A 57,671-nucleotide genomic window follows, 5' to 3' on the forward strand; every position below is an offset into this window, starting at 1 on the left:
TCGAAGCCGCTGAGATCAACGCTCAACGTGCCGTAACTGATGCCGTTGGAAGCGACTTCCACCGCCACAGCCCCGGCGTCGACATCCAGCACCGCAGGCACCCGGCGCGGCTCCCGATCGACATCGACCGGCGCGATTCGCGGCAGCACGTCCGTCCGAGCATTTTCGGCACGATGGGCCACGAGTGCCTCCGCCTCGGCCTGGATGCGGCGCAACTCGGCGTCGCTCAGGCTCGCGGCCTTCGCCCTCAGCCGCTCGGCTTCGAGCGCATCGCGATCGCGGGCGTAATGGGCGTCGGGGATGACTCTCGCGACCAGGCAGGTCGGGCTCTCCAGCACGTCGCGCACCATGCCCTTGAAGAACGCCGGGTCGGCGAACTCCTGCTCCAGGACGGTCAGCACCTCCTCGTTGTCGAACGAAGGAAGCACCTCGGCACCGTACATGAGCGCCGGCACGGCTTCCAGCAGGCGGCTCAGCGCATCGGGCATGCCGCCGCCACGGATCTGCCGCTGGTTGAAGCGCATGTCGCGAATCGCAGCCTGGAACACCGGCGGGGGCACCCCGTCGCGGGCTGCCGCCTGAAGGGCCTCGGTGATGACTTGCCTGGCGGCGTCGATCTGCCGCTCGCTCAGACCCTCCATGCCGAGATGAAGAGCCAGTTGGCGCGCACCCGTGTTCACGCCGTTGTACTGGGAAGGGCGGCCGAAGCCGGCGCTTTGCATCGCCTTGAGCACCGGTGCCGAGGCGTCGCCGAGCAGGCCCCGCGCGAACAGCTGGCATCGTCCGGTGCGCAGCGCATCGCGGCTCTCGGTCATGCGCCAGGCCAGTTGAACGCCGAACTCCTCCGGCCCCGCCTTCTGCGAGGGCACGCGGACATCCGCGAAGCGCGGCGCATGCCACGCGGGCGCCAGCTCGGGCATGCGAAGGGGATGCCTGCCTGGCTTGCGAGTCAAGACCTGTGCGGCGATGCGCGCCTGGATCTCCTCGGCCGGGATCCGGCCGGCGGTCAGGAAGAAGGCCTGGGACGGATGGTAGTGACTGGCGTGGAACGCCAGGAGCGCTTGATGCGTGAGTTCCGGGATGACCAGCGGGTCGCCGCCGGAATCGACGGCGTAGGTCGTGCCCTCGAACAGATGGGCGTCCAGGCCACGCATCAGGACGCGGGTGGGATTGCCGTAGACCCCCTTCATCTCGTTGAGCACCACGCCGCCAAGACTGAGCTTGGCGCCGTCCGCCAGATGGCGCCAGCCCTCCTGACGGAAGCTGAGCTCGTCAAGCTTGGGAAAGAAGGTCGCGTCCAGATAGACGTCCATCAGATTGAAGTAGTCGGCGCGATCGGTCGTGGCAAACGGGTAGACCGTCCTGTCCGCATACGTCATGGCGTTCATGAACACGGAGAGTGAGCGCCGCATCATGCGGAAGAACGGGTCCGCGACCGGAAAGCGCTCGGACCCGCACAGCGCCAGGTGTTCAAGGATGTGCGCCCGACCATCGCTGACCTGCGGGACGGTGGGGAAGCCGACCAGGAATGCGAGTTCGTCCGCCTCCGTTCGCAGATGAACGTGTCGCGTGCCCGTGTCCTCCGCCACGTACTGCTCGAGGACGGCCTTGAGCACGGGGAGCGGGTGGTCGCTGAGCTTTCTGAACATCTCGGGTGGTCCTTCTGGAAGCGGTTCGGCGGCTTCGGGGCGGGAATCAGTCGCCCTGATTCATGCAGGTGGCGGGCCCGCAAGCATAGGGACCAGCGCGGCGGCGTCTTCATGACGCCCACTCATGGCGGTGTCGTGCCGTACTGGGCGGCGCGCCATGACAGTCCGCGCCTTGGCATCTCGAACGCTTCTGGTCTTTCGAGATGCCGCGGTGTCCTGCTCGCGGAGTCAGTACACATGGTCGGCTGATCGCCGGTTCTGTATTGATCGCGGCGATCCGGGTTCGGTAGTCTTGCGACGCTCGAAGCCCGGGCCGGTCAACGTGACCGGCTCTCCGACTGTCCTGATCGAGGACGCTTCCGGAAGGATCCCATGTCTACAGCCATTCATACCGTCACCGACGCCTCTTTCGAGGCCGAGGTTCTGCAACAGGCCGGCGTCGTGCTGGTCGACTTCTGGGCGCCCTGGTGCGGCCCCTGCAGGGCGCTCTCGCCGCTGCTGGACGAATTGGCCGGCGACTTCGCCGGTCAGGCGCGCATCGCCAAGGTCAACGCCGATGACAACAAGGCCGCGAGCGAGCGCCTGTCGGTGCGCGGGCTGCCCACGCTGATCCTGTTCCAGGACGGCGTTGAGAAAGAGCGAGTGCTGGGTCTGGTCAGCAAGAGCCGCTTGGCCACCCTGCTCGACAAGTACGTGGAGGCGTGAAGCGATGACGACCACCACCACGCCGGCGGCCAGCGAACGCGCTGCCTCGAACTCGGCCCCCGCCGTCCCGACCCTCTGGCTGCAAGCGGCGCTGAACACCATCACCGGTCGCCTCGGTGCGGAGCGAGCCTTGTCTGAAACGCAAGCGCTGGTTGCCGCCATCCCGGCCGGTGTCGACGTCGAGCCGCTGGGCAGTGCACTGATCCTGCGCCTCCTGGACGAGGTCGTCGCGGTGCGCGCCCCGGAGGGCGAACTGGCTGAAGCGCTGGCCACCATCCGGGACCTGCATCGTCGTTGCCTGGCCGGCGAGGAGCTTGCCGCGACCGCGTGGAAGGCGCCGCGACGCCAGGCTGTCGAGGCCACCGACAGGTGCGTGCCAGCGCCGGCGGAGGGCGCGCGCCTGGCGCCGGACGACGCGCGTCTGCGCGGCGTGGGCCTGACCATTGAAGCCGCCGCCTGGGATCCGCGCCGCTCCGCCTCCGCCGTGTCCGAGGTGCTGAGGCAGTGGCTCGCGCTGGAGGGGTTGAAGGCGGATGCCGAGTTCGGCTGGACCAACGAGGACGACGCGCGCGTGCGCCGCCTGCTGGCCGAGATGCATGCCAAGTACCTGGCGGACAAGCCCGAAGAGAAGCGCACGGTCTTCGACTTCCTTGAGATCGACCACGACGACGTCGCGACCCGTCTGCGCGCCCACATCAAGCACGGCAATCAGCACGGCGTGGTCTGCTGCGAGCGCGCCTGCGCGCTGCTGCGCCGGCTGCTGGCGCAGGCGTGCTGACGCCGCGCCTTGAACGGCGCCAAGTCGCGCCGCCGGCTGGCGATCGGTCCGGACCGTCGAGCAGGCCCTTCATGCGCTGCTCGTGATGGTTGAGGAAATCCCCCGCGACCCGTCTCGCGCCGCATACATTCGCTGCTCGACGACCGATTCACGGTCGCGCAGGGAGAACCCATGCCCGCCTCCGACCTCGCCCGTCCATCGACGGACGCCGCTGTCCCCGACCTCACGCCCCAGGCGCTCGACCGCTTGCTGTCCGAGCGCGGCCAGCCACCGGTATTGCTCGACCTCTGGGCGCCGTGGTGTCAGTCGTGCCTGGCAATGGCCCCGGTGCTGCATCGGTTCGCCAGCGCGAGCCAAGGCAAGCTGCGCGTGGTCAAGCTCGACACCCAGGCCCACCCCCAGGTCGCCAAGGCCATGGACGTGCGGAGCATTCCGCTGCTGGTGCTTTTCCGCGACGGGCGCGAGCTTGCCCGGCTCGCCGGGCTGCAAAGCTTTGAACAGCTGCGCGCCTGGGTCGACGAGCACCTGGACGATCCCGTCGTGGATGCCAGTGCCCCGGCCTTCCGATCGCTCGTGCCGCTGGGCGGTGCCTTCTACGGCGACGACAGCCTGCGCCGCTTCTTGCTCGAGCGCGTCGTCGCGATGGCGCAAGCCGGTCACATCGACGGCGACAGATTCCCGCTCTGGAGCGTGGACCGCGGGACGCCATCCTGCGCGCTCGTGCGGCACGAGTCGCCCCAGGTCTTCGCCCGGGTGACCGGACTCAGCGCCGCGCTGGCCTACTGCCTTCACTTCATCGCCGCGCGGAGCGCGCCGGCCTGGCGCGAACTCTTCGACGCGCTGCCCGCCGGTGCCGACACGCGCGGCGTCGCGCCGCGCCTCCTGTTGCGCTGGATGGGAGACGAGGCGATCGACTGGCCGGCCCATCTGGGTCCCGCCGCCGACGCGGTGCGACGCGACTGGCTGCGCCTGTGCGACGAATGGCTGCAGGGTGAGCCGCCCTTGCCCACGGACTGGGCCGCGCTCGCCTCGAGCGCGATCGCGCTGAGGGATCCCGCACCTTCGCGCGTGATCGCGGACAACTTCGGACAAATGGTGTCCCGGCTTTCGCCGCCGCCGGCCGACGACGACGCGGTGTGGGGCGCGGTGCTGTGCATGTCCGGGACCTACCTGCTGCTGAGCCTGATCCAGCGCGAGATGGGGCTGACGGACGAGGAGCTCGGCTACGAGGTGGTGATCCACCGCTGGTTCAGCAGCCGCTGTCCCGATCCCTCGTCCTGGACCGAGGCGCAGATGCAGGCGTTGCGCGACCGATTCCAGGCCGAGAACACCGAATTGCTCGTTGCGCACGAGGCCAACATGACCCGCTTCAGCCAGGAGCTCGACGCGCGCATCGCGCCGAAGCACGAGCGCCTGCGCGCCCAGTTGATCGACGCGCTGCGCGAGATCCAGCGCGGCTGATCCCGCCGCGCCGGGGCCGAAGTCCCCGTCGTCTCCGCGCCTCACGCGGGCGCCGGGCCCAGGACCTCAGGACGCGCTGGACGCCGACGTCATCTCCAGCACATGGTCGTGGTACTGCAGCAGCGCGCTGCGGTGTGCGACGCTGATGAGCGCGCTGTCCGGCAATGCGCCGATCAGCGCCTGGTAGATGCGTCGCTCGTTGTCCTCGTCCAGTGCGCTGGTGGCTTCGTCCAGGAACAGGAAGTCCGGCTTGTGCAACAGTGCGCGGGCGATCGCCAGACGTTGCTGCTCGCCGCCCGACAGGCGCTGCTGCCAGCGCTCCACTTCCGTCAGTGAACGCATCCGCGACGCCAGCCCGACCGTGCGCAGCGCCTCGATGCAGGCCTCGTCGCTGAAGTCCTCGGCCTCGCCCGGGTAGGCGAGGGCGGCCTTCAAGGTGCCGTCCGGGATGTAGCTGCGCTGCGGCAGGAACAGGGTCGACGCATCCTCAGGCATCTGGATGGCGCCATGGCCGTAAGGCCACAGCCCCGCCACCGCGCGCAGGAAGGTGCTCTTGCCGGTACCCGAAGGGCCGCGGACCAGCCAGCGCTCGCCGCGGCTGAAGCGCTGCGGTGCCAGCTCGCTCAGCGGCTCGTCCAGCGGCGAGCGCAGATGAAGGGCCGACGTCGTCAGCGCCGCCTGCGGCATGGCCGTCACCGTGATGCCGCGCGGCCGGTGCACCGCCTTCTCCAGTGACCAGCTCAAGTCTCGCAGCCGATTGCAGATCGCCAGCCAGCCGGTGATGCCCAGGTAGGCCTGGTTCACCAGCGACAGCGTGCCGTTGAACATGCCAAAGGCGCTGGTGATGCGCGTCATGCCGCCCAGCGTGATTTCGCCGGCGAGATAACGCGGCAGCGCGGCGATCGTGGGCACGGGCTGGAACACATGACCGTAGGCCGTCTGCATGAACATGACCTTCACCGTTCGATGGACGATGCCCAGGGTGTTGCGCCGCACCTGCTCGAAGCGGGCTGACAGCCGGCCTCGCTCGCGAGGGCCGCCGCCGTAGAAGGCGATCTGCTCGGCGTTCTCGCGCAACTGCATCGCGGTGTAGCGGTAGTCCGCCTCCACGGTCTGCTTCTCGATGTTGAGTCCCACCATCCTCTTGCCGACCCAGTGCGTCAGCGCCAGTTGCAGTCCGGTGTAGAGGAAGGCCAGGAAGACCATGTAGCCCGGGATCGCGACATGAATGCCGCCCACCTCGAAGCGCAGCGTTCCCGACAGTTCCCAGAGCAGCCAGCCGTAGGTCACCGCATGGAGGCCGGCGGTGGTGAAGTTGAGCCCCAGGTTCAGCGTCTGATCGGTGAAGAGCCGCACATCCTCGGCGATGCGCTGGTCGGCGTTGCTGAGCACGCCCTCGCGCTCAATGTCGTAGTAGACGTGGCCCTCGGTCCAGCGCTTGATCAGCTGGCGCGTCATCCACGTGCGCCACTGCAGGTCCAGCAGATTGTTCAGCGCGACTTGCGTGATGGTCAGGCAGCCGCTGGCCAGGCCCACGCCGGTGGCCATCAGCAACGCGCTGAACAGCGCGTTCCACTTGCGGTTGACCAGCGCGTCGGTCACCTCGCCCGTGAGCTTGTTGGCCCACACGGCGAGGTAGGTGCCGAAGAGCAGGATCGCCACGATCAGCCCCAGTTTGAGGAAGGCGCTGGCGCGTTCCTCCGAACGCCAGAAGGGAATGATCAGCTGGCGCTTGGTCGGGCGGCCCCGCGCGGCGGCATCGAGCGTCATTTGAAGTCGCGCTTGACCGTCAACATGAAGGTTCGCCCATTCAGAACCGGCATGAAGTCGCTGCTGACGGTGGTGGCGTACAGCCGTCGATCGCCAATGTTCTTCACGCCGAAGGTGGTCGACCACGGGCCGCGGTTGTAGAAGACGCTCATGTCGATCTGGGCTTGGCCGGGAACCTGCGACATGTAGCGCGGATCGTAGTTGCCCTTGGACTTGCTTGTCGCGCTGACGCCCGCTCCGAAGCCCAGGCCCCTCCACGCTTCGCCTTGAAGGTCGTAGGTGGCCCACAGGCTCATCTTGTGCTTGGGCACGCCGGTGTAGACCTTGGTGGGATCGCCGACATCCTTGAGCGTCGCGAAGGTGTAGTTGAACAGCAGGTTGGCGCCTGGCGCCACCCGGCCCTGCGCGTCCACTTCAAATCCGCGCGAGACCTGCGAGTCACGAACGTCGTAGCAGTTCTTGACGCGGTTGTAGACGAGTTGGTTGCTTTGAGCCAGCTCGTAAGCCGCGGTGGTCAATGAAAGCTTGCTGTCGAACAGGTCGAACTTCGCGCCGACTTCACGGTTGCGCGTGAGTTGCGGCGGCACCAGCCCGCCGTTGCAGCTCACGTTGGTGGCGGGCGCGAAGCCCTCTGCATAGTTGGTGTAGAGCGATACCTGGGGCGTCAACGTGTACACCAGGCCCACGCCGGGCGTGGTCTGCCAGATGGTCTGCTTGGGCGAGGTGGAGACGACGTTGGCCGTGGGGAAGGACGTCGTGGCCGCGATCGTGTAGCGATTGCGGCGCAGGTTCACGAGCAGATTCCAGTCGCCCCAGGTCATGAGGTCCTGTGCGTAGGCGCCAAGCTGCGTGGTGTGCTGGTCCCAGACGCTGGACAGCGTGTTGGCATCGGTGCGCAGGTCCCCGAACTGGTAGGGCACTGCCGTCGGGTACATGGTCACGGTGGTCGTCGGGCCGGACCATTGCGGCTGGTTGTAGACCGTGTCGGTGTGGTTCACGCCCACCGAGAGCTTGTGCCTGACCGGTCCGGTGTCACCGGCGATGCGAAGGTAGTGATCGCCGCTCAGATCGCGTTGGTTGAAGAAGGTGTGCGACGCATAGAACGTCACATTGCCGTTGGGGGAGTCGTTGGCGGCTCCCTTGGCGTAAAGCAGTCCGGAGGGGGTCCGCAGATGGAGTTCCGTCTCCTGCAGCGAGCGCTGAAGGCGGCTGATGAACGTGATCGAAGGGGTGATCGTCTGTTCGAGCTGGTAGAAGAAGCGCTTTTGTTCGGTATCGAAGCCGTCCTCGGCGCGTCCGGGACGCAGGCCGGGAATGGGGAGGATCACGCCGTCCCGGCGCGCGAAGGTGTACAGCGGCACGGGCGCATGCTGTTTGCCGTACGACGCCCCGACGATCAAGTCGGTTGTCGCGTCCTTCCAGCGCAACTGCGGTAGCACGGAGTCATCCTTGCGGCCATCGAATCCAAAGTCGTTGTCCCTGGCCTTGCTGTGCGCCGCGATGAGCCGGAAGCTGAGCCGGCGGTCGTCGGTCAGCGCCTGTCCCACGTCGGCTCCGAGCGTCAGATCGCCATGCGAGCCGTATTGCAGCATCACGGATCGGATCGGATCGGCCTGCGGCTTCTTGGTCACGACGTTGACGCCGCCACCCAGCGAGTTGGACCCCGCCAGGATGGCCTGCGGCCCCTTGAGCACCTCGATGCGCTCGACGCCGAAGACGTTGGTGAGCGAGGCGGAGGTGTCGCTCAGGCCGTTCACCAGCGCGGAGGTCTGGCCGTACCCGCGCACCGTGAAGGTGGGGGAGCCCTGGGGCGTCTGATTGAAGCCCATGCCGCTCACGTTGGCCAGCGCATCGCGCACCGACAGCACCTGCTGGGATTCCAGCACCTTGCTGGTGATGATGGTCACCGCGCCCGGAACGTCCATCAGGTCGGTGCCGCTGCGTGTGGCAGTGTCGGAGCGATCGGCCTTGAAGCTGGTCTCGGCCTGATCGCGCCTGGCCACGACGAGCACGGTGTCGAGCTTGCCAGGAAGCGCCACCCAGTAGCCGCTGGCCACGCGCAGCCAGTGCACACCGCTGTCGGCAAGTGCTGCGGAAAGCGCCTCGTCCACGCTCAGCGAGCCCCGGATGGCGGGCGCCTGCTTGCCCGACACCGATTCAGCGTCCATGTCGATGCGCACGCCGCCAATGCGCGAGATCTCCCGCAGGGTGCTGGCCAATGGCGCTGGCGGCAAGTCGAACGCGTTCGCCCTGGCCGCCGGCGCCGGGGAGGCCACCGCTTGCGCCGACGCGCCGCAGGGCATCGCACAGAAGGCGAGCACACCCAACATGACGGCGCCGTACTGCTGGCGGGCGGAGGAGGCGGACGATCGAGGTGACATGGCGATTCCTGTGGCCAATGGACGATGTGCCAAAAGGTTATCCAGTCACGGTGCTGCAATATCGATACAGTTCGCAGCTTTGGCGGGGGTACTGGCACGTACACATGGTCAGTACAGTTGAACCATGATCACACAGGCGGATCGCAGCGGGGAAGAGAAGAAATGAGCATTCCGAAAATGCGTGCCGTGCGCGACAACATGGGGTTCTCGATAGCCCGGTCCGACTTGACGGCAGACGCGGGAGCCGCCGGAGGTTCGCTCGTCGATCGCATCTTTTCGCTGGTGTCCGGTGCCATCCAGTCCCGGCAGGTCGTGACAGGGACGCGCTTGCCGTCAGTACGGCGGCTGGCCGAGGACTGCGCCATCAGTCGCGACACCGCGGCGCGCGCCTATGACAAGCTGGTGGCCCACGGCTTGGTCGAGTCGCGGCGTGGCGCGGGATATTTCGTCAAGTTGGCGGGTGCTCGCAGGAGCCCGGACAAGGCGCCGCCTCGTCCCAGCCTGTTCTACCCGGGAGGGCTGGACGCGGTGAGCACCATGCGGCTCGAACTGCAGCGTCCGTCGCAGGCGCTGATCAGTCGCAGCGGCATCGGGACCTTGCCTGAGCACTGGATGGATGAGCCGTCCATCGCGGGGGCCTTGCGTGCGGTCGCTCGTGGCAATCAGCGCGCGATGGCCACCGCGGGCGACCCTCAGGGCTACCTGCCGCTGCGTCACCAGCTTCAGGTCAAGCTTCAGGAGGTGGGGCTGCATGTCGATCCTGGCAACCTGATCCTGACGTCAGGGGCGACCGATGCCTTGAACCTAGTGCTCCTTTGCTTTCTGCGCTATCCCCGGGAGAAGGTGCTCATCGAGCAGCCCTGCCAGCCGATCCTGACCGAAAGGATGATGTCGGCGGGACTGGAGATGCATGCCGTTCCCCGTCTGTCCGACGGGCCAGACCTGGATGTTCTGCGGGCGCTCTGCGTCGAGCACAAGCCTCGCTTCTTCTTTCTCAGCACCGCGTTGCACAACCCCACCGGCACGCATGTGGCTCCGCACAAGGCCTTCCAGATCCTGCGGCTGGCCGAAGAGTTCAACCTGACACTGGTGGAGGATGACACCTACGGAGATCTGATCCCCAGCGGAACCGCGGGCGCGGTGACGCGCCTGGCGTCGCTGGATCAATTGCAGCGCGTCATCCACATCGGCAGCTTCTCCAAGACCATGGCGCCGGGCCTGCGCGTGGGGTATCTGGCGGCCAGCTCCGAGCGGATCGAGTGGATGGCCACCTACCGCGCGCTGAACTGCCTGGCGAGCAACAGCCTGGCGGAGCGCACTGTCTACCGCCTGCTGTCGGAGGGGAACTACCGGCACCACTGCGAGCAGTTGCGGATGCGGCTGGCCGACCTCCGGCCCCGCGCCGCCGATGCGCTGCAGCGTCTGGGCCTGACGCTGGCGCATGAGCCCGATGCCGGCTTGTATCTTTGGGCGGACCTTGGCGAGGGTGTCGACGCGTTCAGGGTCTCCCAGCAACTGCTCGAGCAGGGCCACCTCACCGCGCCAGGGCGGCTGTTCTCCTTGGCGCATGCCTCGCATATGCGCTTCAACATCGCGACGATGCTGGAAGGGGACGTGCTGTCCGCACTGGCGCGTGTGCTCGGTCGCTGAGTCGCTGAGCCGCTCATGCGACGGCCTGCGGGTGCCCCGACACCCGCGAGAACGCGACACGATTCCGACCGCCGCGCTTGGCCTCGTACAGCATGTCATCGGCCTTGGACAGGCAGGCGGACGCCGGCGCCGCGGGGGCCGCCACCCAGGCGACGCCAATGCTCGTCGAGACCGGCAGCGGCGTGCCGTTGTCGGTGATCTGCAAGCGCTCCACGCATGCCCGGAGCCGTTCGGCGATCGCGTGGGCCATCGCCTCGGACACGTCGGGCGTGAAGACCACGAACTCCTCGCCCCCGGTGCGGGCGAGCAGATCGGACTCCCGCAGCTGCGACCGCACACAGTCGGCGAAAGCGACCAGCACAGCGTCGCCGGCCGCGTGGCCGAACTGGTCGTTGATGAGCTTGAACCGGTCGAGATCGAGTTGAAGGATCGCGCTGTTGGCGCGCAGCTGCTTCGGCAGGCGCGAGGTCAGCCAGCGACGATTGCCGACCCCGGTCAAGGGGTCGGTCTCCGCGAGCCGGGCCAGGCGCACTTCCGCGCGCTCCTTGGAGATCGTGGCCACCATCAGCGCAATGCCGAAGTGGCAGAACATTTGGATGAAGAACGCCAAGGCGAAGCCCGCACTGGCTGCCGTGCCGGTGACGATGAATGTCAACCGAACCCCGTAGACGATGCCGCTGAGCGCCAACAGCGCGGCGAGGATCCGGCTCGAGGGCAGGGCCTCGACACGGTAGTTGCGGAGCATCGCGTAGGCACTGCTCGCGAGCGACAGCACGGCGGCGGCGTGGAAGGCGCCGGCCCGGCTCAAGTTGTCCAGCGGGAAGCCGGTGACCCAGCCGGCGACGAAGCAGACCAGCACCGGAGCGAAGAGCCACCACTCGGACACCCCGCGCCGTCCGGCCATGGCACGGATGCCGGCGTAGAACGCGGCATAGCCGGCCAGGCCCAGCAACAGGCTGCCGTGCGTCCAGACGGCGGCGGGCAGTGCCGCCTCTTCGCCTTTCCAGGCCAGGATCGCGCCGGCTGCCAGCATCAGGTAGGCGCATGCCAGACCCATCAGCCCCTCCGGCCGGCATGAGCTGCGACGCACATGGACGATGGCGAGCGCCCCCGCCAGGAGAGTCGTGTCGTAGAAGAGCAGGACGGTGGGCAGGTCGAGGCGAGAGAACATAGGAGTGGCAAGGCACGTCGACGAGGGCCCAGTATGCTGGGAGCGGGCGCCACTTGGCGGGCTCGGGAGCGCTTCCGGCCTTGATTCCCTGGAACCAGCACAGAGGCTTTGGTGATTGCGGCGATAAATCCTTCGGTCAATCCGAGTCAAACCAGAACACAACGAATGTCGCACCGCATCGTCCGGTCATGGGTGGCGAGTCTGGTCGCCGTGCTCGGCATGGCCGCTCCTCCTGCCCATGCCGAGCGCATCGTCCTCGAGTCCTTCCAGGAAGACCAAGGCCTGACCAGCCTCACGTCGCAGTGCCTGGTCCAGGACTCGCAGTCCAGGCTGTGGATCTGCACCGACAACGGCCTGTTCCGCTTCGACGGTTTCCGCATGCATGCCCAGCCGCTGCCCAAGGAAGCCGGCGGCTACGTCTACGGCGCGCGCCTGGACGCGCGCGGCCGTCTCTGGGTGCTGGCGGAGGGCGGCGTCTTCGTCCGCCAGGACGGCCATGACGGCGCGGTCTGGACCGAAGTGCTCAAGCCCAACGGCAAGCATCTGCACGTGCAATCCGGCCAGCAACTGGATCTGGACGGGCAGGGCCGGATCTTCGCCATCGACGAGGACCGGCTGCTCTGGACCGCCCCCGCCGACGGCCCGATCGGCCCCAAGTTGACCGTGCAACGGACCTCCGTCCCCGAGCTGCAGTCCCTCCCCGAGCAGTTGCTCCCGATGCGCCATCGCGGCCAGGCGCTCTGGTTCGGCTGCGGCTCGCAGCTGTGCGAGTGGCGCGATGGCCGCGTCCAGCCCTGGGGTCCGTCGCAGGGGCTGCCGCGGGACACCTGGGGTCAGCTCCTCGTCTCGCGGGATGGCAGCCTGTGGGCGCGCAGCAGCGAGCGTCTGGCCAGGCTGGCGCCCGGCTCGAGCCGCTTCACCGTCGTGGCGGCGCCGCTGCGGCGCTGGCTCTACGGAGACAACGCCCTCGTCGAGGACGAGCACGGCGCCATCCTCACCTTGACCGTCAATGGCATTGCCGTCTGGAACGGCGAGCGCTGGCGGGAGTGGACCCAACAGGACGGCCTGCCGGACACCTCGCTGCGCGGACTGATGTTCGATGCCGAGGGCTCGCTGTGGCTGGGCACGAACGCGCGCGGCGTACACCGCTGGGTCGGCTACGGCCGCGTCGAGCATTGGACCGACGCCTCGGGGCTGCCCGCCGCCGCTGTGTTGGCGCTCGCGCGCGACGGCAGCGGCCGGCTCTGGGCCTCCACCGGGAAAGGGGTGGCCTGGTTCGACGCGCCGGCCCGCCGCTTCCGCCCGTTGAAGACGCCAACGCCAGCTTCCGCGGGCCCGGTCCATCGGCTGGCGGTGGACCGGGCTGGCGACCTCTGGTGGGTCGAGGACGGTGAGGTGATCAGCGTCAAGGCGGGTGGAGTCCAGCCCCGCGTGATCGCTCGCGACACCGGTCTGCAGACGATCTCGCAAGGCGGCGGCCGGATCCATGCGGCCGGCCGCGACGGGCTCGAGCGGCTCGACATGGCCGCAGGGCGCCTGCGGCGCGAGAAGGTGGGCGCCGGCACCTTCGATTCGCGCTATGACATCCGCGTCCTGCCGGATGGCGATCGCGATGACTTCGTCATCAGCGGCCGCGATCTGTGGATGCGTCAGCGCGCGGGCTGGGCCACCGTGGCGGACTCGCATGGCCGCGCCATCGACGCGCTCGCGGCCATGGTGCTGGATGGCACGGTGTGGGCCGGCGGCACGGACGGCCTGGGCCTCTACGCGCTGTCCGGGGCCACGGCGCGTCAATTGGCGTTCTTTCCCAAGTCCACCTTCGGCGATGCCGCCGTGACCAGCCTGCACGCCGGCCTCGACAAGCGCTTGTGGATGGGGACGGACCGGGGCGTCTTCATCCGCTCCACCAATGGCCAATGGTTGCGGCTGGATCGCCGCACCGGCCTCATCGGGAACGATGTGACGCTGGCCTTCCTCGCCGACCCCGATGGCAGCGTCTGGATCGGCACCAGCGCCGGCTTGACGCATGTGCTGCCCGGCAAGCCGCCGGCTCCCTTGCCCGCGCTGCGGCTCGAGGAGATGGTCTTCGGCAGCACGAGCACCCGCGCGGTGCCCTCGGAGCCGGTGCCGTGGGAGGACCGCGTGCTGCGCATCGCGGTGGGGACGGACGGCTTCTCGCGGGCGCGATCGCTGCGGATCGAGTACCGCCTCGACGCGGGCTCGGCCTGGCGGACCTCGCAGAGCGCCATCATCGACCTGGGCGCGGTCGAGGCCGGCACCCACGCGCTGGAGGTGCGCGCGGCCGGGCTCACGAGCGTCGAAGCGCCGGGGCCGGTGCTGCGCCTCGCGTTTGAGGTTCGTCCTCCGTGGTGGAACTCGCGCGAAGCGCGCGCCGCCGCCGCCATCGCGCTGATGGCGCTGTGGTGGCTCTCCATCCGATGGTCGCGGCGGCGCGACCGCGCGCGGCAACGCCAGCTCGAAGCCGCCGTGGCGGAGCGCACCGCGGCGCTGGCGGATTCGCAGCAGGCGCTGCTGCGCCTGGGCGAGCACAACGCGCATGCCCTCGAAGAGGAGCGCTTGCGCGTCTCGCGCGAATTGCACGACGAACTGGGCCAGCAGCTGGCGGCGCTGAAGATGGAGGTCTCCGTCGGAAAAGGACGGCAGAACTCGAGCCGGCCCGTCCAGCCCCTGGATCCGGACCTGCTGCTCGGCCGCGTCGACGGGCTGATCCGCACGGTGCGTGGACTGGTGTCGCAGCTGCGGCCTCCTGCGCTCGATGGCGGCCTGGAAGCGGCGCTGCAATGGCTGGTCGCCGAGTTCACGTCGAGTTCAGCGCTGCCATGCACCCTGAATGTGGATCCGCACACGCGTGAGATCCCCTTGCCGATGGCCACGATGGTGTTCCGCATCGCGCAGGAGTCGCTCACCAATGTGCGGCGCCATGCGCGGGCCAGCCGCGCGGCCCTGAGCTTGACGCGTGCAGGCGGCGAAGGCGGCGGCGATGGGGGCGAGGAAGGCGGCGAGGGCAAGACCTGGCTGCTGGAGATCAGCGATGACGGCATCGGCTTCGATCCGTTGGATGCGCGGGCGGGCTTCGGGGTCCTGGGCATGCAGGAGCGGGCCCGTCTGCTCGGCGGGGAGCTTCAGGTGCAGAGCACCCCGGGCGCGGGGACGCGCGTGTCGCTGCGCTTCACGGCGTTGCCGCCAGCGGTCTGAGCTCGGCCGGACGAGCGGCGCGGCGGCGGTTCAACCAGCGCGTTTGCGCGGCTCCTCGCCATCGAACTTCGCGCGCGCCGCCTCGACCGCGGGACGGTGCTCCTGCGCCCAGATGGCCAGTGTCTTCAGCGGTTCGATGAGGGAGCTGCCCAGCGCCGTCAGCTCGTACTCGACCTTGGGCGGGACCGTCGGGAAGACGGTGCGTTTGACCAGCCCATCGCGCTCCAATCCACGCAGCGTCAAGGTCAGCATGCGGTGCGAGACGCCGCCGATCGTGCGCATCATCTCGTTGAAACGCATCGGACCCTTGGACAGCGTGCCGACCGCCATCACGCTCCACTTGTCCCCGACGCGATCGAGGATCTGACCCACCGCGCGGCAGGTCGCGTGGTCGGGGGCCGCCGGTTCCTCGGGCGATGGAGGGACTGCTCGAAGCTTGCTCATTTCCGTTTCCTGATCTGCCGGTACGCACACCGATGTTCGTAGCGCACGTCGCCGTGCGTTCTTGCGGAGAGAGGCCCCTTGCCGCAAAGTTCCACGCACATTTTGTTCGTAACTGCAGAGGATCTGTGACATGAAGATTGGTATCAGCGGCGCGAGTGGCCAACTGGGGCAGTCGGTCCTGAAGGAACTGGCCCAGCGCGGCGGCGGCCACGAGCTCGTGGGCATCTCACGCTCGCCCGGCACGGTGCGGAGCCCGGCCGAGGGCCGGTGGGGCGACTTCGATGCGCCGCAGACGCTGTCCGCCGCCTTCGCGGGTCTTGATCGCCTGTTGCTGATTCCCAGCGCCGACCTCTCGCCCGGCGTCCGTGGCCGGCAACTGCGAGGCGCCATCGACGCCGCAGTGGCGGCAGGTGTCCAGCATCTCTTCCTGGTGTCGGCCGCCGGCACGCGCAAGGCGGAGGTGCCGTCCCTCATTGAACCTTACTGGACGGCTGAGCAGCATCTCATCCGGACCGCGCCGCTCTGGACGATCCTGCGGATGAACTACTTCGCGGAGTCGATGGCGCAGGAGATCCAGATGTCCGCGGCCATGGGCGTGCTGACGGGACTTGGCGAGGAGCGCGTCGCCTACGTCTCGCGCGACGATCTGGCCGCTGCGGCGGCCGGCGCGCTGCTCGGCGACGGGCATGCCGGCGCCATCTACAACGCCACGGGTCCGGCCGCCGTCAGCGGCGAGGAGCGCGCGCGGACGGCGTCGCAGGTCCTGGGCAAGCCGCTGGGATTCGCCGTCATCGATGAGGCGCAGTTGCGAGGCGGGTTGTCCCAGGCAGGCCTGCCCGAGATCGTGGTCAACGTCATGGCCGATATCAAGAAGAGCTTCGTGCGAGGCGACTTCGACGTGGTCACGACTGACATCGAGCGCCTGTCGGGCCGGCCGCCGAAGTCGCTGGGGCAGATCCTCGCGGCCGCCGCGGTCTGATGGTGGCACTGCCCCAGGGTGCGCGATTCCGCGCACCCGGGCGCCTTTGAGGTCGGAGCTGCCGGCGTGTCTCAGCCCCCTTGGCGCCCGAGCTCCCGCTCCAGCCAGCACGCCGCTCCCAGTACGCCCAGGTCGCCATGGTCGATCAGGTGGACCGGCACGCGCTCGAGGAACGGCGCCAGCACGCCCTTGTTGAGGAAGCGCTTCTTGAAATCGCTCTGCTGCAGGAAGGGCTCGATCCTGGGAAGGATCCCGCCCGCGAGCAGGATCCCGCCATGGGCGCCGTAGAGCGCCGCCAAGTCCGCCGCGAAACTGCCCAGCAGGGCGCAGAAGGTGCTCAGCGCCTCGATCGCGGCCTCCGAGCGCTGCTCCAGCGCCGCGCCCGTCACCGCCGCCGGCGTGTCCAGCGCGGGTGACTCGCCGCGCAGCGTCGAGATCGCCCGGTACAGCTTGAGCAGCCCCGGCCCCGACAGCGCGTTCTCCACCGGCACATGGCCGCGGTCGCCCGCCAGCAGACGCAGGATGTCGATCTCGCGCGCGGTGCCCGGTGCGAGCGACACATGCGCCGCCTCCGTCGGCAGCACCTGCGGCCCCGCGCTGCCCGGCAGAACGGCCGCGCAGCCCAGACCCGTGCCCGGCCCCATGACGACGATCGTCCCGGAGGCCAGCCCCCCCGCGCTGCCGTCGCCCGTCATCAGTGGGCGCATGTCCCGCGGCTTGACGTACGGCACCGCGTGCGCCAGCGCCTCGAAGTCGTTGATCACCGTGAGCCGCTCAAGACCCAGCCGCTGCCGCAGCGCGGAGATCGATACCGGCCACGGCAGGTTGCGGTTCACGACCTGGTCCTCCTGCACATAGCCGGCGCACGCCAGCACGCAGGCCTCGATAGTCGCCTCGCCGCCCCAGGGCGTCTCCGCCAGCCTGGCGACGAAGGCCGCCAGCAGCTCGCCCAGCCCGGGCCACTGCGCGCAGGCAAAGACCTCGCCGTGCAGCAGCTCCACCGGACAGTCGCCCGGTGCCGCGCGCAGCGTGCGGCCCAGCCCGACGCGCGCGTGGGTGCCCCCCACGTCGGCCGCGAGAAAGAAGACGCCAGGACCGGGCGTGCCGGGTTCGAACGAAGGCAGGGAAGAGCGCATTCGAAAGAGTTTCAAGCGCAAATGACACTGTTGTCAATCGATGTCTGAATCGGACAGAAGAGACCGCCGAGGCTCGGTGTTTTCCCTCGGCTTTCCGGGCTTGAATCGCCGTGCTGATCGACTTTCCCCTGTGGTGATCGGATGTTTAGCGGTAGTGCGCAACTGAGACAGTGGCGTGACTCGATTGACAACAGTGTCATCAAGAAAGATAAACAAGTCTGCTCACCTCGGAGGCCCAGAATGCCCATCGCCGGAACCGTCTCCCCATCCGCGAATCGAGCGCCGCTCGGTCCGGTGGCGATCATTGGCCTGTTGTTCTTCATCATGGGCTTCTTCACCTGGATCAACGGACCGTTGATCGCCTTCGTGAAGCTGGCCTTCGATCTGGACGACGTGAACGCCTTCCTCGTGCCGATGGCGTTCTATCTGTCCTACTTCTTCCTGGCCCTGCCGTCGGCCGCGGTGTTCAAGCGCACCGGCATGAAGCGCGGCATGGCCATCGGCCTGCTGGTCATCGCCGCGGGCGCGATGGTCTTCGGCCAGTTCGTGTCGATGCGCCTGTATCCCGGCGCGCTGACCGGGCTGTTCGTGATCGGCGCGGGCCTGTCGCTGCTGCAGACCGCCGCCAATCCCTACATCAGCATCGTCGGCCCGATCGAGAGCGCCGCCCAGCGCATCGCCTGGATGGGCATCTGCAACAAGGTGGCCGGCATCCTCGCGCCGCTGCTGCTGGGCGCGGTGGTGCTGTCCGACGTCGGCGGCCTGGCGCAGAGCCTGAAGACGGCGGACGCCGCCACGCGCGACATCCTGCTGAACGCCTTCGCGCAGAAGATCCACACGCCCTACATGATCATGGCCGGCGTGCTGGCCGTGCTGGCCGTGGGCATCCTGCGCTCGCCGCTGCCGGACATCCGCGCCGCCGAGGCCAACCGCGGCGAGCCCGCCGCCACTGGCGCGAAACGAGGCGTGCTCGCCTTCCCGCACCTGTGGCTGGGCGTGCTGTGCCTGTTCGTCTACGTCGGCGCGGAAGTGATGGCCGGCGACGCGATCGGCACCTACGGCGCGGGCTTCAACCTGCCGGCCGACCAGACCAAGTTCTTCACCTCGTTCACGCTGGTGGCGATGCTGCTGGGCTACGTGGCGGGCCTGGTCCTGATCCCGAAGTACATCTCCCAGCAGCGCTATCTGGCGGTGTCCGCGTCGCTGGGCGTCGTGCTGTCGCTGTGCGCGTGGACCACGCAAGGCTATGTCTCGGTGGCCTTCGTCGCCGCGCTGGGATTCGCCAATGCGATGATGTGGCCCGCCATCTTCCCGCTCGCGATCCGCTCGCTGGGCGAGGCCACCGAGCGCGGCGCCGCGCTGCTGATCATGGGCATCGCGGGCGGCGCGATCATTCCGCAGGCCTTCGCGGTGCTCAAGCAGCACTACGACTTCCAGTTCGTGTTCCTGGCCCTGATGGCGCCGTGCTATCTGTACATCCTCTACTACGGCCTGGCCGGCTATCGCGTTGGCCTGCGCGAAGGGGATGCGGAATGAAGACGTCCCCCAAGACCCGGACCGCCGCGTCCCCGCCGGGCAAGACTGCCAAGGCGGCCAAGCCCGCGAAGCTCGTCAAGGCGGCGCGGCCCGGCAGGACGGGTGAGGGCGCCGAGGGCGCCGAGGGCGCCGAGGCCGTGGCCGAGCCCATCGACGCCGCCGGCGAGCCCCGGGCCGCCGCGCCCGCGCGCGCCTCGATCCGGGATGTGGCCGAGGCCGCGGGCGTGTCGCTCAAGACCGTGTCGCGCGTGATCAACGAGGACGCGGCCGTGCGTCCGGAGATGCGCGAGCGCGTGCGCCAGGCCATCGCCGCGCTGAACTACCAGTCCGATCCGCTGGCGCGCAGCCTGCGCGGCACGCATTCCTTCGCCCTGGGCCTGGTCTACAGCAACCCGAACGCGCACTACCTGGTCAGCCTGCAGAACGGCGTGCTGTCCGCCTGCCGCGAGCAGGGCTATGGCCTGCAGATCCATCCCTGCGGCACGCCGGCGCTGGGCTCCATCGAGGAACTGCTGGCCCTGGTGCGGCGCTCTCGCCTGGCTGGCCTGGTGCTGGCGCCGCCGATGTCGGAGCAGCGCGATCTGGTCCAGGCGCTGGCGGCGCACGGCGTGGCGGTGATCCGCATCGTCTCGGCCGGCGACGACCCGCGCGACATGCAGGACTGTGTGCGCGTGGACGACCGCCGCGCCGCCCACGCCGTCACCGAGCACCTCATCCAGTTGGGCCACAGCCGCATCAGCTTCCTCTGGGGCGAGGGCTACTACGAGTCCAGCGTCCAGCGCTATGCCGGCTACATGGACGCGATGCGCGACTACGGCGTGGAGGTCGATCCGCAGCTGGTGCTGGAGGGCGAGTTCAACTTCAACTCCGGCTTCCGCCGCGCTCGCAAGCTGCTGGCGATGAGCGCGCCGCCGACGGCCGTGTTCGGCAGCAACGACGAGATCGCGGCCGGCGTGCTGGCCGCGGCCCGCTCGGTCGGCTTCGACGTGCCCAGCGACCTGGCCATCGCCGGTTTCGAGGACAGCCCCTTCTCGCAGCTCACCTGGCCGCCGCTGACCACCGCGCGGCAGGACACGGTCGAGATCGGCCGCCGCGCCGCGCTGCGCCTGATCGAGCGCGTGCGCCACGCCCAGTCGGGCCGGCCGCTGGACCTGGGCGCCGAGCAGTTCACGCCCGAGCTCGTGGTGCGGGGCTCCGCCGCGCCCCCGCGCCGCCGCTGAGACCGTCATGCGACGCCACCCCCTACTGCGCGCGATGACGGCTCCACTGTCCCGGTTGGCCGTGCTGGCGAGCCTCGCGCTGCCGCTGGCCGTCATGCCGGCGCTGGCCGAAGCCGCCACGCGCATCGACGTCACCGACGGCTGGCAGTTCCGCACCGATCCGAAGGACCAGGGCGTGGCTGCCGGCTGGACCGGCGCCGTGCCGGCGCGCACGCGCAGCGTGAGCGTGCCCCACACCTGGAATGCCGAGACCGAGCCGGACGTCGACTTCGAGGGCACCGGCTGGTATTTCCGCCGGCTCGACCTGACGCTGCCGCTGGCGGCGGACGCGCATGTCGAGCTGAACTTCGGCGCCGCGTTCTATCGCAGCCGCGTCTGGCTCAACGGCGTGGAGGTCGGTCAGCACGAGGGCGGCCACACGGCCCATGCCTTCGACATCAGCCGGCTGCTGCGGCGCGGCCAGCCGAATCTGCTGGTGGTCGCCGTCGACAACCGGCCGACCGCGAGCAGCATTCCCGGCCACGCGATGCGCCTGGCGGGCAGCGGCAGCGTCTGGTACGACTGGTGGCATTTCGGCGGCCTGGTGCGCGACGTGTGGCTGAGCGTCGGCGATGGCGCGCTGGTGCGCCGCCAGACGCTGCGTGCCACGCTGAGCGGCGCCCTGGCCGGCCGCGGCACCGGCGAGGCGCCCGCGCGGGTCGATGCCCGCGTCGAGCTGGAGAACGCCAGCACCCACGCGCGCCGCTTGCAGGTGGTCACGACCGCCTTCGCGCCGGACGGCGCGACAGCCGCCGCCGCGCGTCAACCGCTGGAACTGCCGCCAGGGGGCAAGGGCAGCGCGGACCTGCGCCTGTCCATCGCCCGTCCGCGGCTGTGGAACATCGGCGACGGCCAGCTCTACCGCGTGGTCACCGAGCTGCAGGACGAGCAAGGCCAGGTGCTGGACACGCGCACCGACACGCTGGGCCTGCGCCGCATCGAACTGCGCGATCGCAAGCTCTGGGTCAACGATCGTCCGGTGCGGCTGACCGGCCTGACGCGCCACGAGGACACGCCCTGGGAAGGCCTGGCCGAGACCCGCGGCAGCATCCTGCATGACTGGGACGACCTGCGCGCGCTGCACACGACGCTGACGCGGCCGGTGCACTATCCGCAGCCGCCCGCGGTGCTCGACTACGCCGATCGCCACGGCATCCTGCTGGTGCCGGAGATCCCGGTGTGGCAGTTCAGCGAGGCGCAGTTGAAGGACCCGCGCGTGCAGGCCCTGGCCGAGCGGATGCTGGGCGAGATGATCGCCGCGGACGGCAACCACGCCAGCATCTTCGCGTGGAGCGTCTGCAACGAGAGCGACACGCGCCTGCCCGGCGGCCTGGACTACGTGCGGCGCATGAAGGCGGCGGTCCGCCGGCTCGACCCCACACGCTTCTTCACCTTCGCGGACTCCGACGTGAGCATCGCGCCCTGGCGCGACAACGCCGCGCTGCACGAGGCCGACTTCCTCATGGCCAACGCCTACTCCGGCAGCTGGAGCGGCGCCGCCGAACAGGTCGAGCCCTGGCTGGACTTCATCCAGAAGACCTATCCGGAGAAGGCGCTGGTCATCTCCGAGTACGGCTTCGTCGGCCCCTTCGCGCCGAACGCCGCCGAGGCCGACCGCCAGCGCATCGCCAACCTGCGCCAGCAGCTCGACGCCTTCGCCCGGCGTGACTTCGTCGCGGGCGCGATCTTCTGGATCTACCAGGACTACAAGTCGCATCGCAACCTGGCCGCCGGCGAGACCGCCGGCTACGTGGACCACGGCGTGGTCGACGAGCATCGCCAGCGCAAGCCCTCATATGCCGCCTACCAGCAGCGCAACGCGCCGCTGACGGCCCGCCTGGGCTGGGCGTGGGAAGGCGAGGGGCTGTCGGGCTTCCAGGCCGTGCTGCAGGCCAATGGCGCGGCGCAACTGCCTTCCTATCCGCTGCTGGGCTACCGGGCCGAGTGGCGCATGACGGACCGCGACGGCCGGCTGATCGGGCAGGGCGCGCAAGGCCTGCCGGACCTCGCCGCCCCGTTCACGCTGCAAGGCCGGTGGCCGGCGGAGAAGGGCCTGCCGGCCGCGACGCTGCGACTGCGCGTGGTCGCGCCTGACGGCGCGCTCGTGCTCGAGAGCCGGCTGGAGCAGGCCGCGCTGCGCCTGGGCGCCGCGCCGTTCCCCGCCGAGGCAAGGCCCACCCCCGCTCCCGCTCTCATCCCCGATGCCGCCGCGCCGGTGGATCGCTGAACTCCTCACAGGAAGTCCTCCCCGTATGTCCGCCTCCCGCCACCGCCGCCTGAGCGCCATGACCGTCGCGAGCGTCCTGACCACGATGGCCGCCTTCGGGCCGGCCTGCGTGCATGCGCAGACGGCCTCGGTGGCGCCGGCCGCCGACCCGACCGCGCCCACCGCGGCCACGCTGTCGCCGGCCGAGATCGACGCCATCTGGCGCCAGTCGGTGAGCAAGTTCGATGGCGAGCGCGCTCGCGTGCTGCGCCAGGTGCAGGCCGGTGTCGCAGCCGGCCCCTTCCGTGCGGACTGGACCTCGCTGCAGGGCTACAAGACGCCGCAGTGGTACGCGGACGCGAAGTTCGGCATCTTCGTGCACTGGGGCGTCTTCTCGCTGCCGGCCTTCGGCAACGAGTGGTACTCGCGGGAGATGTACCAGGCGGGCAGCAAGCCCCATGAGCACCACCTGGCGACCTACGGCTCGCCGGCCGTGTTCGGCTACAAGGACCTGATCGCCCGCTTCAAGGCCGAGCGCTTCGATCCCAAGGCCTGGGCGCGGCTGTTCGCGCAGGCTGGCGCCCGCTACGTCGTGCCGGTGGCGGAGCACCATGACGGCTTCGCGATGTACCGCTCGCGCCTGAGCGATTGGACGGCCGCCACCATGGGCCCCCAGCGCGACGTGCTGGGCGAGCTGGCCAAGGCCATCCGCGCCGAAGGCATGCGCTTCGGCACCTCGTCTCACCGCGCCGAGCACGACTGGTTCTTCGACGGCGGCCGCCGCATCGCCTCCGACGTCAACGATCCGCGCTATGCCGCGCTCTATGGCCCGGCGCAGCTGCGCGAGCTGCATGGCAAGGACGACGGCGACCTGCCGCACGACTGGACCTATGTGTCCCAGGCCTGGCTGGACGACTGGCTCGCCCGCACCGCCGAGCTGGTCGACACCTACAAGCCGGACCTGATGTATTTCGACTGGTGGATCGGCCACGCGAGCATGCGGGCGCACACCATGCCCAGCTTCGCCGCGTACTACTACAACCAGGGCGCGCGCCGCGGCGAGGCCACCGTCATCGACTTCAAGCTCGACGCCTTCCCGCAGGGTGCCGGCACCTACGACGTCGAGCGCGGTCAGATGGTCGGCATCCAGCCGCAGACCTGGCAGACCGACACCTCCATCAGCAACGCCTCCTGGGGCTACATCGACGGCGACACCTACAAGCCGGCCGGCCAACTGCTGCATCAACTGATCGACGTGGTGTCCAAGAACGGCAACCTGCTGCTCAACATCGGCCCGCGCGGCGACGGCAGCATCCCCGAGCCGGCGCGCGACATCCTGCTGGAGATGGGCGAGTGGCTCAAGCTCAATGGCGAGGCCATCTACGGCAGCCGGCCGTGGACCCGCTTCGGCGAAGGCCCCACGGAAGTGGTCGGCGGCACTTTCCAGGACCGCAACGCCAAGCCCTACACGCCCGAGGATTTCCGCTTCACCACGCAAGGCCCGGTGCTCTACGCCATCGGCCTGGGCTGGCCGGCCGCGCGCGACGACGGACGGCAGGAGCTGCTGATCCGCTCGCTGGCGCCGAGCGCGCTGGCGGCGCCCGTCAAGCGCGTCACGCTGCTCGCGGACCGCAGCGATATCCCCTTCACGCAAGACGCCGCGGGCCTGCACCTGCGCGTGCCCAAGGACCCCGTGGGCCGTCATGCCTACGTCTTCAAGATCGAGTCGCGCTGAGCAGCGCCTGCCCGCGACACCTCCAGACACCCAACCACCGATCCCTCCATGTCTGATTCCCCCTTCCTCCGGTGCCTGCGGCTGTGTGCCGCGCCCTTGCTGCTGCTCCTGGCGGGCCTCGCGCAGCAGGCCCAGGCCGGGCCGCGCGCGCTCTTCTACATGATGGAGACGCAGAAGTCGGTCAACGCCTTCGTCGCCCATGCCGACAAGGTCGACCTGCTGGTGCCGACCTGGTACGGCGTCGACGCGGCCGGCCTGGTCAACGGCGCGCCCAATCCCTTCGTGCTGTCGCTGGCCAAGAGCAAGGGCGTTCCGGTGATGCCCATCGTGTCGATGACGACCACCCGCGAGGGCTTCCACAAGCTGCTGCACGACGAGCAGGCGCAGGCGCGCATGAACGCGTCGCTGCTGCGCGCCGCCAAGGAGCACGGCTTCATCGGCTTCCAGTACGACTTCGAGAACATCGCCTGGACCGATCGCGACGCCTTCACGCGCATGGCCAAGGGCACGGCCGACGCGCTGCACAAGGCCGGCCTGCAGCTGAGCGTCGCCGTGGTGCCGAACGCGCCGGGCGCGTCGGGCCGCGGTCCCTTCTCCAAGTGGATGTGGGAGTTCTGGCGCGGCGCCTACGACCTGGAGGCGCTGGGCAAGGTCACCGACCTGGTGTCGCTGATGACTTATGACCAGCACACCCGCTGGACCGCGCCCGGCCCGGTGGACGGCTATCCCTGGATGAAGGAGCACCTGGACTACGCGCTCAAGGTGGTGCCCAGGCACAAGCTCTCGCTGGGCATCGCGCTGTACGGCTACCGCTGGTCGACCGGCAACCCGGTGCGCGAGGACGGCAAGGAGGCGCCCAACATCGTCGGCGACTACATCGATGCCGACGAGTCCATCCCGCTGGCCGCCACCTATGGCGCCACGATTCGCTGGGACGAGGTCGATCGCACGTCCTACTACTGGTTCGAGCGCGACCAGATGCGCGAATGGGTGTTCATGCCCGACGCGCGCGGCTTCCGCGAGCGCTATGCGCTGGTCAAGGCCGCGGGCATCGACGGCTTCAGCGCCTGGGTGATCGGCGCGGAAGACCCGGCCGTCTGGGACGAACTGCCGCTGTCGCGGCGCTGAGGACGCGGTCGATGCGATCCCGCCGTCCCGCCAACGCGACCGTGCCGCGCACGCCGCCGCTGTCGTCCACGCTGCGCCTGCCGCGTGCGTTGCAGCTGGTGCTCGCGCTGGCCGCCGCCGGTGCCGCGCATGCCGGCATCGAGGCGCCCGCCGCCTCCTTGCCGATGCCGGCGGACGTGCTGCCGCTGGTGCCGCTGCCGGCGCAGCTCACGCGCGGCGAGGGCACGTTGCGCCTGGCGCCGGGCGCTGTCATCGCAGTGCCGGCCGGCGACCGCGGTGCACAGCGCGCGGCACGCTTCCTCGCCGCCATGGCCTGGCTGGACCACCACCTGCGCCTGCAGGTGCGGGAGGGTTCCAGCGGCGCGATCGTGCTGCGCCGAGACGCCCGCATCGACGCCGATCCCAAGGGCGCCTACGAGCTGGCGGTGACGCCTGCCGGCGTCACGCTGCAAGCGCGCGACGACGCTGGTCTCCTGTATGCGGGCGTGAGCCTGTGGCAGCTGTTCGATGCCAACGCCAACGCCAGCGCCAAGGCTGATGACACGCGCGCCGGCGTCGACGTGCCGATGCTGCGCATCGTCGACCAGCCGCGCTTCGGCTGGCGCGGCCTGATGCTGGACGTCGTGCGCCACTTCGCGCCGCTGGACGAGCTGAAGGCCCTGGTCGATCAGATGGCGCTGCACAAACTCAACGTGCTGCACCTGCACCTGAGCGACGACCAGGGCTGGCGCCTGGAGATCAAGCGCTATCCCGACCTGACCCGCATCGGCGGCTGGCGCACGCCGCCCGGCGGCGAGCCGGCCCGCTATGGCGGCTTCTACACGCAGGCGCAGATGCGCGAGCTGGTGGCCTATGCCGCCGAGCGCCAGATCACCGTCGTGCCCGAGCTGGACATGCCCGGCCACGCGCAGGCCGCGGTCGCCGCGTATCCGCGCCTGGGCGTGGACATCGGCGATGGCCCGGGCCGCCATCCTCGGCCCGCCGTGGCGGTCGACTACGGCGTGAACCCCTATCTCTACAACGCCGATGAATCCACCCTGCGCTTCATCGAGCAGGTGATGGACGAGGTGATGGCGGTGTTCCCGTCGCCCTTCATCCACGTCGGCGGCGACGAGGCGATCAAGGACCAGTGGAAGGCCTCGCCGAGCGTGCAGGCCCGCATCCGCGCGCTGGGCCTGGCCAACGAGGAAGCGCTGCAGAGCTGGTTCATCGGCCGCATCGGACGCTACCTGGACAGCCGCGGCCGCCGGCTGATCGGCTGGGACGAGATCCTGGAAGGCGGCCTGCCCGCGGGCGCGTCCGTCATGTCCTGGCGCGGCACCGAGGGCGCCGTCGCGGCCGCCAACCTGGGCCACGACGTGGTGCTGGCACCGGCCGGTTCGCTCTACCTCGACAACCTGCAGAGCGCGGGTGACGACGAGCCGGAAGGGCGCCTGGCCCAGTTGCCCATCGAGAAGGTCCATGCCTTCGAGCCCATGCCCGCCGGCCTGGACGCCGACCGCGCCCGGCACGTGCTGGGCCTGGAGGCCGCGCTGTGGACCGAGTACATGCCGTCGCGCCAGCACCGCGAGCACGCGATCTTCCCGCGCCTGGCCGCCGTGGCGGAGGTGGCCTGGTCGCCGGCCGCGCTGCGCGATTGGCGCGGCTTCGTGCCGCGCCTGGCGCTGCAGCGGGCACGCTATCTGCGCCAGGGCGTGAACGCCGCCGACAGCGCCTTCGCGGTGCGCTTCGACATCGACGGCGGCGCGGCCGCGATGCTCGCCGCCGGCCAGGCGCCGGTGCGGCTGGGCAATCAACTCGGCTACGGGCAGATCCGCTACACGCTCGACGGCTCCGACCCAGGTCCCGCGTCGCTGACGGTGGAAGCCGACGGAAAGCCGCTGATCGTCACGCTGCCCGCGCGCGTGCGCGCGGTGGCCTTCGATGCCGCGGGCCGGCCGCTCGCCGCCGTGCGCGAGCAGCGCTTCGACACCGCGACGTTGCTGACCCGCTCCAGCAACCAGCTGCAGGCCTGCCCGTCCGGCGAGATGGGCCTGCGCGTGCCGCTGCGGACCGAGGCGACCGATTGGGCCCCCGTCTTCAACGTCAATCTGCTCGATGCCTGCTGGATCTATCCGCGCGCGCGCCTGGACGGCGTGCAGGGCATCGCGGTCGATGCCGGCCGGCTGGCCCGCAACTACGGCCTGGCGCAGGACGCGGTCAAGGTCGTCCAGCACCCGGCCCGCACGCCGGCGGGGGAGCTCGAGGTGCGGCAAGGCGATTGCACCGGGCCACTGATCGCGTCGCTGCCGCTGCCTGCCGGCAGCGCGCCGCAGGCCTTCACGCTGAAGGCGCCGCTGCCACCGCTGACCGGCGTGCAGGACCTGTGCCTGCGCTTCACCGCGCCCATCCACGGCCCGCTATACGCGATCGACGCGGCGCGCCTGCTGGCCGCCGAGCCCGCCCGGCCTTGATCAAGGACGCCCCAAGATGCCTCCCTTTCCCTTCCTGACCGGCTGCCGCCGCGCGCTGCGCGGACTGGGCGTGGCCGCGCTGCTGAGCAGCGCAGCGCCCTGGGCGCTGGCGCAACTGCACACGCAGCCGCTGAACAGCGGCTGGCAGTTCCGCCTCGCGGATCCCGAGGCCGCCAAGGCGCATCCCGGGGCCGCGGACTGGCGCGGCGCCACCGTGCCCGGCACGGTGCAGACGGACCTGCTGGACGCGCGCTTGATCCCCGATCCCTTCCACGGCGAGAACGAAGCCCGGCTGCAATGGATCGGCCTGTCGGACTGGGAGTACCGGCTGGCCTTCGACGTCGATGCCGCGACGCTGTCGCGCGAGCAGGTGGAGCTGGTCTTCGACGGGCTGGACACCTTCGCGCAGGTCAGCCTCAACGGGCAGGCCCTGGCCGCCACGGACAACATGTTCCGCCGCTGGCGCCTGCCGGCCAAGTCGCTGCTCAAGCCGGGCCGCAACACGCTGCTCGTGCGGCTGCAATCACCGATCAGGAAGATGCAGCCCTGGCTGCTGAAGCAGCCCTACGCGCTGCCGGGCGCCTATGACTCGCAGTTCGGTGACGAGCCCAAGGGCGTGGCCACCGCGACCTACGTCCGCAAGGCGCAGTACCAGTACGGCTGGGACTGGGGCCCGCGCTTCGTGACGCTGGGCATCTGGCAGCCGGTGCGTCTGGAGAGCTGGAATGGCCTGCGCATCGAGGACTTCCACGTGCGCCAGCCACGCGTGGATGAAGGCGTGGCGCAGCTCGAGGCCGAGCTGGAGGTGCAGGCCGGCCGCGGCGAGGCAGCCCGGCTGCAGGTCGAGGTGACGCCGCCCGAGGGCGAGCCCTTCACGCTGACCCGCGACGTGGTGCTGGACCCCGGCCGCAACGCGCTCAGCCTGCCGGTGCGCATCGAGCGACCCCGGCGCTGGTTCCCGGCCGGCTATGGCGAGCAGCCGATGTACCGCTTCCGCGCCAGCCTGACGCAGGACGGCGTCGAATTGGGCCATGCCGAGCGCCGCACCGGCCTGCGCAGTGTCGAGCTGCGGCGCGAGAACGACGCCTGGGGCCGGAGCTTCGCCTTCGTCATCAATGGCATTCCCGTGTTCGCCAAGGGCGCGAACATGATCCCGCTGGACAGCTTCCCCAACCGCGTCACGCGCGAGCGCCAGCGGGCGCTGCTGCTCAGCGCCAGGCGCGCCAACATGAACATGCTGCGCCTGTGGGGCGGCGGCTATTACGAGAGCGACGCGTTCTACGAAGAGGCCGATGCGCTGGGCCTGCTGATCTGGCAGGACTTCATGTTCGGCGGCGCCATCCTGCCGGCCGACACCGCCTTCCAGGAGAACGTCCGCCAGGAGGCCGTGGAGCAGGTGCGCCGGCTGCGCGACCACCCGAGCATCGTGCTCTGGTGCGGCGGCAACGAGGTGCAGGCCGACTGGGAGACCTGGGACGCCACGCTGGCCTTCAAGAACCGGCTCTCGCCCGACGAGCGCGAGCGCCTGTGGAGCGCCAACCTCAAGCTCTTCGGCGACGTGCTGCGCGGCGTCGTGCAGCGCGAGGCGCCCGACGTGCCTTACTGGGCCACCTCGCCCGGCGTCGACCTGGAGGGGCCGTCCGGCCAGATGGACGATGGCGACGTGCATTTCTGGCGCGTGTGGGGCGGCTCCGCGCCGGTCGAGACCTTCCTCGACACCACGCCGCGCTTCATGTCGGAGTACGGCCTGCAGTCCTACCCCGAGATGCGCACCATCGCCAGTTTCGCCGGCCCGCAGGACCTGCGGCTGGACTCGCCCGTGATGCGCGCGCATCAGAAATTCGGCGTGGCCGCGGGACCCGATGTGGGCAACGATCGGCTGCTCTTCTACATCCGCAAGGGCTATGGCGAGCCCAAGGACTTCGCGTCCTTCGTCTACCTCAGCCAAGTCATGCAGGCCGAGGGCATCGAGCTGGCCGCCAGCCATCTGCGCAGCCAGCGCCCGCGGTCGATGGGCTCGCTCTACTGGCAGCTCAACGACGTGTGGCCGGGGGCGTCCTGGTCCAGCGTCGATGTCTTCGGCCGCTGGAAGGCGCTGCAGTTCCATGCGCGCCGCTTCTACGCGGACACGACGGTGACGGCGCTGCGCCGCGCCGGCGGGACCGAGATCGCGGTGGTGTCCGACAGGACCCGCCCTCAGGACGCCGAGCTGCGTCTGCGCATCCTGGACCTGGACGGCCGCGTGCTGCGCACCGAGCGCGCGACCGTCGTCGCGCGGCCGCTGGCCGTCACGCCGGTCTGGCACCGCGCCGATGACGAGCTGCTGCAGGGCGCGGATCCGGCGCGCACCGTGGCCGAGGTCGAGTTGCTGGTGCAGGGCCGGGCGGCGGCCCGCCAGACCGTGTACTTCGTGTCCGCCCGTGATCTGAAGCTGACCGATCCGCGCTGGCAGACGCGGCTGGAGCCGGATCCCGCCGGCGGTCCCGGCGCGTGGCGGCTCGCGATCAAGCCCGATGCCTTCGCCCGTGCGGTGTGGATCGATTTCGGCCCGCTGGAGGTGGAGCTCGCGGACAACGCGCGCGACATCCCGGCCGGCGAGGAAGTCCTGATCCCGCTGCGCGCCATGGCCTCGCAGGAGGACCTGCAGGCCCATCTGAATCTTCGTTCCCTGGCCGACTCGCGAATGCGATGACGGATGCCAGGCAACAGATCGTCCGCTCAAAAAGCGGATCGACGCATGCGTGCAGTAGCTAGTTCGATCTCCAGGGACAAGAGCAATTCAAAGACGCGGCATTGACCGTCCCCTCATCCACGGCCCTCACCCCAAGAAGATTGCGATCATGAAACCGAATCGACTCCTCCTGAAAACCACCCTGGTCACCGCGATCGCGGCCATCTACGGCCCGGCCGCCTTCGCGCAGGCGGCGCCTCCGCCCAGTGCGGCCGCGTCCGCCGCCGCGCCTGCCGCCGCGCCCGCGCCGGAGTCCGAGCGCGGCGCCCAGGCCAAGAAGGCCGGGACGCTTGATACGGTCAACGTGACCGGTTACCGCGCCAGCCTGCAGCGCGCGATGAACATCAAGCGCAACGCCGATTCCATCGTCGATGCGATCAGCGCCGAGGACATCGGCAAGTTCCCCGACACCAACGCGGCGGAGTCCCTCGCGCACCTGCCCGGCATCGCGGTGGACCGCCTCTACGGCGAAGGCGAGAAGGTCAGCATCAACGGCACCGATCCGGCGCTCAACCGCGTGCTGGTCAATGGCCAGACCATCGCCTCGGGCGACTGGGGCGGCAACCCCAGCGACACCAGCGGCCGCACCTTCAACTACACGCTGCTGTCGCCCGAGATCATCGGGACGATGGAGGTCTACAAGTCGCCCGAGGCCCGCATCGACGAAGGCAGCATCGGCGGCACCGTGATCATCCACACCCGCAGGCCGCTGGACCTGCCGGCCAACACGCTGCGCGGCTCGCTGGGCTACAGCTACAACGACCGTTCCAAGGACGGCAATCCGCGCGGCTCGGTGCTGTACAGCTGGAAGAACGAGAGCAACGACTTCGGCGCGCTGATCGCCGCCTCGCATGACAAGCAGACGCTGTCGCAGGCCGGCATCGAGTTCTTCGGCTACACCACCGGCAACGGCATCAGCCCGACGGCGCAGATCTCCGGCAGCGGCGATCCTCAGACCGCGCGCATGCCGGTGGCCATCGACAGCGACTTCTTCCAGCAGACGCGCCAGCGCGACAGCCTGCAAGGCGCGCTGCAATGGAAGCCCGATACCCGCAACGAGTTCAACCTGACCGGCATCTATGTCCACGGCCAGTACAACAACTACAGCGAGGCGCGCTATGCCTGCCCCGGCTGCGGCGACATCGACAAGATCACCAAGGCCACGGTCAACAACGGCCTGATCACCGCGGCGACCGTGACGGCCGGCGCCGGCAATGGCAACCAGCCCTATGCCGAGCTGGACGCGAACTACCGCGAGTCCACCGTCGTCACCAAGAGCCTGAACCTGCAGCACGAGTACAAGGCCGACGACTGGAAGCTCTCCAGCCAGGTCGGCTACACCTCGGCCTCCGGCGGCAAGTCGCCGGAATACCTGATGAAGTATTTGCTGAAGTCGGGCGGCTACTCCTTCAACTACGGTCCCAAGCAGGCCGGCATCGTCTACGACGACGGCAGCCGTTCCAACTGGGGCCTGCCGGGCGCGCCGGCGGGCTCCGCGCCCGGTGCGCAGATCGACGGCAAGTACCAGGCCGGCGGCATCTACTACGCCGAGAGCAGCGACCGCGAACGCTATGGCCAGGTCGACCTGTCCCACAAGCTGGACCTGGGACCCATCAACGAAGTGATGGTCGGCGCCAAGTTCATCAAGCACGACAACGGTGTCAACGCGCGCGGCAATCGCATCAACACGACCAGCGACGTCACGCTGGACCAGTTCGGCAACTCGAACGCGCCGTCCGGGCTGTACGACGGCCTGGACGTCAGCGGCGACATCCGCAACTGGCCCACCGCCGATCTGGGACAGGTCAAGAACTACCTGCTGAATCAGCCGCAGGGGCCGTTCAACATCGATTACGGCTCGACCTTCCGCGTGCGGGAGACCACGGCCAACCTCTACAGCCAGTTCAACTATGACCTCGGCGGCCTGCGCGGCAACTTCGGCCTGCGCTACGTGCACACCAAGGACAACTCGAACTACTACCTCTCCAGCGATGGCGGCACGACCTACACGCCGACCACCACGGACACCAGCTACAACAAGCTGCTGCCCAGCTTCAACGCCGCCTACGACCTGGATTCCGACAAGGTGCTGCGCTTCTCGGTGGCCAAGGTGCTGGCGCGTCCGCGCTATTCGGACCTGGCCGGCGCCACCAACCTGGACCTGGTCAAGGGCACCGGCAGCGGCGGCAACCCCGATCTGAAGCCCTACGAGTCGACCAACTTCGACCTGGCCGGCGAGTGGTACTTCGCGCCGCAGAGCATGCTGGGCGCCGAGTTCTTCTATCGCGACGTCAGCAACTACGTCGTGAACGTGACGAACGACCGCGTCATCAACAACCGGACCTTCTCGATCAGCTCGCCGGTGAACGCCAGCTCGGCCAAGGTCAAGGGCCTGTCGCTGATGTACCAGCAGAACCTGGGCTACGGCTTCGGGCTGCAGGCCAACTACACCTATGCCAAGGCCGACACCGGCGAAGGCCTGAACCTGCCCTACCTGTCGAAGAACACGGTCAACCTGATTCCCTACTTCGAATACGCGGGCTTCACCGCGCGCCTGGTCTACAGCTGGCGCTCGCAGTACTTCACGCAGATCGGCCGCCTGAACTCGCAGGACTTCACCGACCAGTACAAGCAGCTGGATCTGTCGGCCTCGTACGAGATCACGAAGAAGATCGGCATCAGCCTGAGCGCGACCAACCTGCTGGACCAGACCTACTACCAGTTCAGCGGCAACAAGGATGCGCCGACCGGCTTCTACAAGAACGGCCGGACCATCGTGCTGGGCATGAACTTCAAGCTCTGAGCATGGCGTGAGCGGGGCCGGCCGGCTCACGCGAGCCGGCCGGCCCTTTCCTGTGACCGTGATGGATCCTCAGATGTACCGATCGTTGATCAAGAGGCTGCAGGCGCTGTGCGCGGCGCTGGGCGTGGCCTTGGTGGCGGCGCCCTGGACGGCGGCGCGGGCCGCGGACTCGTTCTCGGCGACGACCCCGTCACCGCAGCAGGTGGCGTGGCAGAACCGCGGCTTCGGCGTGCTGGTGCACTTCGGCACCAACACCTTCCTGGATCGTGAATGGGGCGACGGCAAGGCGCCGGCCGCCGTGTTCAATCCCGACCGCGTCGATCCCGGCCAGTGGGCCCGCGCGGCCAGGTCTGCGGGCGCCAATTACCTGGTGCTGGTGGCCAAGCACCACGATGGCTTCGCGCTGTGGCCCACGCAGCAGAGCGACTACTCGGTCAAGGCCAGCCCGTGGCTGAACGGCCAGGGCGATCTGGTCCGCATGACCGCCGAGGCCGTCCGGCGCGAAGGCATGGGCATGGGCGTCTACCTGTCGCCCTGGGACCGGCACGAGCCCCGCTACGCCGATCCCAAGGCCTATGACGTCTTCTACACCGGCCAATTGGTCGAGCTGGCCTCGGGCTACGGCCCGCTGGTCGAGTGGTGGCTGGACGGCGCGGGCAGCGACGGCCATGTCTACGACTTCGAGCACTATGTCGCGAAGCTGCGCACCTATCAGCCCAATGCGATGGTGTTTGCGGACACCGCGCTGTTCGAGTACGGCGATATCCGTTGGGTCGGCAATGAGACCGGCGTCATCGAGGGCGAGAACTGGAACGTCATCGACCGCCATGGCCAGTTGCGCTGGCGGCCGGTGGAGGTCGACACGCCGCTGCACAAGGACTTCTGGTTCTGGAACTCGAAGCCGGAGTTCGCCGCGTCGTTGAAGACGGTGGATGAGCTGATGCGCAACTACGAGGACAGCGTGGGCCGCGGCGGTCAGCTGGTGCTGGGCCTCGCACCCGACCGGCACGGCCTGCTGCCCGACGCGGACGTGAAGCGCCTGGCCGAGTTCGGTCAGGCCCTGGAGCGGCGCTACGGGAATGCCGCCAATGTGGCGGCGACGCGCGTCAAGACCGATGCGCGCGCGCAGGCCGCGCTGGACAACGACGACGACACCTTCTGGGCCGTCACCGAGGCCAACCGCGGCGTGCTGGAGGTGGACCTCGGCAAGACCGTGACGATCGACCGCGCGCTGACCATGGAGCGCCTGGAGGACGGCCAGCACGTGCGCGGCTACCGGATCGAGGCTTGGGACGGCGGCCGCTGGATCACGCTGGCGCAGGCGCAGGCGGTCGGTCACATGAAGATCGACCGCTTCCCGCCGGTGAGCGCGCGCCGCGTGCGGCTGCGCATCACCAACAGCGTCGGCGTCGCGGCCATCCGCGAGTTCAAGCTGTTCGCCGCCCCATGAGCAACGCGCCCCTTTGCATCGAGGTCATCGCCTTGACGGCCCGGGACGCCTGCGAGGCCGAGGCCGCCGGCGCGGACCGCATCGAGCTGGTGTCCGACATGTCGCAGGGCGGTCTCACGCCCAGTGGGCAGGTGGTGCGCGAGGTGGTGCGGCAGTGCCGTCTGCCGGTGATGGTCATGGTGCGGCCCCACGCCCGGTCCTTCTTCTACGACGAGGCCGACATGCGTCAGGTGCGCGAGGGCGTGGCGATGGTGCGCGACGCCGGCGCGCATGGCCTGGTCTTCGGCGCGCTGACGGCCGATGGCGACATCGATCGCGCGGCGCTGGACCAGGTGCTGCGATGGGCCGACGGGCTGCCGCTGACCTTCCACCGGGCCTTCGACGACGCGCGCGATCCGGTGCGCGCCTTCAGCGAACTGAGCGCCTATCGCGGCGCGGTGACGCAGTTGTTGAGCTCGGGTGCCGCGCCGACCGCGGAGAAGGGCGCCGAGCTGCTCGCGCAGCTCGTGACGCGCTGGCGGCTGGGCGAGGGCATCGAGCCGCTGGTGGGCTCGGGCGTGCATGCGGGCAACCTGGCCGCGCTGCATCGCCGCATCGGCGCGCGGCAGTACCACGTGGGCAGCGGCGCGCGAGCGGGCGGCAGCTTCGCCTTCGGCATCGACGCCGCGCGCATCGCCGCGCTGCGGCAGGCGCCATGACGCAGCGGGTGCCCGGTCTGTCCCGAAGGCGGCTGCTGGTCGCGGCGCTGGCGGGCGCGGCCGGGCCGCGGGCCTGGGGCGCGGAGCTCGAGCTCAAGTTCGAGCTCCACAAGCGTTTCATCGACGAGCAGCCAGCCACGCCGCAGGTGCATGCGTCCACGCTCGTGGAACTGCCGGACGGCAGCCTGATGGCCGCCTGGTTTGGCGGCACCGCGGAGCGCGCGCCCGATGTGCGCATCTGGTGCTCGCGCCTGCGGGCCGGCGCCTGGAGTCCGCCTCGCGCGGTCGCGGACGGCGTTCAGCCGGACGGTAGCCCGCTGCCCACCTGGAACCCCGTCCTGTTCCAGGCCGATGCCGCGCGCGGCGGCAAGCTGCTGCTCTTCTACAAGGTCGGCCCCGATCCACGGCAGTGGTGGGGCGAGCTGATCACCTCGGACGATGGCGGCGACCACTGGTCCCCGCCGCGCCGGCTGCCCGCCGGCGTGCTGGGCCCGATCCGCAGCAAGCCGCTGATGCTGGCGGACGGTACGCTGCTGTGTCCGTCCAGCACCGAGGACGAAGCGGGCCGCTGGCGCCTGCACATGGAGCGCAGCCGGGATCTGGGCTGGAGCTGGCTGCCCAACGTGCCGGTGGCCGATCCGCGGGGTTACGGACTGATCCAGCCCAGCCTGATGGCCCGGCCCGATGGCAGCTTGCTGGCCTTCGCCCGCAGCCGGGCGAACCGCATCGCCGTCACGCGCTCGCGCGATGGCGGGCGCAGTTGGTCGGTGCCCGCGTTGACGCCGCTGCCCAATCCCAATGCCGGCATCGAGGCCCTGGGCCTGGCCGATGGGCGCCTCCTGATGGTCTTCAATCCGCGCGAGCAGGGGCGGGACTGGTGGGCCGGCCGCGACCGGCTCGACCTGGCGCTGTCCAGCGACGGCGGCCGCGCATGGCGCACCGTCACGACGCTGGAGGACGAGCCCGGCCAGGAGTTCTCCTATCCCGCCGCGATCCAGACACGCGATGGCCTCGTGCATCTCACCTACACCTACCAACGGAGCCACATCCGGCATGTGCAACTGGACCCGCGCCGCCTGGGCTGACGCCGTCAGGCGGGCGCTTTCCCTTTCACCGACGGCGCCGAAGCGCCGCGGGGGGCACGGCATGCGCGTGATGCCGTGGCTGTGTTTCGCGGCCTTGCTGCCGGCATCGATGGCATCGGTGGCAACGGCCGCCGAGCCGGCGCCGTCAGCGCGGACATCGCCGCCGGTGCCGCCCTATCTCGACGCCCGTCTTGGCGATGCCGAGCGCGCCGCCGATCTGGTGAGCCGGCTCAGCCTCGCCGAGAAGATCGCCCAGCTGCAGGACGGCGCGCCCGCCATCGAGCGTCTGGGCGTGCCGGCCTACGGCTGGTGGAGCGAGGGCCTGCATGGCCTGGCGCGCAACGGCCGGGCCACCGTCTTTCCGCAGGCCATCGGTCTGGCCGCGAGCTGGGACGCGCCGCTGCTGCACGCGGTGGGCGGCGTGATCGCCGCGCAGGCGCGGGCCAAGACCGCGCCGCCGCCGCCGGGCGTGTCGCGCGACTCCGCCCGCTATGGCGGCCTGACGATCTGGTCGCCCAACATCAACCTGTTCCGCGATCCGCGCTGGGGCCGCGGGCAGGAGACCTATGGCGAGGATCCGGTCCTCACCGCGCGCCTGGGCGTGGCCTTCGTGCAAGGGCTGCAGGGCTCCGACGAGCGCCGCCCGCTGGTCATCGCCACGCCCAAGCATTTCGCCGTGCACAGCGGGCCGGAGAAGGATCGTCACGCGTTCAACGTCAACCCGTCCGCCCACGACCTGGAGGACAGCTATCTGCCGGCCTTCCGGGCCGCGGTGACGCAGGCGCACGCCGGCTCGGTCATGTGCGCCTACAACGCGCTGGACGGCACGCCCGCCTGCGCGAACACGGCGCTGCTGCAGGAGCGGCTGCGCCGCGACTGGGGCTTCCAGGGCTTCGTCGTGACTGACTGCGACGCGGTCGAGGACATGACGCTCTTCCACAAGACCACGCCCGATGACGCGGAGGCCTCGGCGCGCGCGCTGCAGGCGGGCACCGACCTGAACTGCGGCCGCAGCTTCGCCGCGCTGGGCCGCGCGGTGGAGAACGGCCGCGTCAGCGAAGCCGACCTGGATCGCGCGCTGCAGCGGCTCTTCGAGGCCCGCCTGCGGCTGGGCCTGTTCTCGCCCGCGAGCGCCGCGCCATCCATCGACTGGGCCGCGGGTCGCGCGCTCGCGCTGCGCGCCGCGCGCGAGTCCATGGTCCTGTTGAAGAACAACGGCGTGCTGCCGCTGTCGCCGCGCAGCCGCGTGGCCGTCGTCGGTCCGACCGCCGAGCTGCTCGAGGACCTGCACGCCAACTACCACGGCGTGGCGGCCGATCCGGTCACGCCACTGGCCGGTCTGCGCCAGGCGCTTGGGCCCTCGCGCGTGGTCGCCGCCCAGGGCTCCGCGCTGGCCGAGGGCGTGCCGGTGGCCGTCCCGCAGGCGGCGCTGCGCACGCCGCAGGGAAGGCCCGGCCTGCGCCGCGAGGTCTTCGCCAACGCGACCCTCGCCGGCCACCCTGTCGCAGTCAGCGACGATGCGACCTTGAACCTCGACTTCAACCGGGCGCCGCCCGCGACGGGCTTGCCACCGCGCGGGTACTCGGTGCGCTGGTCGGGGCAGTTCCTGCCGCCGGCGCCCGGCGAGTACCGGCTGGGCCTGCGCGTGGAGCGCTGCTTCGATTGCGACGGCCATGACCGCGTTCGTCTCTACCTCGACGGCAAGCTGCTGCAGGACGGCGACGGCGATCAGGCCGCCGTGAGCGTCAAGGTCACGGACCGGCGCCCGCGGACGCTGCGCGTGGAGTGGCTGCATACGGGTGAGGATCAGGGGCTGTCGCTGCGCTGGCAGGCGCCGGCCGATGCGCAACTGGCGCAGGCGGTGGCGGCCGCGCGCCAAGCCGATGCCATCGTGGCCTTCGTCGGCTTGTCGCCCGATCTGGAAGGCGAGCAGCTGCAGCTGGAGGTGCCCGGGTTCGATGGCGGGGACCGCAGCTCGCTGGACCTGCCGGCGGCGCAGGAGCGCCTGCTCCAGGCGGTGAAGACCAGCGGCAAGCCGCTGGTGGTGGTGCTGCAGTCGGGCAGCGCGGTGGCGCTGCGCTGGGCCGCCGAGCATGCGGACGCGGTGCTGGCGGCCTGGTATCCGGGCGAGGCCGGCGGGCAGGCGATCGCGGAGACGCTGCTGGGGATCAACAACCCGGCGGGGCGCTTGCCGGTGACCTTCTACCGCTCGGCGCAGGACCTGCCGCCCTTCGCCGACTACGGCATGCAGGGCCGTACCTATCGCTACTTCAAGGGCTCTCCGCTGTGGGCCTTCGGGCATGGGCTGAGCTACACCCGATTCGCCTACCAGGCGCCGCGCGTGTCGAGCGCGGTGCTGAACGCGGGCGAAGTGCTCGCGGTCGAGGTCGAGGTGGCCAACGCCGGCGATCGCGATGGCGACGAGGTGACGCAGGTCTACCTCGAACCCGAGACGCCATTGGCCGTGGCGCCGGCGCACGCGCTGGTGGCCTTCCAGCGCGTGCCGCTGAAGGCCGGCGAGCGCCGCACGCTGCGATTCGAGCTCGATGCCCGCGCGCTCAGCCAGGTCGACGCGTCCGGCCTGCGGGCAGTGCTGCCGGGCCGCTACCGCCTCGCGGTGGGCGGCGGCCAGCCCGGCCATGCCGAGGTGCTGCGCGTCGGCTTCGAGATCCAGGGCCGACAGGAGCTGCCGCGATGAAGGGGCCGGACATGATCGATTCGCCGGCGCGGCGCGCGCTGCTCGGGCTCGGCCTGGCCGGTGGACTGAGCGGTCTGGGCATGGCTCGCGCGCTGGCGGCCGATCGTCCCCCTGGTTCGGATGTGCGCTTCGCCAGCTCGCGGCCTCCGCCTGGTCAGCGCCGCTTCGTCAGCCCTGCTGTCGACGCCGCCATCGCGGACCTCCAGCGCCGCATCGGCGATCCGGAGCTGGCCTGGATGTTCGGCAACTGCCTGCCCAACACGCTGGACACCACGGTGACCGAGGGCACCGTCGACGGCAAGCCCGACACCTTCGTCATCACCGGTGACATCGATGCGATGTGGCTGCGCGACTCGTCGGCCCAGGTCTGGCCCTACCTGCCCTTCGCGCGCGAGGACGGCGCGTTGCGCCGTCTGATCCGCGGCGTCATCCATCGCCACGCGCGCTGCCTGCTGATCGATCCCTACGCCAATGCCTTCCTCGAGGATCCTCAGGCCCGCACGCAGCTCAAGTGGGCCATCGGCGACCTGACCGAGATGCGGCCCGGCGTGTCCGAACGCAAGTGGGAGCTGGACTCGCTGTGCTGGCCCATCCGCCTGGCCCATGGCTATTGGCGCGCCACCGGCGACACCGCGCCCTTCGATGCCCAATGGGCCCAGGCGATGCGCGCGGTGCTGCGCACGATGCGTGAGCAGCAGCGCAAGACCGGTCCCGGTCCCTACCGCTTCCAGCGCAAGGCCGAGGCCGCCACCGAGACGCTGGTCCTCGATGGCTACGGCCATCCGGGCCGGCCGGTGGGGCTGATCCATTCGATGTTTCGGCCGTCGGATGATGCCTGCGTCTTCCCGTTCCTGGTGCCGGCCAACCTGTTCGCCGTCGTGTCGCTGCGCCAGCTCGCGGCGATGGCGGACGCGGTGCTGCACGACGCCGCGCTGGCCAGCGAGGCCAAGGCCCTGGCCGACGAGGTCGCGGCCGCGCTGCGCCGCCACGCGCGGCTGCGCACGCCGGCGGGCGAGGTCTGGGCCTATGAGGTCGACGGCTTCGGCAACCAGTTCTTCATGGACGACGCCAACGCGCCCAGCCTGCTGAGCCTGCCCTACCTGGGCGTCTGCGCGGTCGACGACGCGCTCTACCGCCGCACGCGCGCGCGGTCCTGGAGCCTGGACAACCCGTACTTCTTCCGCGGCCGCGTGGCCGAGGGAACGGGCGGGCCGCACGAGGGCCTGCGCATGATCTGGCCGATGTCCCTGGCGATGAAGGCGCTGACCGCGCCCGCCACGGCCGCCGGCGACGCGGAGATCCGCCAGTGCCTGCGCTGGCTCCGGGTCAGCCACGCGGGGACGGGCTTCATGCACGAGGCCTTCGACCAGGACGACGCCGCGCATTTCACCCGTCCCTGGTTTGCCTGGGCCAATGGCCTGTTCGGCGAACTGATCCTGAACCTGGCGCGGCATCGGCCCGCGCTGCTGCAATCGAGCTGATCCATGACCTCACGCCGCGACCTGCTCAAGATGGCGCTCGCCACCGGCCTGCCGCTGACCGGCTGCGCCGGCCCCGCGCGCCAGGCCATTGCCCCGGGCGCTCCCGCGGACGAACGCCTCACCCGTCATGTCGACGTCTTCATCGGCACCGGCGATCACGGCCACACCACACCCGCGGCGACGCGGCCCTTCGGCATGGTGCAGTTGGGGCCCGACACCTACAACGCGGACTGGGACGCCTGCTCGGGCTACCACGACAAAGACCGCTCGATCATGGGCTTCTCCCACACGCACCTCAGCGGCACCGGCATCGGTGACCTGCTGGACGTGCTGGTGATGCCCTGCGTCGGCGAGGTGCGGCGGCAGCCCGGACCGCCCGGCCATCCGGAGCTCGGCTGGCGCGCGCCGTTCACGCATCAGGACCAGTCCGCCGAGCCCGGCTACTACCGTGTCGCGCTGCGCGATCGCGATGTCAGCGTCGAGCTCACCGCCACCGAGCGCGCTGGTCTGCATCGCTACCGCTTCGGCCAGCACACGCGCAGCCATCTGATGGTGGACCTGCGTCATGGCATGCAGGACAAGCCGGGCGTGCCCACGCGCGTGCCCTGGGCCGAGCTCGAGGTGGCCGGCGACGACATGCTGCTCGGCGGCCGCGCGGTCGACCAGTGGGCGCAGGGCCGGCAGGTCTACTTCGCGATGCAGTTCTCGCGTCCCTTCGAGCGCTTCGAGGTGTTCAACGGCAACGGCGCGGACGGCGCGGCCACGCGTGTCTCGCGCGGCACGCAACTGCTGGCGGCGCTGCACTGGCGCTCGGAGCCGGGCGAGCCGCTGCTGGTCAAGTGCGGCATCTCCTACGTCAGCGCCGAGGGCGCGCTGCGCAATCTGCGCGAGGAACTGCCCGGCTGGGACTTCGAGCAGGTGCGCGCGTCGGCGAGCGCGGCCTGGGAGCGCGAGCTCGCCGCGCTGCGGCTGCGGACCTTCGACGAGCGGCATCAGCGCATGCTCTACACCGCGCTGTATCACAGCCTGCTCGCGCCGACCCTGTTCAGCGACGTGGACGGCCTGTACCGCGGCATGGACCTGCGCGTGCATCAGCTGTCACCCGGCGAGCGCAACTACACGCAGTACTCGCTGTGGGACACCTACCGCAGCCTGCATCCGCTGCTGACGATGCTCACGCCGGCGCGCGTGCCGGACCTGGTCAACAGCCTCATCCGCATGGCGGAGCAGAGCGATCAAGGCGTGCCGGTGTGGCCGCTGCACGGCCGGGAGACCGGCTGCATGATCGGCTACCACTCGGCGGTGGTGCTGGCCGAGGCCCAGGCCAAGGGCTTCGCCGGCATCGACTTCCAGCGCGCCTGGCCGCTGTGGCGCCAGCGCGCGATGGACGACGCGTACCGCGGTCTGCCCGATTACCGCCGGCTGGGTTTCATCCCGTCCGACCGCGAGGAGGAGGCGGCCAGCAAGACCCTCGAGTACGCCTACGACGACTGGGCGCTGGCCCGCCTCGCGCGCGGCGTGGGGGCCGAGGCGGACGCGGCGCAGCTGCGCGAGCGTTCGCTGAACTATCGCCATGTCTTCGATCCGGCGCTGCGCTTCGTGCGGCCTCGCCTGGCCGATGGCCGCTGGGCCGAGCCCTTCGATCCGCGGGCGCTGGGCCATTCGGATCGCTGGCGCGACTTCACCGAGTCCAATGCCTGGCAGGCCACCTTCCTCAACCAGCACGACGTGGCCGGCTACATGGAGCTCTTCGGCGGCGAGGCGGCCTTCGTCGCCCAGCTCGACGCGCTGTTCAGCACGAGCTCGGAGCAACTGCCCGGCGCGCCGCCCGACATCTCGGGGCTGATCGGCCAATACGCCCATGGCAACGAGCCCAGCCACCACATCGCCTATCTCTACGCCTACGCTGGCCAGCCCTGGAAGACGCAGGCGCGCGTGCGGCAGATCATGGACACGCTCTACAGCGACCGGCCTGACGGCCTGTCCGGCAACGAGGATTGCGGGCAGATGTCGGCCTGGCTGGTGCTCAGCGCGCTGGGGCTGTACCCGGTGGACCCGGTCAGCGCGCGCTATGTCTTCGGCAGTCCGCTGGTGGAGCGCGCCGAGCTGGCGTTGCCGGGCGGCAGGACGCTGGAGATCGAGGCCCGCGGCAACGGCCCCGACCGGATCTACGTGCAGTCGGTGACCTGGCGGGGGCAGCCGCACACGCGCAGCTGGATCGACCACGCCAGCCTGATGCAGGGCGGCCGGCTGGTGTTCACGATGGGGGCCGAGCCCGATCCCGGCTTCGGCGCGGCGCTGGCGTCGCGGCCGCCAGCGGCCGTCTGAGCCTCACTGCTTCACGTACATCGAGGCGTAGCGCGCCCCGAAGTAGAGGATGAACGCATAGCAGGCGGCCGGCAGCAGGAAGGACAGCTGCACGCCCAGGTGGTCGGCCAGCGCGCCCTGCGCGAAGGGCACGATGGCGCCGCCGACGATGGCCATGCACAGGATGCCGGAGCCCTGGCCAGTGTGCCGGCCCAGGCCGTGGATGGCCATGCTGAAGACGGTGGGGAACATGATGGAGTTGCACAGGCCCACGGCCAGGATGGCCCACATCGCGACGCTGCCGTGGCCGAAGGTGGCGGTCAGCACCAGCGCGATCGCCACCAGGGCATTGAAGGCCAGCGTCCTGCCGGGGCTCACCGACCGCATCACGACGAAGCCGATGAAGCGTCCGACCATGGCGCCGGCCCAGTACAGGCTGACGTAGCGCGCGGCGTCGGCATGCGCCAGGCCGGCGATGTTGCCTTCGCCCAGGAAGTTGATGAGGAAGCTGCCGATGCTCACCTCGGCGCCGACGTACAGGAAGATGCCGATCGCGCCCAGCACCAGATGGCGGTGCGCCCAGGCCGAGCCGTGGCCTTCGCCGTCCAGGGCGAGGTCCTCGCCGTCCTCGATGCGCGGCAGCCTGGCCTTCAGGAAGCACAGCGCCAGCAGCGCGAGCGCGGCGGCCAGCGCGAGATAGGGGCCGCGCACGGTGGACGCCGCACCAGCGGCGGCGCCCGAGATGGACAGGATCAGCAGGCCGCCGGCGGCGGGACCGATGGTGGTGCCCAGCGAGTTGAAGGCCTGGGTGAGGTTGAGGCGGCTCGAGGCCGTGCGGGCCGGACCGAGCACGGTCACGTACGGATTGGCGGCGACCTGCAGGACCGTGATGCCCGAGGCCAGCACGAAGAACGCCAGCAGGAACAGGCCGTAGCCGCCGAAGGAGGCCGGGTAGAACAGCGCGCAGCCGACGGACGCGATCAGCAGGCCCGCCACCGCGCCCCGCTGGTAGCCCAGGCGCCGGATCAGCGCGCCCGCGGGCAGCGAGACGATGAAGTAGGCGCCGAAGAAGCAGAACTGCACCATCATGGCCTGCACGTAGCTCAGCGTGTAGATGGCCTTGAGGTGGGGGATGAGGATGTCGTTCAGCGAGGTGATCAGCCCCCACATGAAGAACAGCACCGTGACGACGACCAGCGCGGCGGTGTGGCCGCTGTCGCTGGCGGTGGATCCGGCGGCCGCGCCCGATGCGGCCGCCGCGGGGCGGGGGGATACGTGTTCCATGTTGTCTCCGTCTCGTGAGGGGATCGCCGTGACGCCGTCACGGCGTCCTGGCGTCATGACCTGGCGGCGTCAGGCGGTGAGGCCGGCCTGCAATTGCTCGTACAGGCGCTCGACCGCCTGCCGCGATGGGGGCGTGGCGCCCGCGTGCTGACAAGCCGCCGACCCGCTGGCCAGCGCCGCGTGCAGGTGCTCCCGCAGGCCGCGATCGGGATGGCGGGTGAGGCTGTGCAGCAGGCCCGCGACGCTGGCGTCGCCGGCGCCGACGGTGTCCACCACCTCGACCCGCGGCGCGAGCGCGTCGCAACGCTGCGCGTCGCGCAGCAGGCTCGCGCCCGAACCGCCGCGCGTGAACAGGCACAGCGCCGACGGGCTCATCGCCCGCAACTGCCGCAGTGCGTCGTCCAGGGGCACGCCGGGGAACAGTCCGCGCAGGTCGTCGTCGGACACCTTGATGACATCGGCCAGCGCGGCCATGCGCCGCAGCGTCGGCGTGTAGCGGGCGTCCATCACGTTGCGGAAGTTCGGGTCGTAGCTGATGGCCACGCCCTGGCGCTTGAGCCGCTCGGCGAGCGCCACCAGCCGATCGCTCAGCGGCGGGCGCGCGAGGCTGATGCCGCCGAAATGCGCCCAGCGCAGCGCGTCCGACCAGCCGCCGGGCAGCGCTTCATCGTCGAAGTGCAGGTCGGCGCTGTCGTCGCCGACGAAGAAGTAGGACGGCGGCTCGCTGCGCTGGACCACGGCCAGCAGCGGCGAGCGGTCGACGCGCTGCATCAGCCGCAGGTCCAGGCCGGCCGCCTCGCTCGCCGCCCACAGGGCGTGGCCGAAATGGTCGCGGCTCACGGCGCCGGCGAACGCGGTGCGCTCGCCCAGCGCGGCCAGCGCGCGGGCGACGTTCCACACCGAGCCGCCCTCGCGGCTGAGCCAGCGGTCCTCGCCCTGATGCAGGAGATCGGTGAGCGCCTCGCCGGCGCAGAGCATCAGCGGCGCGTCATGCATGCGGGGCCTCGCCCAGCGCGCGCACGATGTCGTAGCAGGCACCCATGGTGTGGTAATCGACCTTGCCCGCAGGGCTCTTCTCGTCGCTGAGCTTGCGGTTCTCGCGATCGAGGATGCGATACCAGGCGCCATGCTGGTGATCGACGAAGTGCGTCCAGCTGTAGGCCCACAGCCGCTCGTACCAGTCCCAGTGGAAGGCGGCGCCGGCTTCATCGGCGCCGGCGCGCAGCGCCAGCATCGCGGCCGCGGCGGCGCTCTCGGCCTGGACCCAGAAGTACTTGTCCGCGTCGCACACGCTCAGGTCGGGCGCCAGCGAGTAATGCAGACCGCCGTGCTCGCGGTCCCAGCCCTTGTCCACCGCGACCTGGAACAGGCGCCGCGCGGTGGGCACCGCCCAGCTCAGGTCCTCGTCCAGCGCGCCAGCGCGCGCGTCCAGCTGCAGCAGCAGCTTGGCCCATTCGGTGAGGTGACCCGGCTGATAGCCCCAGGGGCGGAACAGGTGGGCCGGGTTGTCGATGTTGTACTGCCAGTCCGGTTGCCACTGGGCGTCGTAGTGCTCCCAGATGAGGCCGCCACAGCGCTGAGCCTGGCGCTGGGTGATGTGGTGGGCGAGCTCGCGGGCGCGCGCCAGGTAGCGGCGCTCGCCGGTCGCGTCGAAGGCGGCGAGCATGGCCTCGCAGGCATGCATGTTCGCGTTCTGGCCGCGGTAGCCCGACCGCTGCTGCCAGTCCGCGCTGGCCTCGTCCGCGTAGAGGCCGGAGGCGGCATCCCAGAAGCGCTGCTCCAGCAGCTCGAAGATCTCGGCCAGCCAGGGGCGGGCCTCGTCCAGGCCGGCCATCACCGCATGGGCATAGGCCAGCAGCACGAAGGCGTGGCCGTAGGCGTGGCGCGTGCCGTCCAGGACCTGGGCCCGGCCGTCCCGCCAGTCCAGCAGCCAGTGGTAGCCGCCATGCGACGGGTCGCGATGCGCCTCGCGCAGGAAGCGCAGCGCATGGCGCAGGCCGTCGAGATGGGCCGGATCGCGGAAGTGGCGGTACGCCATCGCGTAGGTGAAGACGAAGCGCGTGCTGCTGACCAGATGCCGCTGGTGGGCGTCGTAGACGGTGCCGTCGTCCTTGAAGAAGTGGTACATCCCGCCGCTCGGGTCGATGCAGCGCGGGTGATAGAAGGCCATGCTGTGGCGGGCATGGGCGAGCAGCACGGCCGGAGACCGGAAGTCGGGATAGTCGGACATGGTGGAGGAGGAAAGAGGAAGGGGCGCCGTTGCGCGCTAGTCGTCGCAACTGCTTTCACGCACGATCAGTTCGACCGGCAGGACGAGTTCTTCGATGGGGTCTTCGGGCTTGAGCCGCAGCAGCAGGTCGACGCCGGCGGCGCCCAGCGCCTCCATGTCCACCCGCAGCGTGCTGAGTGGCGGCACGCTGGTGGCGGCGCCGCTGATGTCGTCGAAGCCGACGATGGCGATGTCCTGAGGCACCTTGAGGCCCTGGGCGCGGCAGTACGCCATCGCCACCAGCGCCGTGCTGTCGTTGTAGCAAAGGACGGCGTCGGGAGGCTTGGGCAGGCTCAGCAGCCGGCGCATCGCCTCGACGACGCCGCTGTCCCCGTCGCCCAGGCGGGGAACGATGAGCTCGAGATCGGGATCGGCCAGCACCCGGGACTCGAAGAGCGCGCGGCGGAAGCCGCGGTTGCGCTGTTCGATGCTGAAGTGGGCGAGCGACCCGGACAGCATCGCGATCCGCCGGCGGCCGCTGCGCAGCAGGTGCCGGGTGGCGAGGTAGCCGCCCATGGCGTTGTCGGGATTGACGGAGGTGAAGCCGCGCTGCTGCATGTCGATCAGCACCATGGACTTGCCGGTCAGCTTGAGCGCCGCGAGCACCTCTGGCTCGAAGAAGCCGGCGCAGAGCAGGGCGTCGGGCTGATGCAGCTTGATCTGGTCCATCACCGGCGTCGACGGGCCGACCACGTTGAAGGACAGGGCCACGCCTTCGCGCCGGCAGGCCTCCTCGGCGCCATGCAGGACGGTCGAGAAGAAGGGGCTGGAGGCCAGCGTGTTGTGCTGGCTGTGCAGAAGGAAGGCGATCCGCCGGATGCGTACCTTGCGCAGATGGGACAGGTCGTAGCCCAGGCGCTGGGCGGCGTCGCGCACCTTGCTGCGCGTGGCCTCCGTCATGCCTTCCTGGTTCTTGAGCGCGCGGGAGATGGTGCCGGCCGACAGGCCGGTCGCGGTGGCGATGTCCCGGATGGTCACTTGGCTCATGGATCTGCTGGCGCCGCGCAGCGGTGATGACGTTGTTCTTGGACGACCATTTACTAAACAGAAACCATCGGCAGCGGAGTGCGGCCGTTTGCCTTCCTGGACCGATGGCAGCTGGGTGGAGTTATATATGGGCGTCCGGGGAACGGTCTACAGAACGCGGGAGAATGGCTGATCTTTATCGAGATTTACTAAACAAGACGAACAGCGCGACGCACGAGGTTCCTGCACCACCCCAGCGAGTGGTTGTCCGATCCCGCTGCTGATGGTCTGATCGGTGCCGACCGCCCTTGGACCATGCCGCTACGCGATCAACAAGCCTTGCTCGATGCCAACGCGCGAAGCCGCCGCAAGGCGGTGGCGTGGCTCGTCGGCATCAACTGCGCGATCGCGGTGATGCTGGTGGCGCTCGCGTGGCTGGTGCTTCAGAAGAGCCATCGCACGCTGGAACTGCAGGCGACCAACCGGGCCGAGAGTCTCGCGGCGATCGCCCAGCTCAACGTCCGGGGCGAGATCGAGCGCGTGGACGGTGTGATCCGCGCCACCGCCTCCGAGCTCGAGCGCCTCATCGCGGATCGTCAGCCATCGCCGGATGCCGTCATCAACGACGTGCTTCGCGGCCGCTTCGCCCTGCTCGACGGCATCGAGGCCTTCCGCCTCACGGACGCCGCCGGTTTCGTCCGCTGGGGAACGGATCTGCCGGCGGGCCCGCCGGTCAGCGTCGCCGATCGCGACTACTTCCACCAGGCGCGCGCCAGCAGCGAGCGGGCGACGGTGATCGGCGGGCCGCTCACCTCCCGGGTCTCCAACCGCTGGGTGGTGGCCTTCGTCCATCCGCTGTGGATCGACGGGCGCTTCGCCGGCGTGCTCTACGCCAGCATCAACGCGGAGCACTTCCAGCGCAACTTCGAGCGCTACGACCTGGAGCCGCTCGACTCGGTCGCCCTGCGGCGCAACGATCGCCGGCTGGTCGCCCGCTATTCCCCGGGCAGTCCCATCCAGGGAGAGCCCGGGACGACCACCGTATCGCCCGAGCTCCTCGCGGCAACGCAGCGGCAGCCCGACGCCGGGCATTTCGTGTCGCGCGTGAAGCTCGATGGCGAGGAGCGGACCACCGCCTATCGGTCGCTGCGGCCCTGGCCGTTCACCGTGTTCGTGGGCATCAGCAACGATCGCTTCTTCGAGCCCTGGCGGCGGCAGGTCTGGCTGGTGGTCACGCTGGCGGGCTGCGTCTGGGCGCTGGCCTTGGGGGCAAGTGTCGTCATCCATCGAGCGAGCCGCCGGGAGTCCGAGTTCGCGCGCGCGCTGCTCGATCAGGGCAAGCGGCTGCAAGCGCTGCTGCGCACGGCGGGTGACGGCATCCACATCACGGACGCGACCGGGCATCTCGTGGAGATGAGCGACTCCTTCGCGCAGATGCTGAAGTCCACGCGCGAGCGGCTGCTGGGGCGGCACATCTCCAGCTGGGATGTGAACCAGAACAAGGCGGCGATCGATGCCTGGCTCGCCAAGGTCAAGCCGGGCGACCGCCAGCGCGTGGACGTGCAGCATCGCTGCGACGATGGGCAGATCATCGACGTGGAGATGCAGCTGAGCGTCGCCGAGATCGCGGACCGCCTGTTCGTCTTCTCGTCCGCGCGGGACGTCACCGAGCAGCGGCGGCTCATGCGCGAGCAGGCGGCGATGCTCGAGAACGATCTGGTGGGGATGGCGCGGGTGAAGGACCGCATCATCAGCTGGCGCAACCGGGCCGCCGAGCGGCTGCTGGGCTATGGCCCTGGAGAGCTCCAGGACCTGAACGTGCGGCAGCTGTACTGGAACGACGAGGAGTTCCAGCGTGTCGGCGACGAAGGCTACAAGGCCCTGCGCGAGGAGGGCTACTACCACTCGCAGCTGCGCATGCGCAGGAAGTCCGGCGAACTGGTGTGGGTGGATTTCGGTGCGGTGCCGCTGTCGGCGACGGAGATCTTCGTGATCCTGGTGGACATCACGGCGCTGAAGGCGGCCAACGAGAGCCTGGCGCACAGGGCCTTCCACGATCCGTTGACGGGGCTGCCCAACCGGGTGCTGCTGCTCGACCGGATCGGCCAGGCGCAAGCCGCCGCGGGCCGGCTGGGCGGGCGGGTAGCGGTGTGCTATCTGGACCTGGATGGCTTCAAGGCCGTCAATGACGGGCACGGCCATGAGGCGGGCGACCGATTGCTCCAGGACATCGCCAGGCGCATGCGGGAATCGATCCGCCCGTCCGACACGGCCGCGCGGGTGGGCGGGGACGAGTTCGTGCTGGTGCTCTCGCCGCTGGACGGCGATGAATGGAAGGCCATCGTCGAGCGGGTCATGCGGGCCATCGGCGAGGACGTGGCCCTGGCGGGCGGCACGCGGGTGCGCGTCGGCGCGACCGTCGGCGTGGCGCTGACCCGCGACGGCGAGGAGGCCACGCCGCACGAGCTGATCGAGCGCGCCGACCATCTCATGCTTCGGGCCAAGCGCGGTGGGAAGAACCGGTGGCTGGCGGACGAGGGATCGGGCAGCGGGGCTTGATCGGGAACGGGGCTCAGCCCCGCAGCGCCGGCCGGCTCCACTGGTAGTGAGGGGCGCCGGTGGGAACCCGCCGACCTGGAGGTGGGGCAGTCGCCCAGCCTGACGCAGAACGCCGGGGTCCCACGTGCGTCCGAGGGCACATCCCCTTGGAAGTCCGGACCTCATCGCCAGCGATACAGTTGGGCCCCTTCGCACCTGTCGTGCGGCAGCCAAGGAAGACCGCCATGGTTATCGAAAGAGCCGCCCTGCGATGGCCTGCGACCGCTTGCGTGTTCGTCGTCGCCACCTGGCTGAACATGCACCTCCAGCCCCAGCTCGACGGCCGGGCACCGCTGCTCCCCTATTTCCCCGCGCTCGTGATCGTGGGCCTGCTGTGCGGGATCGGTCCCGCGGTCGCCTTGCTGATCGCCTCGGTGCTCGCCGTCCTGTACTTCTGGATCGAGCCCATCGGCGCCATCCTCCCCATCACCCGCCTGGCCGATGTGGAACTCATCGCGCTGTTCATCGGCAGTGGCGCGCTGGTCGCGGCGGTCTCCGCGCGTGCCGGGCGCCTGACGAGGAAGGAGAAGCTCGCGCGCCAGCGGCTCAGCCTCGCGGTGGCCGCCGGCCGCATGGTGACCTGGGACTGGAGCCGGCACGATGGCTATGCGACCACGGCCGGCGCGCCGAAGGAGATCTTCGGCCGGGACTGGGCAACGATGGAGGACATGCTGGCCAGCCTCTCCGACGACGATCGCGCCAGCTTCCTCGACCGCTACCGCTATGCGTCCGAGGCCGGCGGGCGCTTCAGCCTGGTTGCCCTGATCCACAGGTCCGACGAAGGACAGGATGTCTGGGCCCAGTTCGACGGACATGTGGTGCTGGATGCGAAAGGACGCGCGCTTCATGCCTACGGCGTCGTCGTTGACATCACGGTCCAGCAGGAGGCGCTGCGCGCGAGCCAGTTCGCCGAGCAGCGCTTCGAACTGGCCCTGCATAGCGGCAAGGTGATGGCATGGGAAGCAGACGCGCAGGCCCGCTACACCTGGGCCGTCAACGTGCCGTTCGGCATCCATCGAGACGCCCTGATCGGCGCCGAAGTCGGCAGCATCGCCCGCCAACCTGAATTCGCGAAGACGGTGCTCGAGTCGATCCGCTCGGGCAGACCGCTGACCGTGTCACAGACCGCCGCCTACCGGGGCGAGGAGCTTCAACTGCTGACCTCCATGAAACCGGTCGTCGGAGACGATGGCACCGTCCGCCGCGTGCTGGGCGCCACCGTCGACGTGACGGAGCTGACGCGGGCCCAGGCGCGGCTGCAGCATGAGAGCCAGCTCAAGGACACCTTCCTGGCGACACTCGCGCATGAGCTGCGCAACCCGATGGCGCCGATCCGCTACTCGGTGGATGTGCTCAGGCGCCGCACGAACGATGGCGAGAGCCTCAAGGTGCTCGACGTCATCGCGAGGCAGTCGGCGCACATGGCCCGGCTGCTGGACGATCTCCTCGACATGAGCCGCATCACGCGCAACGCCATCGAGCTCAAGCGGGAGCTGGTCGATCTGAGGACGGTCGTGAAGCAGGCGCTGGATGCGGTCGAGCCGCTCTACGTCCAGAAGCAGCATCGGGTGGCGCTTTCGCTGCCGCCGCAGCCCATCATGGTGGACGGAGACAGCACCCGGCTGCAGCAGGTGCTGGGCAACCTCCTGAGCAACGCGGCGAAGTACAGCCCGGTGCCTGGCGAGGTGCGGGTCGACCTGGAGGTGGACGGCAGCCATGGCAAGGTCTCGGTGATCGACCGCGGCATCGGCATCGCGCCCGAGCACCAAGGGCGAGTCTTCGAGCTGTTCTCGCGCGTGGACAGCTCCGGCGCGGCACCGACCGGGCTCGGCATCGGGCTGGCCGTTTCCAGGCAGCTCGTGGAGCTTCACGGCGGGACGATCTCCGTGTCGAGCGACGGTCCTGGCCATGGGAGCCGGTTCATCGTGTGTCTGCCGCTGGCCGCGCAGGCCGATGCGCGCGCGCGGGCGGGGTTGTCGGAGGCGGCGCCGGTGCCGGACGCGCAGGGCACCCGTGTCCTCGTGGTCGATGACAACAAGGATGGCGCGGATACCCTGGCCGCCGCGCTGAATGACGTGGGGTTCGAGGCCGAGGTGGCCTACAGCGGTGAAGCGGCGCTCGACGCCTACGACGCAGGGCGCCATGACGTGGTGCTGCTGGACGTGGGGCTGCCGGGCTTGAGCGGACTCGATGTCGCCAGGCATCTGCGCCGGGAGGCCGGGCAGGATGTCGTGCTCATCGCGATCACCGGATGGGGACAACCCCATGACCGCATGGCCACGGCCTCGGCGGGCTTTGACGGCCACCTCGTCAAGCCGGTGGAGTTCTCCGTGCTGAACGCGACGATCCGCGACCTGACTCGTGCATCGCATCGCGGCGCGAGCGGGAAACCGTGAGGACTGCGCGGACGGTCATTGGCATCGGCCTGAGGCCCAGTCTGGCGAGTTCTCCGGGATCTGCTTGATCCGCCGCTCGGCGCCGCGGCCAACGATGCAGAACTTGGCGTAGTAGCCCCGGGTGGGATCGGAGCGGTCCGATGGCCTCACGTTGAGAGAAACGTAATACGCCTTGCCGTCGAGCAGGTCGCTCGCTGCCTCGGAGGTGCCGCCTTCAGTGGACTCCCCATAGCGAATGCAGGAGAACGACGACACTGGCAGTCCCCCGACGGATCGGAAGTGCATCGTCCATACCTTACGGTTGGATTGCTCGGCGTCGTCGGCGACCGAGATCGCCTGGAGGCGCGCCGCAGGATCCCGCTTTGCCTCCTTGGCGGGGAGTGCGAAGCACGGGCGGCCGTCGTCCAGCAGTCTGACCTCGGCAGTGCCCATCGCAGAGGTGGCCCAACTGGAGGCCGACATGCACAGGAGCGCGGTGGCCGCAAGCGGCCTAAGGAAGGTTCTCGCGGCTTGCAGGATTCTTGAGGAATTCACTGAGGACCTCTTCGTAGAGAGCCAAGTCATTCACGTGATTCTGCTGAGCAGATTCGTTGGGCTCGTTCAGATACTTCAGGACGAAGTAGTCGGCCAGAAGGTTGCCCTGCGCCTCCATGTTGTAGTCGCAGAGCTTCTTGCCTCGCATGAGTTGGTACTCATACGAAAGGCCGAGACGGATGGCGCCTCGCAGCATGACCGCAGTCACTGGCTCGAGGAGCGAGAAGCTTAGCCTCCTGCGTCACGGTCTCCTGTCAGCGTGACGTGCGAGCAGCTTCTCGAAGAAGTCCACCATTAACTCCTTGGACTTGGCGCCAACCTTGAACCGGCCACCCACCTTCTCCACGTCAAGGAACTCGGCTGCGCCGAACCGGTAGACCTCGTAGCCCTGCAGGCGCAAGCGCCGGTCTTCTGATGCCATCTCCGCGTACTTGGCAGGCGACGCTGTATCGTCTCGGGCGTAGTGATGCTTGCCGTCAACCTCGATGACGATTCTGCTTCCATGGGGCAGGAGCAGGAGGAAGTCCATGCGCTGTCTCGCCAATACGCGGTTCGGACCTCGCTGGGCTGCAGTGCGCGGGTCGTAGTGCAGGTACACCTGCGGCACAAGCGCGGGCAGTTTGTCCCCGAGCTTGGTCGCAAAGTGCGCGTAGTACGTCTCGAAGATGGCAGTCTCTCCTGGCGAGGCTGTGGCCCACACTGCGTCGCGCAGCCGAACGTACAGGGCCTTCCTAGCGTTCTCCTGGCTGTCGAGATGCTCACGGTCTTGCCACCAAGACGCTAGGGCCGGCCAGTAGAGCCCGTCCTCCGACAGCATCCGGTCGTAGATCAGCGCATCCGAGTCATTCGCGATGGCGATGTCGTTGTTGACGGCATCGGCGAAGTACAGGTCTGGCTTTGCGTTGATGGCTGCAAAAATGAGATTCTTCGGCGCACCGGCAACGCCGGCGGCGATTCTGCGTACGGCATAGAGAGGGTGCCTGGACACCGTACCTATGACGTCAAGTGCGAACCCGTCAGCTGCCAGGGGCTGATTCAAGGCGGCAACAAGCTTGGCTTGGTCTTCCCCGCGTCTAGAGATGGGGGCGACGACCTTTTCCAGGAGAGCAAAGAGGCGCCGCTGAGAGCAGGTCAGGGCTCCGCAGATCTGAAGCAGCTCGGAGTTGGTCCAGTCCGAGTTGCGGACGTAATGGCGCAATATGTCGTCCTGCAGCGTCGCGTCGAACTCGTATGCACTGGCCTCAGTGAAGTCGAGTTCCATCACGGCCAGGCCGTCGAGTACCGAAATGTCACCGAACAGCTCGCCGGCGTCGTTCAGCGTCGTGAGGATGGCGCGACGCGTCAGGTCCGTGACGCGGTGCTCCTTGGGTGTCGTCAGCTCGCTGACGAAGTCCTCCAGTTCCGGCACGTCGTACTCGACGATGATGCTTTGAGCCAGAGCCAAGAGCTGCTGGGCGCTGTGACCCATGATTCGGGAGCGAACGTACTTGCGTTTGCTACCCATCGCCTCGCTGCTATCACCGTCGCGCAGGCCCAACCTAGAGCAAGCTGCCGGCAGGTTTGGGGCGCTTAGCGCTTTCCACATCGCCTCTGCGATGGCATCTCGCAAGGTCTCAAGAGGCGGTGTCTTGCGATCGGCCATTTGCGCGCTTGTTCAGGGAGCGTTCTTCCGGATGACGAGCTCAACCACGGCGAATAGGCGGTGATAGAGGTAGTCCACGTGGTGCGGGTCGATGACGGGAGTCTGCTTGGTCTCGTGATGACGGAGTAGGTGGCTGTTCCCAATATCCGTAAGGGCCCTTGTCTCTGCCTCGAGGACGGCTCGGAACGTCGGCTCAGCGGCAGCACGGTCAAGAAATTGTTTGATCGACGCGGCCTTGTTGTTCGTGTCGGCGAGCGACTTGATTCGCTCCCAGCAGTCGAAGAGCCGCTCAAGCGCTTCTCTGCGAATCAGTGGATCGGGGTCAGAGAACTTTGTTCGGCTTTCTTCCAGCATCACGTCGAGGATGCGGTCACCAGTCCCAAAGTAGGTTCTCTTTAGGGCCTCCTCAAGCACGGCAGGCAGGGTTCGCCGGACCTGGCCATCACTGCCGAGGTCGTAGGCCAAGCCGTTGCGCGCGAGGATGCGATTGACGTCCCCTTGAAACGATTCCCTGCCGGCTGCTTGATCGAACCGCAGATGGTCGTGCTGGAAGAAGGAGTGGTGAGAGATGGGTATCGGTTGAGCGACCTTCCGCCAAACGAACTCAATGAAGTCCAGAGCTACCATCGTTGGAGGAGCCCAGGGCTTGGTTGTTGGCAGGAAGTCCTCGTCGACGAGTTGGAAGGTTTGCAGAGGCCATGACAGGCCGCGGATTTCTGCCTCAATGGCGCTCTTCAGGCTGGAGGTGCTGTTGCCACAGACTCCCTGCCCATCTGGGCACAACTCGGGAAAGCTTGCCCCAAAGGCGCCGCCATTTGCCAGCGCCTCCACTATGGCAACAATGCCTGCCCAAGTCGTGGTGTCTATCTCATGCCCAGTCCTGGGTCGTGGCCCGAGCTCACGGTCGCTGAAGTAGTTGCTCATCCCTGGCGTCCTCGTCAAGTGCACTCTACCCTGCATGCTTGCACGAGTAAGTAGCTGGGAGCCTATCCGAAGCCTGGCTGCGCAGCTGCTAGTGCAGTGCGCGTGAAGTCATATGACTTATTTGTCAAGTCTTGTCCACGCGGTTGGCCAGTTGGCCAGAAGGTTTCCCGCGCGAAGGCGCCAGGTCACGCGCGCGCCGCGAGCAGCTCCCAGATCCGCTCGACCATGTCGTTGCCGCGATCCGCCTGCCGATACAGGCGCACCTCCAGCTCGCAGGTCCATCGCGCGCCACCGGCCACCACCAGGCGGCCTTCCTTCACCTCGCGCGACACCGCGCTCACCGGCAGCCAGCCCAGGCCGTGGCCGGCCAGCACCATCGCCTTGAGCGCCTCGGCCATGTGCGTGTCGAAGGTCCTGGCGAGGTGGAAGGACTCCCCGGCGTTGAGCAGGATCATCTCGACCACCTGGCCCAGGTAGGTCCCCGCCGAGTACGACAGGAAGGGCACCGCGCCGTCGACGCGTCCGGGCAGCTTGAACTTCGGTGCGCCGCTCGCCAGCGGTGCGGAAAACGGCGCCATGCGCTCGGTCGACAGCCGCAGGTGCGGAAAGCGCTTGGGATCGAGCAGCACCGGCAGCTGCGGATGGTGATAGCCGAGCAGCATGTCCGTCGCGCCCTCGGTCAGCGCCCGCGCGCCGTCGGCGACGTTGACCGCGTTGACATGCGCGAGCACGTTGCCCAGCGCCGCCCGCAGCTCGTTGAGCCACTGCGGGAAGAAGGTCAGCGACAGCGTGTGCGCCACCGAGAACCGGATCGAGTTCTGCGCCGTGGACGTCTGCCCGCGCAGCAGCGCGCGCATGTCGTAGGTGCGCCGCAGCAGGTCGTTGGCGAACTCGCGAAAGATGCGGCCCGACGGCGTGAGCTGGATGCGCGAACCGCGCCGGTCCACGAGCTCCACGCCCACCCATTCCTCCAGCGACTGGATGTGGCGGCTGAAGGTCGGCTGCGAGACGTTGCGGCGCTCGGCGGCGCGGGCGAAGCCCTTCGCGTCGGCCAGCGTCAGGAAATCCTCGATCCATCTGATCTGCATGCCGCCTCCTGGCGTGATCCGGTTTTTCGCACCCCGTCATGCGAAATGTGAATCATAGGATTGGATTCCGCACCTCCACTCCTAGCATCCATGCACTTTCTGCAACTCACCCGCAGGCGAACGGCATGGCGACCACACGCATCGAGCACGATCTTCTCGGCGACCGGGAGGTGCCCGCCGGCGCCTACTACGGCATCCACACGCTGCGCGCGGTGGAGAACTTCCCGATCAGCGGCATCCCGGTCTCGGTCTATCCGGATCTGGTGAACGCGCTGGCCGCCATCAAGCAGGCAGCCGCCCGCGCCAACCTGGAGTTGGGCCTGCTCAGTCCCGCGATCGCCGGCGCGATCGATCAGGCTTGCGAGCTGGTGCGGCAGGGCCGCGCGCATGACCAGTTCGTCGTGGACGTGATCCAGGGCGGGGCCGGCACCTCGACCAACATGAACGCCAACGAGGTCATCGCCAACCTCGCGCTGGAGCTGCTGGGCCATCCGAAGGGCCGCTACGCCGAGCTGCATCCGAACGAGCACGTCAACATGAGCCAGAGCACCAACGACGTCTATCCGACGGCGTTGAAAGTGGCGGGCTACGCCGGCGTGCAGCGCCTGATCGAGGCAATGGAGGTGCTGCGCGCGGCCTTCCATGAGAAGGCGCTGGAATTCGCCGACGTGCTGAAGATGGGCCGCACGCAGCTGCAGGACGCGGTGCCGATGACGGTGGGGCAGGAGTTCTCCACCTACGTCGTGATGCTGGAGGAGGACATCCAGCGCCTGCGCGAGGCCTCGCGCCTGATCCTGGAGATCAACCTCGGCGCGACGGCGATCGGCACCGGCATCAACGCGCATCCGGACTACGCGGCCAAGGTCTGCGCGCACCTGGCGCGCATCACCGGCATCGAGGTGCTGACGGCGCCCAACCTGGTCGAGGCGACGCAGGACTGCGGCGCCTTCGTGCAGCTGTCGGGCGTGCTCAAGCGCGTGGCGATCAAGGTGTCCAAGGTCTGCAACGACTTGCGGCTGCTGTCGTCCGGTCCGCGCGCCGGGCTCGGCGAGATCCGCCT

The 57,671-nt window shown here is 69.2% G+C and carries 38 protein-coding genes (2 of these 38 cut by a window edge); 23 read left to right on the plus strand and 15 right to left on the minus strand.

Annotated elements, in window-relative coordinates; translation table 11 throughout:
* Window positions 1–1,649: the 5' portion of an insulinase family protein gene (locus tag ABDW61_RS14945; protein WP_343639709.1), read on the minus strand. 1,231 nt of this gene lie to the left of the window's left edge; only the first 1,649 of its 2,880 coding nucleotides appear in the window; its start codon is at window positions 1,647–1,649; its stop codon lies off the left edge, out of view.
* A gap of 372 nt (window positions 1,650–2,021) precedes the next feature.
* On the opposite strand from ABDW61_RS14945, the gene trxA reads away from it, so the two are divergent.
* From trxA to ABDW61_RS14960, 3 genes are all read left to right on the plus strand, one after another.
* Window positions 2,022–2,354 carry a thioredoxin gene (trxA, locus tag ABDW61_RS14950; RefSeq protein WP_343639710.1) on the plus strand — a complete coding sequence of 111 codons (333 nt, stop codon included), beginning with the start codon at window positions 2,022–2,024 and terminating at the stop codon, window positions 2,352–2,354.
* 4 nt (window positions 2,355–2,358) lie between these two features.
* The gene (locus ABDW61_RS14955; protein WP_343639711.1) at window positions 2,359–3,132 is read left to right on the plus strand and encodes a hypothetical protein; all 774 of its coding nucleotides are present in this window, start codon (window positions 2,359–2,361) and stop codon (window positions 3,130–3,132) included.
* A gap of 171 nt (window positions 3,133–3,303) precedes the next feature.
* On the plus strand, window positions 3,304–4,593 hold the full coding sequence (locus ABDW61_RS14960; RefSeq protein WP_343639712.1) for a thioredoxin domain-containing protein: 1,290 nt from the start codon (window positions 3,304–3,306) through the stop codon (window positions 4,591–4,593).
* A 66-nt stretch (window positions 4,594–4,659) separates the two neighbouring features.
* Here the strand turns inward: ABDW61_RS14960 and ABDW61_RS14965 are convergent, their stop codons facing one another.
* The gene (locus tag ABDW61_RS14965; protein WP_343639714.1) at window positions 4,660–6,363 is read right to left on the minus strand and encodes an ABC transporter ATP-binding protein/permease; all 1,704 of its coding nucleotides are present in this window, start codon (window positions 6,361–6,363) and stop codon (window positions 4,660–4,662) included.
* Window positions 6,360–8,744 carry a TonB-dependent receptor gene (locus ABDW61_RS14970; RefSeq protein ID WP_343639716.1) on the minus strand — a complete coding sequence of 795 codons (2,385 nt, stop codon included), beginning with the start codon at window positions 8,742–8,744 and terminating at the stop codon, window positions 6,360–6,362. The genes ABDW61_RS14965 and ABDW61_RS14970 overlap by 4 nt, the downstream gene beginning before the upstream one ends.
* A 162-nt stretch (window positions 8,745–8,906) precedes the next feature.
* On the opposite strand from ABDW61_RS14970, the gene ABDW61_RS14975 reads away from it, so the two are divergent.
* Window positions 8,907–10,394, plus strand: coding sequence for a PLP-dependent aminotransferase family protein (locus ABDW61_RS14975; protein WP_343639717.1), 1,488 nt, complete (start codon window positions 8,907–8,909; stop codon window positions 10,392–10,394).
* Window positions 10,395–10,407: 13 nt separating this feature from the next.
* Here ABDW61_RS14975 and ABDW61_RS14980 read toward each other — a convergent pair whose 3' ends face one another.
* Entirely contained in the window at window positions 10,408–11,565 is a 1,158-nt protein-coding gene (locus tag ABDW61_RS14980; RefSeq protein ID WP_343639718.1) for a GGDEF domain-containing protein, read from the minus strand.
* Between the two features lie 165 nt (window positions 11,566–11,730).
* Here ABDW61_RS14980 and ABDW61_RS14985 point away from each other — a divergent pair, with 165 nt between their 5' ends.
* Entirely contained in the window at window positions 11,731–14,781 is a 3,051-nt protein-coding gene (locus ABDW61_RS14985; RefSeq protein ID WP_343639720.1) for a two-component regulator propeller domain-containing protein, read from the plus strand.
* A gap of 30 nt (window positions 14,782–14,811) precedes the next feature.
* Here ABDW61_RS14985 and ABDW61_RS14990 read toward each other — a convergent pair whose 3' ends face one another.
* Window positions 14,812–15,225 carry a helix-turn-helix domain-containing protein gene (locus ABDW61_RS14990; protein WP_343639721.1) on the minus strand — a complete coding sequence of 138 codons (414 nt, stop codon included), beginning with the start codon at window positions 15,223–15,225 and terminating at the stop codon, window positions 14,812–14,814.
* 130 nt (window positions 15,226–15,355) lie between these two features.
* Between ABDW61_RS14990 and ABDW61_RS14995 the strand changes: the two genes are divergently transcribed.
* On the plus strand, window positions 15,356–16,204 hold the full coding sequence (locus tag ABDW61_RS14995) for an NAD(P)H-binding protein (RefSeq protein ID WP_343639723.1): 849 nt from the start codon (window positions 15,356–15,358) through the stop codon (window positions 16,202–16,204).
* A gap of 71 nt (window positions 16,205–16,275) precedes the next feature.
* Here ABDW61_RS14995 and ABDW61_RS15000 read toward each other — a convergent pair whose 3' ends face one another.
* Complete coding sequence (locus tag ABDW61_RS15000; RefSeq protein WP_343639724.1) at window positions 16,276–17,340, minus strand: glucokinase; 1,065 nt, start codon at window positions 17,338–17,340, stop codon at window positions 16,276–16,278.
* A 240-nt stretch (window positions 17,341–17,580) separates the two neighbouring features.
* Here ABDW61_RS15000 and ABDW61_RS15005 point away from each other — a divergent pair, with 240 nt between their 5' ends.
* From ABDW61_RS15005 to ABDW61_RS15070, 14 genes are all read left to right on the plus strand, one after another.
* Window positions 17,581–18,876 (plus strand): sugar MFS transporter, encoded by a 1,296-nt coding sequence (locus ABDW61_RS15005; protein ID WP_343639726.1) that lies wholly within the window; start codon window positions 17,581–17,583, stop codon window positions 18,874–18,876.
* Complete coding sequence (locus ABDW61_RS15010; protein ID WP_343639728.1) at window positions 18,873–20,096, plus strand: LacI family DNA-binding transcriptional regulator; 1,224 nt, start codon at window positions 18,873–18,875, stop codon at window positions 20,094–20,096. Before ABDW61_RS15005 ends, ABDW61_RS15010 begins: the two co-directional genes overlap by 4 nt.
* Window positions 20,097–20,103: 7 nt before the next feature.
* Window positions 20,104–22,362: a glycoside hydrolase family 2 TIM barrel-domain containing protein gene (locus ABDW61_RS15015; protein ID WP_343639730.1), complete on the plus strand. Its 2,259-nt coding sequence runs from the start codon at window positions 20,104–20,106 to the stop codon at window positions 22,360–22,362.
* A gap of 25 nt (window positions 22,363–22,387) precedes the next feature.
* Window positions 22,388–24,076 carry an alpha-L-fucosidase gene (locus tag ABDW61_RS15020; RefSeq protein WP_343639732.1) on the plus strand — a complete coding sequence of 563 codons (1,689 nt, stop codon included), beginning with the start codon at window positions 22,388–22,390 and terminating at the stop codon, window positions 24,074–24,076.
* A gap of 48 nt (window positions 24,077–24,124) precedes the next feature.
* Window positions 24,125–25,204 (plus strand): glycosyl hydrolase family 18 protein, encoded by a 1,080-nt coding sequence (locus ABDW61_RS15025; RefSeq protein WP_343639734.1) that lies wholly within the window; start codon window positions 24,125–24,127, stop codon window positions 25,202–25,204.
* 11 nt (window positions 25,205–25,215) lie between these two features.
* Complete coding sequence (locus tag ABDW61_RS15030) at window positions 25,216–27,657, plus strand: family 20 glycosylhydrolase (protein ID WP_343639735.1); 2,442 nt, start codon at window positions 25,216–25,218, stop codon at window positions 27,655–27,657.
* A gap of 16 nt (window positions 27,658–27,673) precedes the next feature.
* The gene (locus tag ABDW61_RS15035) at window positions 27,674–30,349 is read left to right on the plus strand and encodes a glycoside hydrolase family 2 protein (protein WP_343639736.1); all 2,676 of its coding nucleotides are present in this window, start codon (window positions 27,674–27,676) and stop codon (window positions 30,347–30,349) included.
* 148 nt (window positions 30,350–30,497) lie between these two features.
* On the plus strand, window positions 30,498–33,191 hold the full coding sequence (locus ABDW61_RS15040) for a TonB-dependent receptor (protein WP_343639737.1): 2,694 nt from the start codon (window positions 30,498–30,500) through the stop codon (window positions 33,189–33,191).
* Between the two features lie 73 nt (window positions 33,192–33,264).
* Window positions 33,265–34,641, plus strand: a complete 1,377-nt coding sequence (locus tag ABDW61_RS15045; protein ID WP_343639738.1) for an alpha-L-fucosidase — start codon at window positions 33,265–33,267, stop codon at window positions 34,639–34,641.
* Entirely contained in the window at window positions 34,638–35,339 is a 702-nt protein-coding gene (locus ABDW61_RS15050) for a copper homeostasis protein CutC (protein WP_343639739.1), read from the plus strand. Before ABDW61_RS15045 ends, ABDW61_RS15050 begins: the two co-directional genes overlap by 4 nt.
* Window positions 35,336–36,424, plus strand: a complete 1,089-nt coding sequence (locus ABDW61_RS15055; protein WP_343639740.1) for a sialidase family protein — start codon at window positions 35,336–35,338, stop codon at window positions 36,422–36,424. The genes ABDW61_RS15050 and ABDW61_RS15055 overlap by 4 nt, the downstream gene beginning before the upstream one ends.
* A 61-nt stretch (window positions 36,425–36,485) precedes the next feature.
* On the plus strand, window positions 36,486–39,122 hold the full coding sequence (locus tag ABDW61_RS15060) for a glycoside hydrolase family 3 C-terminal domain-containing protein (RefSeq protein WP_343639742.1): 2,637 nt from the start codon (window positions 36,486–36,488) through the stop codon (window positions 39,120–39,122).
* Entirely contained in the window at window positions 39,119–40,603 is a 1,485-nt protein-coding gene (locus ABDW61_RS15065) for a glycoside hydrolase family 125 protein (RefSeq protein ID WP_343639744.1), read from the plus strand. Before ABDW61_RS15060 ends, ABDW61_RS15065 begins: the two co-directional genes overlap by 4 nt.
* 3 nt (window positions 40,604–40,606) lie before the next feature.
* A complete protein-coding gene (locus ABDW61_RS15070) occupies window positions 40,607–42,931 on the plus strand; it encodes a GH92 family glycosyl hydrolase (RefSeq protein ID WP_343639746.1) in 2,325 nt (774 codons plus the stop codon).
* A gap of 3 nt (window positions 42,932–42,934) precedes the next feature.
* Here the strand turns inward: ABDW61_RS15070 and ABDW61_RS15075 are convergent, their stop codons facing one another.
* The 4 genes from ABDW61_RS15075 to ABDW61_RS15090 form a co-directional block, all read right to left on the minus strand.
* Window positions 42,935–44,194, minus strand: a complete 1,260-nt coding sequence (locus tag ABDW61_RS15075) for a sugar MFS transporter (protein ID WP_343639748.1) — start codon at window positions 44,192–44,194, stop codon at window positions 42,935–42,937.
* A gap of 69 nt (window positions 44,195–44,263) precedes the next feature.
* A complete protein-coding gene (locus ABDW61_RS15080) occupies window positions 44,264–45,190 on the minus strand; it encodes a carbohydrate kinase (protein ID WP_343639749.1) in 927 nt (308 codons plus the stop codon).
* Window positions 45,183–46,424 carry an AGE family epimerase/isomerase gene (locus tag ABDW61_RS15085; protein ID WP_343639750.1) on the minus strand — a complete coding sequence of 414 codons (1,242 nt, stop codon included), beginning with the start codon at window positions 46,422–46,424 and terminating at the stop codon, window positions 45,183–45,185. The genes ABDW61_RS15080 and ABDW61_RS15085 overlap by 8 nt, the downstream gene beginning before the upstream one ends.
* Before the next feature lie 36 nt (window positions 46,425–46,460).
* The gene (locus tag ABDW61_RS15090) at window positions 46,461–47,450 is read right to left on the minus strand and encodes a LacI family DNA-binding transcriptional regulator (protein WP_343639751.1); all 990 of its coding nucleotides are present in this window, start codon (window positions 47,448–47,450) and stop codon (window positions 46,461–46,463) included.
* A 294-nt stretch (window positions 47,451–47,744) separates the two neighbouring features.
* On the opposite strand from ABDW61_RS15090, the gene ABDW61_RS15095 reads away from it, so the two are divergent.
* Both ABDW61_RS15095 and ABDW61_RS15100 read left to right on the plus strand, forming a co-directional pair.
* The gene (locus ABDW61_RS15095; RefSeq protein WP_343639752.1) at window positions 47,745–49,988 is read left to right on the plus strand and encodes a diguanylate cyclase; all 2,244 of its coding nucleotides are present in this window, start codon (window positions 47,745–47,747) and stop codon (window positions 49,986–49,988) included.
* A 224-nt stretch (window positions 49,989–50,212) separates the two neighbouring features.
* The gene (locus ABDW61_RS15100) at window positions 50,213–52,423 is read left to right on the plus strand and encodes an ATP-binding protein (RefSeq protein ID WP_343639753.1); all 2,211 of its coding nucleotides are present in this window, start codon (window positions 50,213–50,215) and stop codon (window positions 52,421–52,423) included.
* Between the two features lie 15 nt (window positions 52,424–52,438).
* Here ABDW61_RS15100 and ABDW61_RS15105 read toward each other — a convergent pair whose 3' ends face one another.
* The 5 genes from ABDW61_RS15105 to ABDW61_RS15125 all read right to left on the minus strand — a co-directional run bounded on the left by ABDW61_RS15105 (window position 52,439) and on the right by ABDW61_RS15125 (window position 56,611).
* Window positions 52,439–52,885, minus strand: a complete 447-nt coding sequence (locus ABDW61_RS15105) for a hypothetical protein (protein ID WP_343639755.1) — start codon at window positions 52,883–52,885, stop codon at window positions 52,439–52,441.
* Window positions 52,886–52,913: 28 nt separating this feature from the next.
* A complete protein-coding gene (locus ABDW61_RS15110) occupies window positions 52,914–53,105 on the minus strand; it encodes a hypothetical protein (protein ID WP_343639757.1) in 192 nt (63 codons plus the stop codon).
* Between the two features lie 93 nt (window positions 53,106–53,198).
* Complete coding sequence (locus tag ABDW61_RS15115) at window positions 53,199–54,599, minus strand: hypothetical protein (protein ID WP_343639759.1); 1,401 nt, start codon at window positions 54,597–54,599, stop codon at window positions 53,199–53,201.
* Between the two features lie 12 nt (window positions 54,600–54,611).
* The gene (locus tag ABDW61_RS15120; RefSeq protein WP_343639761.1) at window positions 54,612–55,523 is read right to left on the minus strand and encodes a hypothetical protein; all 912 of its coding nucleotides are present in this window, start codon (window positions 55,521–55,523) and stop codon (window positions 54,612–54,614) included.
* Between the two features lie 185 nt (window positions 55,524–55,708).
* The gene (locus ABDW61_RS15125) at window positions 55,709–56,611 is read right to left on the minus strand and encodes a LysR substrate-binding domain-containing protein (protein ID WP_343639763.1); all 903 of its coding nucleotides are present in this window, start codon (window positions 56,609–56,611) and stop codon (window positions 55,709–55,711) included.
* Between the two features lie 125 nt (window positions 56,612–56,736).
* Between ABDW61_RS15125 and aspA the strand changes: the two genes are divergently transcribed.
* On the plus strand, window positions 56,737–57,671 hold the 5' portion of the coding sequence (aspA, locus tag ABDW61_RS15130) for an aspartate ammonia-lyase (RefSeq protein WP_343639764.1). It continues 478 nt past the right edge of the window; 935 of the gene's 1,413 nt are visible here — the first part of the coding sequence; its start codon is at window positions 56,737–56,739; its stop codon lies off the right edge, out of view.

The sequence above is a fragment of the Roseateles sp. genome, from assembly GCF_039595595.1.
Lineage (GTDB): Bacteria > Pseudomonadota > Gammaproteobacteria > Burkholderiales > Burkholderiaceae_C > Roseateles.

Coding starts and splice junctions, on each gene's coding strand:
- ABDW61_RS15120 (WP_343639761.1), bottom strand. CDS start 55,523: ATGAGCAACTACTTCAGCGACCGTGAGCTCGGGCCACGACCCAGGACT.
- ABDW61_RS15080 (WP_343639749.1), bottom strand. CDS start 45,190: ATGCATGACGCGCCGCTGATGCTCTGCGCCGGCGAGGCGCTCACCGAT.
- ABDW61_RS15115 (WP_343639759.1), bottom strand. CDS start 54,599: ATGGCCGATCGCAAGACACCGCCTCTTGAGACCTTGCGAGATGCCATC.
- ABDW61_RS15070 (WP_343639746.1), top strand. CDS start 40,607: ATGACCTCACGCCGCGACCTGCTCAAGATGGCGCTCGCCACCGGCCTG.
- ABDW61_RS15065 (WP_343639744.1), top strand. CDS start 39,119: ATGAAGGGGCCGGACATGATCGATTCGCCGGCGCGGCGCGCGCTGCTC.
- ABDW61_RS15100 (WP_343639753.1), top strand. CDS start 50,213: ATGGTTATCGAAAGAGCCGCCCTGCGATGGCCTGCGACCGCTTGCGTG.
- ABDW61_RS15095 (WP_343639752.1), top strand. CDS start 47,745: ATGCCGCTACGCGATCAACAAGCCTTGCTCGATGCCAACGCGCGAAGC.
- ABDW61_RS15045 (WP_343639738.1), top strand. CDS start 33,265: ATGTACCGATCGTTGATCAAGAGGCTGCAGGCGCTGTGCGCGGCGCTG.
- ABDW61_RS14990 (WP_343639721.1), bottom strand. CDS start 15,225: ATGAGCAAGCTTCGAGCAGTCCCTCCATCGCCCGAGGAACCGGCGGCC.
- ABDW61_RS14985 (WP_343639720.1), top strand. CDS start 11,731: ATGTCGCACCGCATCGTCCGGTCATGGGTGGCGAGTCTGGTCGCCGTG.
- ABDW61_RS15105 (WP_343639755.1), bottom strand. CDS start 52,885: ATGTCGGCCTCCAGTTGGGCCACCTCTGCGATGGGCACTGCCGAGGTC.
- ABDW61_RS14960 (WP_343639712.1), top strand. CDS start 3,304: ATGCCCGCCTCCGACCTCGCCCGTCCATCGACGGACGCCGCTGTCCCC.
- ABDW61_RS14980 (WP_343639718.1), bottom strand. CDS start 11,565: ATGTTCTCTCGCCTCGACCTGCCCACCGTCCTGCTCTTCTACGACACG.
- ABDW61_RS15040 (WP_343639737.1), top strand. CDS start 30,498: ATGAAACCGAATCGACTCCTCCTGAAAACCACCCTGGTCACCGCGATC.
- ABDW61_RS14995 (WP_343639723.1), top strand. CDS start 15,356: ATGAAGATTGGTATCAGCGGCGCGAGTGGCCAACTGGGGCAGTCGGTC.
- ABDW61_RS14975 (WP_343639717.1), top strand. CDS start 8,907: ATGAGCATTCCGAAAATGCGTGCCGTGCGCGACAACATGGGGTTCTCG.
- ABDW61_RS15060 (WP_343639742.1), top strand. CDS start 36,486: ATGCGCGTGATGCCGTGGCTGTGTTTCGCGGCCTTGCTGCCGGCATCG.
- trxA (WP_343639710.1), top strand. CDS start 2,022: ATGTCTACAGCCATTCATACCGTCACCGACGCCTCTTTCGAGGCCGAG.
- ABDW61_RS15030 (WP_343639735.1), top strand. CDS start 25,216: ATGCGATCCCGCCGTCCCGCCAACGCGACCGTGCCGCGCACGCCGCCG.
- ABDW61_RS15035 (WP_343639736.1), top strand. CDS start 27,674: ATGCCTCCCTTTCCCTTCCTGACCGGCTGCCGCCGCGCGCTGCGCGGA.
- ABDW61_RS15075 (WP_343639748.1), bottom strand. CDS start 44,194: ATGGAACACGTATCCCCCCGCCCCGCGGCGGCCGCATCGGGCGCGGCC.
- ABDW61_RS15015 (WP_343639730.1), top strand. CDS start 20,104: ATGCGACGCCACCCCCTACTGCGCGCGATGACGGCTCCACTGTCCCGG.
- ABDW61_RS15090 (WP_343639751.1), bottom strand. CDS start 47,450: ATGAGCCAAGTGACCATCCGGGACATCGCCACCGCGACCGGCCTGTCG.
- ABDW61_RS15005 (WP_343639726.1), top strand. CDS start 17,581: ATGCCCATCGCCGGAACCGTCTCCCCATCCGCGAATCGAGCGCCGCTC.
- ABDW61_RS15125 (WP_343639763.1), bottom strand. CDS start 56,611: ATGCAGATCAGATGGATCGAGGATTTCCTGACGCTGGCCGACGCGAAG.
- ABDW61_RS15110 (WP_343639757.1), bottom strand. CDS start 53,105: ATGCGAGGCAAGAAGCTCTGCGACTACAACATGGAGGCGCAGGGCAAC.
- ABDW61_RS15085 (WP_343639750.1), bottom strand. CDS start 46,424: ATGTCCGACTATCCCGACTTCCGGTCTCCGGCCGTGCTGCTCGCCCAT.
- ABDW61_RS14955 (WP_343639711.1), top strand. CDS start 2,359: ATGACGACCACCACCACGCCGGCGGCCAGCGAACGCGCTGCCTCGAAC.
- ABDW61_RS14970 (WP_343639716.1), bottom strand. CDS start 8,744: ATGTCACCTCGATCGTCCGCCTCCTCCGCCCGCCAGCAGTACGGCGCC.
- ABDW61_RS15020 (WP_343639732.1), top strand. CDS start 22,388: ATGTCCGCCTCCCGCCACCGCCGCCTGAGCGCCATGACCGTCGCGAGC.
- ABDW61_RS15055 (WP_343639740.1), top strand. CDS start 35,336: ATGACGCAGCGGGTGCCCGGTCTGTCCCGAAGGCGGCTGCTGGTCGCG.
- ABDW61_RS15000 (WP_343639724.1), bottom strand. CDS start 17,340: ATGCGCTCTTCCCTGCCTTCGTTCGAACCCGGCACGCCCGGTCCTGGC.
- ABDW61_RS14965 (WP_343639714.1), bottom strand. CDS start 6,363: ATGACGCTCGATGCCGCCGCGCGGGGCCGCCCGACCAAGCGCCAGCTG.
- ABDW61_RS15050 (WP_343639739.1), top strand. CDS start 34,638: ATGAGCAACGCGCCCCTTTGCATCGAGGTCATCGCCTTGACGGCCCGG.
- ABDW61_RS15010 (WP_343639728.1), top strand. CDS start 18,873: ATGAAGACGTCCCCCAAGACCCGGACCGCCGCGTCCCCGCCGGGCAAG.
- ABDW61_RS15025 (WP_343639734.1), top strand. CDS start 24,125: ATGTCTGATTCCCCCTTCCTCCGGTGCCTGCGGCTGTGTGCCGCGCCC.